Raw genomic sequence first — 54,714 nt, 5'->3', positions numbered from 1 at the left:
CACTTGCCACCGCGCGCGGCACCGCGGCCGAATGGGCATCAGTCACACCAGATACCGCAATCTTGAGTATCACCGGGTCCGCCACGGCGATCACCGTCACCTTGATCGGGCAAGCTGAACCGGATGTCGGCACACTGCAAGCTGACCTGCAGACCGCGCTGCCGCAGACCACCATCACCATTCAGTGGGTATCCGGCGGTTTATTGGTCATCGCCACGCCTACCTCGACACCGACCCCGACGCCGCCGCGGTAATCACAGTTAGCGGATGCCGCCTGTAGTCGCCGAAACAGCTGAACCGACTCCCCTGCTTGACAATGCCCGCGGCGGCAATCACCACATCAGCGCCTCAGCAGCGCGGCGCACTCCACGTGGTGGGTCAGCGGGAACGAGTCGAACACTCGGATCTTCTCGACGACGTAGCCGTGTCCGCGGTACAGGCCGATGTCGCGCGCGAAAGACGCTGCCTCACACCCGATATGCACCACTCGAGGCACATTGGCAGCAGCCAGCAGGTCGATGACGTCGCGGCCCGCGCCGGCGCGCGGCGGATCCAGCACCGCCACGTCGGCGCGCGTGCGTTGGGCGGTCACCGCCCGGCGCACCGAATCGTTGACCACACTCACGTGGGCCAGGTCGGACAACGCGGCTCGAGCTGCGCGCGACGCCGCCCGGGAGGTGTCGACGCTCACCACTCGCCCGGACTCGCCTACCGCGTCGGCCAGCGCTGCCGCGAAAACGCCTGCGCCGCCGTAGAGATCCCATCCGGTCTGGCCGGCGCCGGCCTGCGCCCAGTCGGTGACCAACGAGCTGTAGAACCGCGCCGCATCTCGGTGGGCCTGCCAGAACGCCGTCATCGGCACCTTCCAGCTGCGCTCACCGGCCCGCTGCACGGCTTGATAGCTGCCCTCGATCACATCGGTCGCGGTGCGTCGGCCCTGCCGCGCGGTGCACACCACATGACGCTGCGCATCATCGTCAACGGCCACATGCAGTTGAGCGGCCGGTGGCCAACTCGCGACGGCCAGGCCGTCGACCATCCCGGGAACCAGCTGCGCGCAACGAATATCGCTGACCAACTCGTCGCTGCGGTAACGATGAAAGCCGGCGCGGCCGTCCGCGTCCACCGCCAGCCGGACCCTGGTGCGCCACCCCGTTGGGCCCGTCTCGGAAAGCGGTTCGGCCACACCGCACCATCGCTGATCGCCCAGGCGCGCCAGCTGATTGGCCACCACCTCGCCCTTGAGCGCCCGCGCCATCTCCGGTTCGGCGAAGGCCAAGTCGCAACAACCGGCCCCGTCGACCCCGGCGATCGGACACAATGACGTGATCCGGTGACCCGACGACGCAATCACCTCGATGGTCTCGGCGTGCCAGTAGGAACCCCGATCCGCGGTGACCCGCGCCCGTACCCGTTCACCGGGCAGCGCATAACGGACGAACACCACCCGACCGTCATGCCGGGCTACACAGCTGCCTCCGTTCGCCGGCGCACCGACGGTCAGCGTGAGTTCGGTCAATCGAAGATTCCCCGCCGCGCGTCTCCGGGAGCGATGTGGGGCTGCAACGTCTTGAGGCGCTCCGACGAAGACAGTTGCCATGGAACAGAAGTCACCATCACGCCCGGCATGAATAGCAACCGCCCTTTGAGCCGCAACGCACTCTGGTTGTGCAGCACCTGTTCCCACCAATGGCCCACGACATACTCCGGAATGAACACGGTCACCACAGTGCGCGGCGACTCCTTGCTGACCCGCTTGACGTACTCGAGCACCGGGCGGGTGACCTCGCGGTAGGGCGACGCGATGACCTTGAGCGGCACGCTGATATCGCTGTCTTCCCATTTGCTCACCAGCTCGCGTGTTTCGCCGTCGTCGACGCTGACCGTGACGGCCTCCAAGACATCGGGCCGGGTGGCTCGGGCATAGGCCAGTGCCCGCAAAGTCGGCAGGTGCAATTTCGAGACCAGCACCAGGGCGTGGTTGCGACTGGGCAACACCACACCCTCGTTCTCGGCGGCCTGCTGCTGCAGTTCACGGCTGACCGCGTCGTAATGCTTGCGGATCAACTTCATGACAAGGAACAGCGACGTCATCGCGACGACGGCAATCCAGGCGCCGGCGGCGAACTTGGTGACCACCACGACACACAGCACCGTTCCGGTGGAAACCAGGCCGATCGTGTTGACCACCCGCGAGCGCATCATCTTGCGCCGCGCCAAGGGATCAGTTTCGTTGCGCAGCAGGCGCGTCCAGTGCCGCACCATGCCGATCTGACTGAGCGTGAAGGACCAGAACACCCCGACTATGTAGAGCTGGATCAGGGCAGTCACCTGGGCGCGGAACAAGATGATCGCGGCCAGAGCCGCCGCGGACAAGAACAGGATGCCGTTGGAGAAGGCCAATCGGTCACCGCGGGTGTGCAGTTGGCGCGGCAGATAGCTGTGTTGCGCCAGTACCGAACCCAATACCGGAAAGCCATTGAATGCGGTATTGGCCGCCAGCACCAGAATGAGTGCGGTCACTACGGTGATGAGCCAAAATCCGATCTCAAAGCTGCCGAACACCGCTTGAGCAATCTGCGCGACAAGCGTCTTCTGTTGGTAATTCGCAGGGGTACCGATCAGCTGACGCGCGGGATCGTCGACGATCTTGACTCCGGTCTTCTCGGCCAGCAGGACGATGCCCATCAGCAGGCTGACCGCGATCATGCCCAGCATCAGCAGGGTCGTTGCGGCGTTGCGCGACTTCGGCTTCCGGAATGCCGGTACGCCGTTGCTGATCGCTTCCACGCCAGTCAAAGCCGCACACCCTGAGGAAAATGACCGGGCCACCAGGAAAACCAGAGCGAATCCGACGATCTGACCGTGTTCGGCCCGCATGTCGAAACCGGCTGATTCGGCCCGGAGCGGGTCACCGAGAACGTAGATCCGGAACAGGCCCCAGACCAGCATGATGCCCAGACCGACGATGAACGCGTAGGTGGGAACGGCGAACGCCACCCCGGACTCGCGGACGCCCCGCAGGTTCATCGCCATCACCAACAGAATCGCGATGACGCAGAACAGCACTTTGTGATCGGCGATGAACGGAATGGCCGATCCGATGTTCGACATGGCCGACGCTGTCGAAACAGCAACGGTCAGAACGTAATCCACCATCAGCGCGGCGGCCACGGTCAGACCCGCATTCGCGCCCAGGTTGGTGGTGACCACTTCGTAGTCGCCGCCACCGGAGGGGTAGGCGTGCACGTTCTGCCGGTAGCTGGCCACCACGATCAACATGACCGCGGCCACCGCCAACCCGATCCACGGCGTCAGCGAGTACGCGGCCAGGCCGGCCACTGAAAGCATGAGAAATACTTCCTCAGGGGCGTAAGCCACCGAAGACAGCGCATCCGAGGCAAACACCGGTAGCGCGACCCGCTTCGGCAACAGGGTATGGCTCAGCCGATCGCTGCGAAACGGCCGACCCAACACCAACCGGCGCGCCGCCGTCGAAAGTTTGGACACGAGAGCCAAGAGTAAGCCCACCGGCGATTGGCGGTAGCGTTCCGTAGACGAGCAGGACGCAGCCGAAAGGACCTCAGGTGCGGGTAGTGGTGATGGGGTGCGGCCGGGTCGGGTCTTCGGTGGCCGACGGCCTGTCCCGGATCGGCCACGATGTCGCGGTCATCGACCGCGACGGGACTGCCTTCAACCGGCTCAGCCCGGATTTCGCCGGCGACCGGGTGTTGGGCCTGGGCTTCGACCGCGATGTGCTGTTGCGGGCGGGCATCGAGGAGACCGATGCCTTTGCCGCGGTGTCGTCCGGCGACAACTCCAACATCATCTCGGCGCGACTGGCCCGGGAAACCTTCGGCGTGCAGCGGGTGGTGGCACGGATCTACGACGCCAAACGCGCCGCGGTCTACGAGCGGCTGGGCATTCCCACCATCGCTACCGTGCCGTGGACTACCGATCGCCTCCTCAACGCGCTGACTCGGGACTCTGAGACCAGCAAGTGGCGCGATCCGACCGGCACCGTCGCCGTCGTCGAGGTAGTGCTGCATGAGGACTGGGTGGGACATCGCCTGACCGATCTGGAAACCGCGACCGGAGCCCGGGTGGCGTTTTTGATCCGGTTCGGCAGCGGGCTGCTACCCGAACCGAAGACGGTCATTCAGGCCGGCGATCAGGTCTACGTCGCCGCGATATCCGGCCGCGCCGCCGAGGCGGTGGCCATTGCCGCGCTGCCGCCGAGCGAAGAGTTATGAAGGTCGCGATTGCCGGCGCCGGCGCGGTGGGTCGCTCGATCGCGCGGGAACTCATCGAAAGTGGCCACGAAGTCAGCCTGATCGAGCGCAACCCCGAACACCTCGATGTCGATGCCATCCCGGCAGCGCACTGGCGGCTGGGCGATGCTTGCGAGTTGAGCTTGCTGGAATCGATCCACCTCGAGGACTTCGACGTCGTCATCGCCGCGACCGGTGATGACAAGGCCAACGTGGTCCTCAGCCTGTTGGCCAAAACCGAGTTCGCGGTGCCTCGGGTGGTGGCCAGGGTCAACGACCCACGCAACGAATGGCTTTTCACCGACGCCTGGGGCGTCGACGTCGCGGTATCCACCCCGCGCATGCTGGCCTCCCTGGTCGAAGAGGCCGTGGCCGTCGGAGACCTGGTGCGGCTGATGGAGTTCCGCAAGGGCCAGGCCAACCTCGTCGAGATCACGCTGCCCGACGACACGCCGTGGGGCGGCAAGCCGGTACGCAAGCTGGAGCTGCCGCGCGATGCGGCGCTAGTGACGATCCTGCGTGGGCCGCGAGTCATCGTGCCGCAGGGCGACGAACCGCTGGAGGGCGGCGACGAGTTGCTCTTCGTCGCCGTTACTGAGGCGGAGGCGGAGCTGCGCCAGCTGCTTCTGCCCGCGCACTGACCAGAACCGGACCTGATGCACGCTGCGCGGCTTTGATCGCCAGATAGGTCACCACGGCGGCCGCAGCAGTCAGCGGCAAGCCCATTGCGATCCGCGCGACACCCAACCAACCCGTCTCATCGGCGTCGTACAGCAACCGCTGCACCACAAAGCGGGCACCGAAGACCAGCACCCAGGTCAGGGTCGCGAGATCGAAGGCGTAGACGGCGCGACGCACGTCACGCCAGCTGCGGTCATCTCCGGCCCACCAGCTCCACACGTAGCCCACAACGGGCCGGCGGATCAGCACCGACACCGCAAAGACGGTCGCCCACACCAGCGACACCCAGATGCCCAGCAGGAAATACCCCTTGGACTCTCCGAGCGCGTAGGCGATCAACGCACAGAAGGCAACGCCGATGAATCCGGATACCGCCGGTCGGGTGGACTCCCCCCGGATCAGTCGCCACAGCAGGATGAGTGCCGCCACCCCAAGCGCCGCGCCGGTGGCCGGGATCACTCCCGACATGCCGGACACGACGACGAACACCACGACCGGCAGCGAAGAATAGACCATTCCGCTCACACCGCCCAGGTGTGCCATCACCCGTTCGGCAGCGCCGGTGCGGTCATCTGCCATGGTCATTCCCGCCCGTCAGGATTCATCTCACCGCTGAATTTCGTAATGCGGGTTGTAAATCGCTTTGGTGCCGTTGTCGAGCTTGCCCAGGCGACCCCGCACTCGCAGCGTGCGGCCCAAGTCGATGCCCGGAATACGACGCTGCCCCAGCCACACCAATGCCACGGTGTCGGTGCCGTCGAACAACTCGGCACGGACCCCACCGGCGCAGCCCTTGGCGTTGGCTTCCACGCTGCGCAGCGTGCCCACCATCGTGACCTCCTGACCACGGCGGCAGTCGATCGCGCGCTGCGCGCCGGTGTTGGTTGCCTCGTCGGACAACTCCTCAACGTCGCGCTGCTCGGGGTCCTCCGTCAAACGACGAGTGAGCCGGCGCAGATAACCTTCGCGGGTCGCCATCACCTCTCCTGATCACTTCGGCCGATCCCACTGGAACCAATCCACTGTGGTGGTCGAACCCATATATGCCAACGGACACCGTAGACCCGTTGGTTCCCCAACGCCATGTATCTCTTGGGGTGTCGGGGGGATACCCGCGATTGCCAGGCAGTATCAAGCTGTGACCGTCGACTTGAGTGGTGTGCCGGCCGTCATGCTGCCCGGCACCGGATCCGACGACGACTACATCCGGCGGGCGTTCGGCGGCCCGTTACGTGCAGCCGGCGCGCTGATTGTGGCACCGCCCCCGCGGGCGGGGGGATTGGTCCGCGGGTACCTCGCCGCCCTGGACGACGCGGCGCACGGCGGGCCGATCGCGGTCGGCGGTGTTTCGATCGGCGCCGCGGTGGCCGCCGCATGGGCGCTGGCGCATCCCGATCGCGCGGTGGCGGTGCTGGCCGCGCTGCCCGCCTGGGCGGGTGCGCCGGACGATGCGCCGGCCGCGCATGCGGCGCGGCATTCCGCGGCGCAACTCCGCCGCGAGGGACTGGCCGCGACGACGGCGCAGATGCGTGAGTCCAGCCCGCCGTGGCTGGGTGACGAGCTGGCCCGGTCATGGCTGGGGCAGTGGCCACAACTCCCCGACGCCATGGACGAGGCGGCGGCCTACGTCGCGCCAACCTGTGCAGAGCTCGCGGCTCTGGCGTCCCCATTGGCGGTGGCGACGGCCGTCGACGACCGGATCCATCCGGCGGAGGTCGGCGTGCAATGGGCGGCCGCCGCACCGCGCGCCGCCGTGCGCACCGTGACGCTGGATCAGATCGGCGCCCACCCGGCTGCGCTGGGCGCCGCGTGTCTGGCGGCGCTGGGCGCCGCTTAGCCTCCGGTGCTGGTGCCGCGCAATTGCTGCATGGCCGACCCCTGGGCGCTGCGCCGGGCGGCCGGTTCGGGATCATCCTGCTGCGTGGCCGCTTGTTGGGCGGCGGCCTCCCGCAGCTGCGCTGCCATCGGCTCGGGCAACTGCACAGCCAGCGGCGTCCGCACCGGCAGTGGTGTATCGCCGCGACGGACTACGGTATCCGCCAGCGCTTCCCGGGCTTCCTCGGTGAGCGCGTTGATGGTCTCCTGTGTTCCGTTGACCACGCAGCGGATCATCCAGCGGTAGCCGTCGATTCCGATGAAACGCACCTCTCCGGCCGCACTGCCGACAACTTCCCGGCCCCAGGGACCGTCCTGGATGGTCACTTTCGCGCCGTCTTTGCGCAGTGAATCAGCGAGTTCGGTGGCCACTTCCCGCCATAACCCGGCCGTCTTCGGCGCCGCATACGCGGCGATGGTGAACCGGCCATTGACCGTGACCACCCACACCGCACTCGGGACGCCGGTATCGGTGAGTTCGACTTGCAGCTGACCGTCCCCGGGCATCGGGATCAGCACCGAGCCGAGGTCCAAGCGGGCCACTTCGGCGGCCGCGGGATCATCGAAATCTTCGATGTCGAACGGGCCGTCGAGTTCGACGTCGGATTCGACTTCGGCCGTCGGCTCCGGTTTTTGCACTGGGACCGCCACCTCTGCCTCGGCCGAGTCGTCTTGGGGTTTGCTTTTACCGAATGCCATGATCACAAACTCGCGTGTCCGCCGGAGGAGCCGTGACCGCCGTCGCCACGGGATGTGCCCGCCAGGCCGGCCTCGTCAAACGACGCCACCTCCATGAGCTCGACCAACTCCACGCGTTGCACCAGCAGCTGGGCGATGCGATCACCGCGGTGCACATGGATCGGGGCCGCAGGATCGAGATTGATCAACGCGACCTTGATCTCCCCGCGGTAGCCGGCGTCGATGGTCCCGGGACTGTTGACGATCGAAAGCCCCGCTCGCGCAGCCAATCCGGAGCGAGGATGCACCAGCCCGACCATTCCGAACGGGATGGCCACCGCAATGCCGGTGCGCACCAGGGCACGGTGACCCGGTGCCAGTTCGATGTCTTCGGCGCTGCAGAGGTCGACGCCGGCGTCCCCCTCGTGGGCGCGACTAGGCAGTGGAAGTCCCGGATCGAGGCGGACGATCGCCAGACTGGTCGACACGGGGGCACAGACTACCCTTGACCGCGTGTCGGGTACGCGCGTCGCGCCGCAAAGTGTGCGGTATCGCGAGCATTTATGGGTGCCATGGTGGTGGTGGCCCCTGGGTTTCGCGGCTGCGGCCCTCATCGCGTTGGAGGTCAACCACGGCGTGCCGACACTGCCCGTGTGGTTGCCATTTGCAGTCCTGTTCGCGGTGGCCGCCGGAGCGTTGCTGTGGCTGGGCCGGATGGAAATTCGGGTCACCGTCGGCGACGACGGCGTCGAGCTGTGGGCCGGTGAGGCGCATCTGCCTGTCACGGCGATTGCCCGTTCTGCGGAGATCCCGCGCTCGGCCAAGTCTGCGGCGTTAGGGCGCCAGCTCGATCCGGCAGCCTACGTACTACACCGAGGCTGGGTCGGCCCGATGGTGTTGGTCGTGCTCGACGACCCCGACGACCCGACGCCGTACTGGCTGGTGAGCTGCCGTCACCCGCAGCGGGTGCTGTCAGCATTGCGGAGCTGACCCAACCCGCTCAGGCCGCGCAGTCGGTACAGATCATCACGCCGTTCTTCTCGCTGGCCAGCCGGCTGCGGTGCTGCACTAGAAAGCAGCTCGAGCAGGTGAACTCGTCAGCTTGCTTGGGAACAACACGAACCGACAGTTCTTCGCCGGACAAGTCGGCGCCAGGCAGTTCGAACGACTCAGCGGACTCGGATTCGTCGACGTCGACTACGGCCGACGCCGCTTCATTGCGCCGCGCTTTGAGCTCCTCTAACGAATCCTCAGAAACGTCATCGGTCTCGGTGCGCCTTGGGGCGTCATAGTCGGTAGCCATCGGCCTTTCCCCTCGCTCCCCTCATAAACCCTGCAAGCAACGCTTTGTACCAGCGTCGAACGCATCCGCCAAACGATTCGTGCCCATAACCCGGTTTGTTCAAGTGTGATTTACGTCACACACCTATCTTGACCGCCCTATCTGGTTCTAAACATCGCGTTCGGATCGCCGCCAGCCCCGTCGGCGGCGACCCACTGCGCCCGGCTACGCCGCCCTTGTGATCACCGCTAGCCTCGTCGGCGGCGACCCACTGCGCCCGGCTACGCCGCCCTTGTGATCACCGCTAGAGTTCTCCCGTGGTCGCGCAAATCACCGAAGGCACCGCGTTCGACAAACATGGTCGCCCGTTTCGCCGCCGCAACATCCGGCCCGCCATGTTCCTGCTGATTTTTCTGGTGGTGGCAACCGGCTTTATCTGGACGATTGCACTGACCCGTCCGTCCGACGTCCACGAGGTCGCGATCTGCAATCCCCCGCCGCCGCAGACCGATCCGGCGCAACCGCGGCTGGGCGACCCGGTTCCGTACAGCACGATGATCAACGTGACCCCGGCCAAACTGGCCGATACCAAGATCCGGGTGCTCAATGCCAGCGGGCGCGGCGGCCAGGCCGGTGACGTCGCCGGCACGCTGCGCGACCTGGGTTTCGCCCAGCCGACCGCCGCCAACGACCCGATCTATGCCAATACCCGCCTGGCCTGCCAGGGCCAGATCCGCTTCGGCGAGGTCGGGCAGGCTGCGGCGGCTGCCCTGTGGGTGGTGGCGCCATGCACCGAATTGTTCCGCGACGACCGCGCCGACGACTCCGTCGACCTGGCACTGGGCACCGAGTTCACCGCGCTGGCCCACAGCGATGACATCGAAGCGGTGCTCGCCGGTTTACGCCCAGGGCCCGGTGAGCCGCCAGATCCTGCGCTGCTGTCGAAGATCCACGCCAACAGCTGCTGATTTCGTCCAGCGGACGATGCGCGCCGCGAGGACAAGCCTGACAACCAGACCTACTCCGGGATCGGCGCCAGCCCGCCGAATCGGTCGAGGGCAGCAAGCAATTCGTCCGCGATCCCCGGTGCTGCCGCCACCACCAGCCCGGCGCCGCCGGTTGACGCCCCAGCCTCCGGGAGCACTATCCGCCCTCCCGCCTCGGCGGCGATCACCGCGCCGGCCGCGCAATCCCACACGTGTAGCCCGTGCTCGTAGTAGGCGTCCAGTCGGCCCGCCGCGACCATGCATAAATCCAGTGCGGCAGAACCGATGCGGCGCACATCGCGGACCACCGGCAGCATCCGGGCCGCCAGCGCCGCCTGGGCTGTGCGGCGCCCCCTGGAATATCCAAACCCGGTGCCCAGCAGCGCCATCGACAAATCGTCGACACCGGTGCATCGCAGCCGACGGGTTTCCTGCCCCTCGGCGAGGTGCGCACCGAGTCCGGTCCCAGCCGAATACACCTGGCCGCCGACGACGTCGGCGACCGCGCCGGCAACCGACACGCCGTCGATCTGCGCGGCCACCGAGACGGCGTAGGCCGGGATGCCGTAGACGAAGTTCACCGTGCCGTCGATCGGATCAAGTACCCAGGTGACAGTGTCGGCACGGCTCGCCGAAGGATCGGCCGGCCCACCGCCTTCTTCACCGAGAATGGGGTCGCCGGATCGCAGCTGCGCCAGTCGATCACGCAACAATCGCTCGGTTTCGGTATCGACGACGGTCACCGGGTCCGTCGGGGTGGACTTGGCCTGCACCGCCTCGCTTGCCGGGACGCTCGCATCGGCGCCGAACACCTCGGCGCGACGACGGCGCACGAACTCAGCCGCTTCGCGAGCCAGCGCTTCGGCCACCGAACGCAGCTGAGCAGGGCTGTTGTCAAGTGTCGTCACCGCTCTATCGCATCACAATCGTCGCTGGGGCATCCCCGCGGTGGGGGCATCCCATTAGGGTGTGGGCCACAGCCACGTCCCGCCGAGGAGATCCGATGACCAGTAGCGACTCGACCACGGCTTCGTCTGCGACCGATGGGCCCGGCGCTACGTCGCAGCGCGGCTTCGGCGTCGACGTGGGCGGCAGCGGGATCAAGGGCGGGATCGTCGATCTGGACACCGGTGAACTCGTCGGCGACCGCTTCAAGCTGCCGACGCCACAGCCGGCCACGCCGTCGGCAGTCGCGAAGACCATCGCCGCCGTGGTCAACGAATTCGGCTGGTCGGGCCCGCTAGGGGTGACCTACCCCGGCGTGGTCACCGAAGGCGTCGTCCAGACGGCAGCGAATGTGGACAAGGCGTGGATCGGGACCAACGCACGCGACGTCATCGCCGGGGAGCTGGACGGCCAAGAAATCGTCGTCCTCAACGACGCAGATGCGGCCGGGCTGGCCGAGGAGCGCTACGGCGCTGGCAAAGACAAAACCGGCGTGGTGGTGCTGCTCACATTCGGCACCGGGATCGGGTCGGCGGTCATCCACAACGGGATATTGCTGCCCAACACCGAATTCGGTCACCTCGAGGTTGGCGGCAAAGAAGCCGAACACCGTGCCGCGTCGTCGGTACGGGACAAGCACGGCTGGAGTTATAAGAAATGGGCGAAACAGGTGACGAAAGTACTTGTCGCTTTCGAGAACGCCTTTTGGCCGGATTTGTTCATCGCCGGTGGCGGAATCAGCCGTAAGGCCGACAAATGGGTGCCACTACTCGAGAACCGGACGCCGGTTGTCGCCGCCGCCCTGCAGAACACAGCGGGAATCGTCGGCGCGGCGATGGCGGCGACCAGCGATGTCACCCACTGAATTGCGCGCTCCGGGCGAAGTGGCCGCGCTCGGTCGTTACACTGGTCACCGGCAGCCGCCCAACCCATAGCGGCGAGCATCCAAGCTGATATCAAGACCGACATCCGACATAGCCGACACTTTCGGTAAAGCACGCCCAGGAGCACCGAAGGCTCGGCTCGAAGACTGAGTCCTACCGAAGGGGTTTACGTGGCAGCGACCAAGGCAAGCCCGGCGACCGACGAGCCGGTGAAGCGCTCCGCTACCAAGTCCCCCGCCAAAGCCGGGACGAAGCGACCCGCGGCTAAATCCGCAAACGGCGCCGCCCCCGCCAAACGGGCCACCAAGACAACGACACGCGCCAGCAAGGCGCCGGCCAAAGCCGGCACGGCCAACGGTGCCGACACCGCCAAGAAGAGCCGCACACCGGCGAAAAGCGCCGCTGCCAAGTCGTCGCCGGCAAGTGGGCGTGCGAAGAAGGCAGCTTCGCCCAAGGACACCCCGAAGGGCCGCGAGGTGGTCACCGACGATGCCGTCGATGAGGATCTTGACACCGAGCCGGAGCTCGACGGTGAGCCCGGCGACGATATCGAGATCGACGCCGCCGACCTGAGCCTCGACGACCTCGAAGAGGATGCGTCGTCGGACGGCGACGACGACACCGACAACGAACAAGCCGAAACCAACGACTCGGAGACCGCCTCGACCAAGAAAGCGCCCGCTGAGGGCTCCACCGACGACGACGAGGAAATCGCTGAGCCCAGCGAAAAAGACAAGGCCTCAGGCGATTTCGTATGGGATGAGGACGAGTCCGAGGCGTTGCGCCAGGCGCGGAAGGATGCTGAGCTCACTGCGTCGGCGGACTCGGTACGCGCTTACCTCAAGCAGATCGGCAAAGTGGCGCTGCTCAACGCCGAAGAAGAGGTGGAGCTGGCCAAGCGAATAGAGGCCGGGCTCTACGCCACCCAGCTGATGACCGAGTTGGTCGACCGCGGCGAGAAGCTGCCCGCGGCCCAGCGGCGTGACATGTCGTGGATTTGCCGGGACGGCGACCGGGCGAAAAACCATCTGCTGGAAGCCAATCTGCGTCTGGTGGTGTCGCTGGCGAAGCGTTACACCGGTCGGGGCATGGCATTTCTCGACTTGATCCAGGAAGGCAACCTGGGTCTGATCCGTGCGGTCGAAAAGTTCGACTACACCAAGGGTTACAAGTTCTCCACCTACGCGACGTGGTGGATCCGCCAGGCGATCACCCGCGCGATGGCCGACCAGGCGCGCACCATCCGCATCCCGGTCCACATGGTCGAGGTGATCAACAAGCTGGGCCGCATCCAACGTGAGCTGCTGCAGGATCTGGGCCGTGAGCCCAGCCCGGAGGAGCTCGCCAAGGAAATGGACATCACGCCGGAGAAGGTACTGGAGATCCAGCAGTACGCGCGCGAGCCGATCTCCCTGGACCAGACGATCGGCGACGAGGGCGACAGCCAACTCGGCGACTTCATCGAGGACAGCGAAGCGGTCGTCGCCGTCGACGCGGTGTCGTTCACTTTGCTGCAGGACCAGCTGCAGTCGGTATTGGAGACGTTGTCGGAGCGCGAGGCCGGCGTGGTGCGGCTGCGCTTCGGGCTCACCGACGGCCAGCCCCGGACCCTCGACGAAATCGGGCAGGTTTACGGCGTCACCCGGGAGCGCATCCGCCAGATCGAGTCCAAGACGATGTCGAAGTTGCGCCACCCCAGCCGTTCCCAAGTCCTGCGCGACTACCTCGACTGAGCTATGGCCGGCAATGCCGGCCGGTGCGACGACGGCGCGGGCGAAGCGCCTGTGCCGTCTCCGAGGCCGCCGAGAAGGTGCCGTCGGGGCCGGGCCGGTAGTCGGTGACGTTGAACACAGCACTGACCGGAAGTGATCCGTACAGATGCGGGAACAGCATTGACTCCGGGTCCGTTGCTACTCCCGGTTCCCAAAACACCGGTGCATCCAGCCCGGCCGGATCGATGTGCAGCAGCACCAGGTCGACGCGTCCGCTGAAGAGGCGGTTGGCCGGCAGATGTACTTGGCCCGGTGTCGAAAGATGGATGAATTCGGCGCCGCCCGACGGTTCGGGGTGGAGGGCACCGCGAGTCTGGGCAGCAGACCACTGGTCGGCCGAACAGAGGTGGACCAACATCGCGGGATCAGGGTTCACAGAACCACCCTGCCCGAGGTGTAACCGGTAGGGCGTGAGAAACGACACAGCGGGTAACCACACGGGGAAGAAGGCCAAACGCCCCAACATCTGAGACAGTGGAGATAGGCCAGAAACGGAGTAGCCATGAACGCGACCTTGACCAGTCCGGAGTTGACGAGGGCTGATCGCTGCGACCGGTGCGGCGCGGCCGCCCGGGTGCGCGCCACGCTGCCCTCTGGCGCCGAACTTCTGTTCTGCCAGCATCACGCCAATCAGCACGAGGCGAAGTTGGCTGAGTTGGCGGCGGTGCTACACGTTAGCGCTCCTCTGGAGTCTTGAGACACAACTCACCTACCGGCAATCCGGACGGCAGGACGCCTCGTCAGGAATGCTGGGTTGGTCATGAGCGATCAGCGGGTTAAGCCGTCGCGGCATCACGTCTGGCGTGTCACACGCCGGGCGCTGTCGAAAAGCTGGGACGACTCCATCTTTTCCGAGTCAGCGCAGGCGGCTTTCTGGTCAGCGCTGTCGTTGCCGCCGTTGCTGCTGGGCATGCTGGGGAGCCTCGCCTACGTGGCGCCGCTGTTCGGTCCCGACACCTTGCCCGTCATCGAGCACCGCCTGGTGACGCTGGCGCACAGCTTTTTCTCCGAGAACGTCGTCAACGAGATCATCAAGCCAACGATCAGCGACATCGACAAGGGCGCGCGGGGTGAGGTGGTGTCGCTGGGCTTCGTGATCTCGCTGTGGGCGGGATCGTCGGCGATCTCGGCGTTCGTCGATGCGGTGGTGGAGGCTCACGACCAGACCCCGCTGCGCCACCCGGTGCGCCAGCGACTGTTCGCCCTGTTGCTCTATGTCGTGATGCTGCTGTTCGTGATAGCGGCTGCCCCGCTTTTGGTGCGGGGCGAGTGGAAGGTGGCGCAGTTCATCCCGGACAGCTGGCTGGACATCGGCTACTACCCGGCGCTGATCACCGGGTTGATGGTCGCGGTGATGATCCTGTATAGGGTGGCGCTGCCCAAAGCGCTGCCGACCCATCGGCTGATCCTGGGCGCAGTGCTGGCGACCGTGGTCTTTCTGATCGCCACCCTGGGATTGCGCATCTATTTGACCTGGATCACCGCCACCGGCTACACCTACGGCGCGCTGGCCACGCCGATCGCGTTTCTGTTATTCGCTTTCTTCGGGGGGTTCGCGATCATGCTGGGCGCCGAACTCAATGCCGCGATCCAGGAGGAGTGGCCGGCGCCGGCAACCCATGCTCATCGGATGCGACGCTGGCTGAAATCCCGGGCGCAGAACGGCACCACCGACGCTCAGGATTCGGACGGTGTCAGCGGCGAGCCGGTCAGCTCTTCTTGAGCTGTTCATAGATCCGCTTGCAGTCCGGACAGACCGGCGACCCCGGCTTGGCCGATCGGGTGACCGGAAACACCTCACCGCACAGCGCAACGACATGCGTGCCCATCACCGCGCTCTCGGCGATCTTGTCTTTCTTGACGAAGTGAAAGTATTTCGGGGTGTCGCTATCGGTCCCGTCGTCGACGCGTTCGTCGGTATCGGTGCGTTCGATCGTCTGGGTCTGCATGCGTTTCATTGTGCCGCAAACCGGTCGGTGAGCCGACCTTGAGGGCGGCTAGGTGCCTGTGCCGGAATGGGCCGAATGTGGGACAGTGGAGGAATGAAGCACGGCTCCGAGCTGGGTTTCGACGACGACGGTCGGCCGGTGCTCATCACAGCTGCCGCACCCTCCTACGAGGTGCAGCATCGGCAGCGGGTACGCAAATACCTGACGCTGATGGCATTCCGGATTCCTGCGCTGGTGTTGGCCGCACTCGCGTACGGCGCGTGGCACAACGGTTTGATCTCGCTGTTGATTCTCGTCGCGTCGATCCCGTTGCCGTGGATGGCGGTGCTGATCGCCAATGACCGGCCGCCGCGCCGCCCCGACGAACCCCGCCGGTTCGATCCTTCCCACCGGCATACCCCGCTGTTCCCGACCGCCGAGCGTCCCGCGCTCGAGCGAGACATTCGTCCAGCGCCGCAACCCGAATCGCGGGGTCCGGGCGCCGACAGTTCCGAATAACCGCCACCCGGCGGCACTTCTCAGCACATTCTCAGGGCGTCGGCACATTAGCGCACGTCAACGGGTGTGAGATCGCCGCCCGGTGGGAACTCTTGTCACGGGTTAGTCGTTGGACCACATGACAGTTCAAGCCGATCAGGAGGCCGCTATGGCGAATGCCACTACCAGCCGGGTTGAGAGCGATCTGGATTCTCAGAGTCCTGCCGCGGATTTGGTGCGCGTGTATCTGAACGGCATCGGCAAGACGGCGTTGCTTACTGCCGCCGACGAGGTTGAGCTCGCCAAGCGCATCGAGGCCGGACTCTACGCTCAGCATCTGCTGGACACCCGCAAGCGCCTGGGCGAGAAGCGCAAGCGTGACCTGGCGACTGTGGTGCGCGACGGCGAAGCAGCGCGCCGGCATCTGCTGGAAGCCAACCTGCGGCTGGTGGTTTCGTTGGCCAAGCGCTACACCGGCCGCGGCATGCCGCTGCTGGACCTCATCCAGGAGGGCAACCTGGGGCTGATCCGTGCGATGGAGAAGTTCGACTACGCAAAGGGATTCAAGTTCTCCACGTATGCCACGTGGTGGATTCGCCAGGCGATCACCCGCGGGATGGCCGACCAGAGCCGCACCATCCGGCTGCCGGTTCACCTGGTGGAGCAGGTGAACAAGTTGGCGCGGATCAAGCGGGAATTGCACCAGAACCTCGGTCGCGAAGCCACCGACGAGGAACTCGCCAACGAGTCGGGAATTCCGGTCGACAAAATCAATGACTTGCTCGAGCACAGCCGCGATCCGGTCAGCCTCGACATGCCGGTCGGTTCCGAGGAAGAGGCCCCGCTGGGTGACTTCATCGAAGACGCCGAAGCGATGTCCGCGGAGAACGCGGTCATCGCCGAGTTGCTGCACACTGACATCCGCAGCGTGCTGGCCACGCTGGACGAGCGTGAGCATCAGGTGATCCGGTTGCGCTTCGGCCTCGACGACGGCCAGCCCCGCACGCTCGACCAGATCGGGAAGCTGTTCGGTTTGTCGCGCGAGCGGGTGCGCCAGATCGAGCGCGAGGTGATGGCCAAGCTCCGCAACGGCGAGCGCGCCGACCGGTTACGGTCGTACGCCAGCTGAGACTTGTCACGGGGTATGCCCGCCGCGTTGCGGCGGGCATACTGCTGCCGTAGGGACGGCAAGCGCGGCGAATTAAGAGGACGGGTCGCCGCTTACGTCCCCAGGACCGTGCGTGTGTGTTAGCAGACCATTCACGCAGCTGGGCACGTAGACTCAGGTGCAACGAAGGGTGCGGGATGAACGACCTGGTTGATACCACTGAGATGTACCTGCGGACAATTTACGACCTCGAAGAAGAGGGCGTAACCCCGCTGCGTGCCCGGATTGCCGAGCGGCTCGACCAGAGTGGGCCTACCGTCAGCCAGACGGTGTCGCGGATGGAACGCGACGGGCTGTTGCACGTGGCAGGTGATCGCCACCTGGAGCTGACCGACAAGGGGCGAACACTGGCGATCGCCGTAATGCGCAAGCACCGGCTGGCCGAACGGCTGCTGGTCGACGTGATCGGGTTGCCGTGGGAAGACGTCCACGCCGAGGCATGCCGGTGGGAACACGTGATGAGTGAAGACGTCGAGCGCCGGCTTGTGCAGGTGCTCAACAACCCGACGACCTCGCCGTTCGGCAACCCGATTCCCGGGCTTTTGGACCTGGGCGTGGGGCCCGGATTCGGTGCCGAAGACGGCAACCTGGTGCGGCTGACCGAACTGCCAGGCGGATCGCCGGTCGCCGTGGTGGTCCGGCAGCTCACCGAGCACGTCCAAGGCGACATCGACCTGATCACCCGTCTCAAAGACGCCGGCGTCGTCCCCAACGCACGGGTGACCGTGGAGACCAACCCGGCCGGCGGCGTGACCATCGTTATCCCGGGCCACGAAAACGTCAGCCTGCCGCACGAGATGGCTCACGCCGTCAAGGTCGAAAAGGTCTGACCTGGCCTGTTGCGCCCTAGACCGCACGCCGGCCGAACGACCGCCGGGGCGGCAGGCGCACACCGAACTGCTTGGCCAGCCGGTACCCGGTCAGCGCGAGTTCCCGGATACGTTCGGGTCGCAATCCCGACTGCAACGCGGTGTCCAGCATGCCCGCCATCCGGTGAGTCGGTTGGCAACGCAGCGCGGCCTCCAACGACACCCCGGCCAGCGGTCCGTCGCCCCGCGCATAGGCGCTGAACGCGAGTAGGACCAGCGCTTCGACCCGCCAGGGCTCAGGTAGCGCACGTGAGAGCAGCGCCCACAGCGACTCGGCCTCACCCGCGTTATCCCCCACCGCAAGGGCATAGAGTGTGTCGCGAACCTGCACATCACCTAGTGCGCAACCGAGCTTGACCAGCTCTACCTCCGAAAGCGGTTGCCCGTCGGCCACGTGCGCGGCGGCCGCCATCGCATCTTCAACGTCCCGACGGCTGCAGCCGTCGGGATCCGCGCGATATGCCTCGTCGCGCGATCCGGCGCATCGGTCGAGTGCAGCGGCGAGTTCGGCGCTATCGGCCCGGTCGTCAGCCGCGATGACGGCCTGCAGGTCGGCGCGCCGCGCGTACAACCGCCGGCCGTCCAGGACGGCAGCCACGGCCAGCGGCGACGACGACGGGTCGTCAACCGTGCCGCCGGAACCACACCCGTCGACACAGTGCCAGCGACCGCCGGGCGCCACCTGATCGACGACGTGTGCGGCCCACAACAGGATGTCGCGGCTGGACAACTCCTCGGTGAGCGTCGTGCACAACTCGCGGTACTCCTCGTTGCACACCGGACACGATGCTCCCTCGGCATCGACGATCACCGCGATCGCTGCCTCCGGGTCGGCTGTCGCAGCAACCTCTGCGAGGTGCCCGAGACGCTGCGCCAGCTGAGCGGACAGGTCGACGCGCATCACCGAACCCAGCTCGCCACCGTCGACCGATACCAGCACCAGCGATCTCTCCGGCACAAACCCCAAAACCGCGGGCAGTGCGGCGATCAACGCGCCTGGCCGATTCAACTCAAAGTCTTTTCGATGCTTTGTCATAAGGCGACGCTGTCAACGGCGACCGTCAGTGGATGACCGGCAACGCCGGCTGGGCCGATCTGCTGTGGATGAACTCACGACTGTTGGTCAGTTCGCCGTACGCGGGCCGGGAAACCGGCGTAGACCTCTAGGGCATGGTGGGTTCGCAGCGGGAGTACGACCTCGTCGTCATCGGTTCGGGGCCGGGTGGGCAGAAGGCTGCGATCGCGGCAGCCAAACTGGGCAAGTCGGTGGCCATCGTCGAGCGCGGCCGGATGCTGGGTGGTGTCTGCGTCAACACCGGAACGATTCCGTCGAAAACGTTGCGGGAGGCGGTGGTCTATCTCACCGGCATGAACCAGCGCGAGTTGTACGGCGCCAGCTATCGGGTCAAAGACAAAATCACGCCCGCCGACTTGCTGGCGCGGACCCGACATGTGATCGGTAAGCAGATCGATGTGGTGCGCTCGCAATTGATTCGCAACCGGATCGACCTGATTGTCGGTCACGGTCGCTTCGTCGACCCGCACAGCGTCCTGGTAGAGGACATCTCCCGAGGCGAACGAATCACACTTTCCGGGGACTTCGTCGTCATCGCCACCGGCACCACGCCGGTGCGGCCGAGCGGGGTCGAGTTCGACGAGGAACGGGTGCTCGACTCCGACGGCATCCTGGACCTGAAGTCACTGCCGGCGTCGATGGTCGTCGTCGGAGCCGGAGTGATCGGCATCGAGTACGCATCGATGTTCGCCGCGCTCGGGACCAAGGTGACGGTCGTGGAAAAGCGCGATTCCATGCTCGACTTCTGTGACCCCGAAATCGTCGAGGCGCTGAAATTCCATCTGCGCGACCTTGCAGTGACGTTCCGATTCGGCGAAGAGGTCACCGCCGTCGACGTCGGGGCTGCCGGCACCATCACCACCTTGGCCAGCGGCAAGCAAATCCCCGCCGAGACGGTGATGTATTCGGCCGGGCGCCAGGGTCAGACCGAGGACCTCGACTTGGCGAACGCCGGCCTGGAAACCGACCATCGCGGAAGGATTTTCGTCGACGACCAGTTCCAGACCAAGGTCGATCACATCTACGCCGTCGGTGACGTGATCGGCTTCCCCGCGCTGGCGGCAACCTCGATGGATCAGGGCCGGCTGGCCGCCTACCACGCCTTCGGCGAGCCGACCGATCCCATGACCGAGCTGCAGCCGATCGGCATCTACTCGATCCCGGAGGTCTCCTATGTCGGCGCCACCGAGGTGGAGCTGACCAAAGGCGCGATTCCTTACGAAGTAGGGGTGGCGCGCTACCGGGAGTTGGCTCGCGGCCAGATCGCCGGCGATTCCTACGGCATGCTCAAGCTGCTGGTCTCTACCGCAGACCTGACGCTGCTGGGAGTGCACATTTTCGGCAGCAACGCCACCGAGATGGTCCACATCGGGCAGGCGGTGATGGGTTGCGGGGGCACCGTCGACTATCTGGTCGACGCGGTGTTCAACTATCCGACGTTCTCCGAGGCATACAAGGTTGCGGCGTTGGATGTGCGCAACAAGGTGCGCGCGCTCAACCAATTCCGCAGTTGAGCGTCATCGCCCGGCCTGCTAACACTCGTTGGTCAGGGCCGGCGGAGCGGTGTCGCCCGGACCGCCGGCTTCGGCCCGCACCAACAACGCGGCGGTGTGCTCATCGAACGGTGCGGAGTACGACACGTTTTCTTCGCAGCCGCCGCCGTCAAGGCCGCCGATCACTCCGGTCACCGTCGATCCGGTGATCCAGGCGGCACCGCTGGTGCCGTCGACCAGCCCCGCGCACGGCACAGCCGGATAGCCGCCGCGCGCGGTCTGGCTCTTGACCCGGCAGCCGATCGGCTTGCCGCCGACCCCGGCCGGATAGGCCACGACAGTGATCGCGCTGCCCGGCTCCGGCGCGGTGCCCAGCATCAGGGCCGAACCCACCTCCGCCTCGAGCGATGCGCCGTCCGCCCGACTGACTCGCGCGATCGCATAATCCGCATGCGGGTCCTTGTCGGTTGTCCACCGCGCATCGAGATAGACCGTGTCCAGCGTCCAGGTGTCGGGGGGTGCGGCGGCTCCGGAGAGGCCGGGGACGAACGTCACCGCTGTGTCGGCGGCCAGGCAGTGTGCCGCTGTCAGCACGAGGTCGCCGCCGGCTGAATGCAGCACGGAGCCGGTACAGGTGTGCAGATCACCGGCGCCGAAGAACAGTGCGCCCACCCGAGGATCCGGGTCTACCGGCGCGGCCACCACCCACGATGCGGGATCAGCGAAGTGCTGTTGGGCTTTACTGGTAGCGGCCGGAGGATCCGCAGGGCCTCCGCAGCCCGACAGGGCCAGGACCGTGACACTTGCCGCCGCCACAACAGTGCGCATCATCGTTGTCGATGATGCCCCTGTCCGCGGGAGCGCGAAACAGCTATCCCGAATGGGTACCCCAGGAATGCGGACTTGTGCCGCCGCGTTTCGAACATACGGGCGGGTCAGCGAAGGAGTTGGGGTCTGTGAGACCCGGCCCGCCCGCCTGAGAGAGACTATTTGACACGGTGCGCTATCCGGCGCCGTGGCGAGGAGGCAACATCGATGAGCCACAACCAGCCTGCGGACCACGGGCAGCACTATCAGCCCGAGCAGAACGGGATGTACGAGCTCGAGTTCCCGGCGCCGCAGTTGTCGTCTGCAGACGGCCGGGGCCCGGTACTGGTCCATGCCCTGGAAGGGTTTTCCGACGCCGGTCATGCCATCCGGCTGGCCGCGACGCATTTAAAAGACGCCCTGGACACCGAATTGGTGGCGTCGTTTGCCATCGATGAACTGCTGGATTATCGGTCACGCCGGCCGCTGATGACGTTCAAGACCGATCACTTCACCCACTACGACGATCCCGAGTTGAGTCTCTATGCGCTGCACGACAGCGTTGGCACACCGTTTCTGCTGCTGGCCGGGATGGAACCGGATCTGAAGTGGGAGCGATTCATCAGTGCCGTGCGACTGTTGGCCGAGCGTCTCGGAGTCCGGCAGACCATCGGGCTGGGCACCATTCCGATGGCGGTTCCGCACACGCGGCCGGTGACGATGACCGCGCACTCGAACAATCGCGAGTTGATCGCCGATTTCACGCCATGGATCTCCGAGGTCCAGGTGCCGGGCAGTGCCTCGAACCTGCTGGAGTACCGGATGGCCCAGCACGGCCACGAGGTCGTCGGCTTCACCGTGCACGTCCCGCACTATCTGGCGCAGACCGACTATCCGGCCGCCGCGCAGGCGCTGTTGGAGCAGTTGGCCAAGACCGGGTCATTGCAATTGCCGCTGACTGCGCTGACCGATGCGGCAGCCGACATCGCGGCCAAGATCGACGAACAGGTCGAGGCCAGTACAGACGTGGCCCAGGTAGTAGCGGCGCTTGAGCGTCAGTACGATACGTTCGTCGCCGCACAGGAGAACCGATCGCTGCTGTCGCGTGACGAAGACCTGCCCAGCGGTGACGAACTCGGCGCGGAGTTCGAACGATTCCTGGCCCAGCAGGCCGAGAAGAAGTTCGACGACGACGACAGGACCTGAGCCCTAACGCTCCGGCGAGGATGCAGGGCACGCGAGGTGCGGACACCCGCCCACTCGCGGGGGGAGAGGAGCGGCGCTTGTGACCGCCGACAACGACGTTGGCGATGTCATCGTGCGACAGCGAAAGCTGCGCCCGGTGCGCGAGGCGGCGCCTTCGTTGCAATTTCGCACCATCCACGGCTATCGACGCGCCTACCGGATCGCGGGTTCGGGCCCGGCGATTCTGCTGATTCACGGCATCGGTGACAACTCCACCACCTGGGAGACCGTGCAGGCCGAACTGGCGCAGCGGTTCACCGTCGTCGCCGTGGACCTACTGGGTCATGGTCAGTCGGACAAGCCACGCGCCGACTACTCGGCCGCGGCCTACGCCAACGGGCTGCGTGATCTGCTTTCGGTACTCGACATCGATCGGGTCACCGTGGTCGGACATTCGCTTGGCGGCGGGGTGGCGATGCAGTTCGCCTACCAGTTCCCGCAACTCGTGGAGCGACTGATCCTGGTCGGCGCCGGCGGTGTCACCAAGGACGTCAACCTCGTGTTTCGTTTGGCCTCGCTGCCGTTGGGCGGCGAGGCGCTGGCCTTGCTGCGGTTGCCGTTGGTGCTTCCGGCTGTGCAGTTCGCCGGACGTGCGGCGGGCATGGTGTTCGGGTCGACGAGACTGGGCCACGACCTGCCGAACGTGTTGCGGATACTAGCCGATCTGCCGGAGCCGACAGCCTCCTCGGCATTCACCCGGACTTTGCGGGCCGTGGTGGACTGGCGGGGTCAGATGGTCACCATGCTGGACCGATGTTACTTGATGGAATCTATTCCGGTGCAGATCATTTGGGGCACAGAAGATGTGGTGGTGCCAGTCAGCCACGCCCGGATGGCGCATGCGGCGATGCCCGGTTCAAGACTCGAGATCTTCGAGCGCTCCGGACACTTCCCGTTCCACGACGACCCCGACCGCTTCATCAAAGTCGTCGAGCATTTCATCGACACCACCGAGCCCGCAGAATACGACCCCGACGCACTGCGTGAGCTGCTGCGCGCCGGCAGCGGTGAACCGACGGTCTCGGGTCCGCACGACACCCGCGTTGCCGTCTTGAGCGCCATGGGTTCCGACGAACGCAGCGCCACCTGACCAGTCCGACGGACGCCGCTAGTAAGCACCGTCGTACAGTCACCCCATGAGCATCGACGTGACGGTGTTGCGGGTTTTCACAGACTCGGCAGGCAATTTCGGAAACCCACTCAGCATTGTCGATTCGGGTACCGTCCCGATCGCCGAACGGCAGCAGCTGACAAGCCAATTGGGCTACAGCGAAACGATATTCGTCGACATGCCGCAAGCAGGCTCGACCACTGCGCACGCCCGCATCTACACGCCGATGACCGAACTCGCCTTCGCCGGCCACCCGGCCGTCGGGCTGTCATGGTGGCTGCGCGATCAGGGCATACCGCTGCGCACCCTGCAGTTGCCGGCCGGGATTGTGCAGGTGAATTACGAAGACGACGTCACCGCCATCAGCGCCCGCTCGGAGTGGGCGCCGGAGTTGGCGATCCACGATCTCGACACAGTCGATGACCTCGCCGCGGCCAACCCCGCCGACTTTCCCGACGACATCCAGCATTATCTGTGGGCCTGGACCGACCAATCGGCGGGATCGCTGCGTTCCAGAATGTTCGCGCCGGGTTTGGGTGTGCCCGAAGACGAGGCGACAGGATCTGCTGCGGTCCGGATCACCGACTACCTCAGCCGCGACCTGACTATCACCCAAGGCAAGGGCTCGCTGATCCAGACCACCTGGAACCCGGAAGGCTGGGTTCGGGTGGCCGGTCGCGTGGTCAACGAGGGCGTCACCCGCTTTGTCTAACGACCGCTCAACCGGATAAGCAGCTGGCCCTCGAGGCCGGCCGCCCGGTGGACGCCGATCTCTGTGACTTCCGGCGAGAGGGCAATCGCGGCGAACTCGGCAGCAGACGGGTATTCGACGAGCGCGCAGGCATCCCACATGCCGTCGACCTCACCGATGACCAGCGACGTCACCTCGCCGGCGAACAGTAACCGTCCGCCTCGCCGCTCGATGACTTCTTGCATGGCCGTCGCATACAGCTCGTAGGCTTGCCGGCCCGGAGCGTCGGAAGAATCGGCCAGCAGCGCCTCGATGCGCGGGCGGGTGGGGTAGATCGCATTGTCGACGTTCACGCCACGAGCTCCCGGGTCTGGTAGTCAGGCTTGCCGCTGCAGCACGGCAGCAAGGTGATGTTGCAGCGGCAATCCGACCGCGCCCATCTGCAGCGAATACGACAGTTCGTTGCCGTCGATCCGGAAGCGACGACCAAGTGCGGTCACCTCTTTGGCGGTGGGTGTCAGGCCGATCTTCGATGCGGTCAAGTCGATCTCGATGACGTCGCCGGTCACCGTATAGGTACCGACTTCGATTTCGGTGATCCCACTCGGATGAGCGAGAACAAGTTCGAGCTGGCCCGGTTGCGGCACCCGCAAATATCCCGTCTCGGCGTGCAGCGGCTTGCCGTCGGTTGCCGCTTTCGTCTTTTGCCCGTAGGCCAAGAACGGCTTGCCGACATGGGTGAACACGACTTCTTCGAGGTAGTCGAACGGCTCGATACTCGGGTACTTGCCCGATCCGCGGCCGGCCCAGGTGCCCAGCAGCGGGGCGAGTGCTGCGACATCAGGATGCAGGTCGGCCGGCATGCGGTCAGCCTACGTCCGCCGATGACCGCCGCCCCCGGCGGCTCAACTGGGAGTTGATATCTCGCGGTGCGCGCGCAGCGCCTCGATCTCCCGCTCGAAATCGTCGGCCGAGGAAAAGGACCGGTACACCGAGGCGAATCTCAGGTAGGCCACCTCGTCGAGGTCGCGCAACGGGCCAAGGATGGCCAACCCGACCTCGTGGCTGGCGACTTCCGGCGATCCGTTGGCCCGAACGGTGTCTTCGACTTGCTGGGCGAGCAGATTCAACGCGTCGTCGTCGACCTGGCGGCCCTGGCACGCCCGCCGCACGCCGCTGATGACTTTCTCGCGACTGAATGGTTCGGTGACGCCGCTGCGCTTGACCACAGCCAGCACCGCGGTCTCGACGGTGGTAAACCGACGTCCGCACTCGGGGCACGATCTGCGACGCCGGATCGCCTGGCCTTCATCGGTTTCCCGGGAGTCGACCACCCTTGAATCGGGGTGACGACAGAACGGACAGTGCATGGCCGCTCCTTCGCCGCGCTGATAGCCGGGTATCTCAGAACCTTCTGAGCGTACCCGCGCGGCTCCCCGCAGGCCCAGCGCCGTCGCGATCGGCACCCACCGCGCGCCGTCGGCGGCGGCTACCGTTGACGCACCGTGGTTTTGGCTGTCCACGGCCGACGGTCAGCCGACCGGTGCGATCAGGGTCTGACCGGCGGCCAGCGTCGCGGTGTCCAGACCGTTGAGTTCGCGGATGCGGTTGGCGACCTGACCGCTCGGGACGCCGGGCGCGACTCGGCCGGCCAAGTGCTGCAGTGTCTCCCCTGGTTCGACGCGCACCACGGCAAGTCGGTCGGGCATGTCCGCGGAGGTGTTCTGCACTGCCTCGCCGAACTGTGCGACCAAGCCCAGCCACACGGTGATCACCCCGGCGAGCAGAGCCAGCGCCACCGTCGTCGCCGGCGTTATGGGACGTGGCCGGTGCGGCGCCGGCGACATCAGCACACCGGTGCCCCGGTAGCGCGGCGGCGCGACGGGCGGCCTCGATGGCCGCGGCCGATCCTGCTGCCCGGCCGGACGGACCCGGACCGGCCGACTGCGACGCGGCGCACTGGGCCGGGTTGTCTCGATGACTGTCATGGGAACCCCTTCCGTCACAGATGATCGATCGCTTGTTCGAACTGTAATCGATAACACGTTCGAATACCGAACATGTGATCGATTTGTTGCATACTCAGCAGCACGATAAGACGGGGGTCCGACAGCGCAGGGGCGCCGTCGCGACACGCCTCGAACACATGTTTGAGTTTCCGCTGGATCGCGGCTACATTCGGACCTATGAGCGACAGCAGCCATACCCCGGGTGCCGGCAGCGGCCACCGCGAGCGATCCGCCGATTCGACGCTGACCGAACGGCAGCGCACGATCTTGGACGTCATCCGCGCATCGGTCAGCAGCCGCGGATATCCCCCCAGCATCCGGGAAATCGGTGATGCCGTGGGCCTGACGTCAACCTCGTCGGTGGCTCACCAACTGCGCACCCTGGAGCGCAAAGGCTATTTGCGCCGAGACCCCAACCGGCCCCGCGCCGTGGACGTCCGTGGCGCCGACGACGCGAGCACACCCACCGTGCTCACCGACGTGTCGGGCTCGGACGCGCTGCCGGAACCGACCTTCGTGCCCGTCCTCGGGCGCATCGCCGCCGGTGGCCCCATCCTCGCCGAGGAAGCCGTCGAAGACGTCTTCCCACTGCCGCGTGAGCTGGTGGGCGAGGGCGCGCTCTTCCTGCTCAAGGTGGTCGGCGAGTCCATGGTCGACGCCGCGATCTGCGACGGTGACTGGGTGGTGGTGCGTCAGCAGAACGTGGCCGACAACGGCGACATCATCGCGGCGATGATCGACGGAGAGGCCACCGTCAAGACGTTCAAGCGCACCGGCGGCCAGGTCTGGCTGATGCCGCACAACCCGGCGTTCGACCCTATCCCGGGCAACGATGCCGCCGTATTGGGCAAAGTCGTCACGGTCATTCGCAAAATCTGAAACGGGGTCAAGTCGCCTTGGTGAAGCCGTTGGCTTGGGCGACTTCCTCGGTGGTGAACCAGATTTCGGCGAACGCGTCGTCGTACAGCTCGCTGTCGGGCGTGTAGTACAGGCCGAAGCTGACATTGCCCTTGATGGGATACCCGTCGGGCGCTTCGTGTGCATCCTGCAACGGAAGGTGGATCGCGGGCTGGTCGCCCGCAGCCGGCGCCACCGACTCAGCTTCACTCTCGGCCTCCGCGGCGCTGTCTGTAGCCGCGTGCCTACCGCCGCTTATTTCGCTTGCCGTGGGGATTCGCGTCGGCGCGGTGTCCACCGCGTCGGGGTCTTCGGCCTCGGCCTCGCTCTCGAACTCGGAAGCTGCTACGCCACTGGGGGTTTCGGCGCTCGACGGCGGCTCGTCGAAACCGGCGCCGGCCGGTGACATCCAGCCGGTGTCCGGCGGACTGGCAGCGGCGGCCGCCGGAGCCGCTTCGGAATATCCGCCGGAGAACGGCGACGAGCCGGGTTCGCCGTCGGCGTCGGCTGCCCAGCGCACACGGGATTTCGGCTCGGCGTCATAGCCGGCGTCCATGTCGTGATCGGGCTCGTAAACCGGGCCTTCGCGGCGAGGCGTGCGGCGCCGACGCCGCCACGGCGCGGCCAGCGTGACCAGCGCGATCAGCAGCAGGACGGGGATGATGACCAACAGCCACCACGCGTGCCAGGCCCGCTTCCCGCCGGTGTCGGCAGGCTGCGCCGATCCGGCGGGCAGGTCCTGGCCCGGTACCTGCAGCCCGGACAACGCCGACGCCAGCTGGGTCGGTTCGGTGCTGAAGGTGTTTTTCGTCCGGTCCCAGGCGATCTTGCCCCCGGTGAACTTCTGCGCGACGATGTCGCGGTCCACCGTCTCGTCACCCACCGGGGCGCCGAGTTGGCCGGTTGCCCCGCCCAATTTGTCCCAGGCGGCCTTCATGGCGCCGCGCACGACGAACGCCCCGTGGTCGGGCGTCCAGAAAATCACCGGGTTGTCCGCGCCGGCGAACGTGCTGATCCGGCTGGCCGGCTTGATTCCGCCGTCGGCCTCATTGGCGGTGGGAAAGCCCAGGTCGCTGCCGACCGGCCCGCCCAGCGACTCGTATTTGGCCAGCACCTCGCTCTCGACGGCATTGGCGCCGGTGGCCGGGCTGAAGAAGACCTTGCCGCCGGCGAAGTTCTGGCCCTGTCCGTCGTCGCCGACCGAGTACTGTCCGCCCTGCTTGGCGCCCAACGGGCCGGACGCCCCGCCAGCGGCCCGCCAGGCCATGTTGATGGCGGCGGTCGGGTCGATCGGCACCTGCAGGCCGGTCAGTTGCTGGGCGAGTTCGGGCGGAGTGGTGGTGAACGCCTTGGTCTGCCGGTTCCACGACACTTGGCCGCCGCTGAAGAGTTGGGTGGCGACTTGGCCGTCGTAGGTTTCGTCGCCGACCGGCACGCCCAGCACTCCGCCGGAGCTTCCGAGCTTGTCCCAGGCGGCGTTGATGGCGCCGCGCACAACGTATGCGCCGTGGTCGGGCGTCCAGAAGATCACCGGTTTGTCGCCGGCCGAGAATGTGCTGTTTCGGCTATCGGGTCCGGCCAGTCCCGGTACCTCGTCGATCGTGGGAAAACCCAGGTCGCTGCTCGCAGGTCCGCCGAGGGACTCGTACTTGTCCAGAACCGCGCCGTACATGGATCTGGCACCGGTATCCGGGGTGAAGAACATTTTGCCGTTGGCGAAGTCCTGGGCGAATCCCGCGCCGACGGCATACACGTCGCCCTGCTTGGCGCCGAGATCCGAATTCTCGCCGCCGGCGTCCTCCCACGCCGCGGTAATCGCGTCGTCGGCGTCGCTTTCCGGTGACGCCGCGGCCGTCGGGGACAACAGCGTGGCGGCGGCTGCCACAGCCACCAAAGCAAGGGCCGCGCGGGAAACCACCGCACCGATAATCCGATGTTGTCCTTTCACCACACCTCCCCGGCGGCGCCTCCAATGGGCGTCGGCGAGCGAGAATTGCGAAGTCATCTTGCAGACATTACGGAACCGAATATCCAGCCGATGTCTAAATGCCCCCTGAACGCGTGCGTGTCGTGAATGGTCGAGTGCACATCAACCGTCGGTGCGTTACCGTGCCGGAACGGGCAGCCGAGCAACGCGCGGGGAGGAAATGCATCGGACATGGGAGTTTCCGGGCCGATTTGGGCGCTGACGGTCGTCGTGCTCGCCGGTTTGACGTTGTTCGATTACTACTTCCATGTCCGCAGCGCACATGTGCCGACGCTGCGTGAGGCGGCCCTCTGGTCGGCGATCTATACGGGTATCGCGATTCTGTTCGGCGCCGGTGTGTTGATCGTCGGCGGCATCGCACCGGCGGTGGAATATTTCGCCTGCTACGTGAGCAACGAAGCGCTCTCGGTCGACAACCTATTCGTGTTTCTGGTAATCATCGCGAGCTTCGCCGTGCCGCGGGTGGCCCAGCAAAAGGCGGTGTTGTTCGGGATCGTGATCGCATTGGTCGCCCGTACCGGATTCATCTTTGTCGGCGCGGCATTCATCACGATCTTCGATTGGGCGTTCTACCTGTTCGGCATTGTCCTGCTGATCACGGCGGCCGGTTTGGTCAAGCCTTCGGAGTCGGAGGGCCGCACCGCCGACACGGTGATCATCCGTGTCACCAAACGGTTCCTGCGCACCTCCGACAGCTACGACGGCGACCGTTTGTTCATCGTCGAAAACGGCAAACGGGTCATGACACCCCTGCTGGTGGGGATGGTCGCCTTGGGCGGCGCGGACTTGTTGTTCGCGTTCGACTCCATCCCGGCGCTGTTCGGCCTCACCAAGAACGTGTATTTGATATTCACCGCCACTGCGTTTTCCCTGCTGGGGCTACGCCAGCTCTACTTCCTCATCGATGGGTTACTGGACCGGCTGATCTATCTGTCCTATGGCCTGGCCGCCATTCTGGGCTTCATCGGCGTGAAGCTGATGCTGCAGGCATTGCACCAGAACAGCGTTCCGTTTATCCACGGCGGCAGGCCCATTCCCGTCGCCGAGGTGAGCACGACCGTGTCGTTGACGGTGATCATCGTCATCCTGGTCATCACGACCGCGGCGTCGCTACTCTCGGCGCGAGGGCGGGCCCAGAACGCCGTCGCCGGCGCCCGCCGGCATGCGACCGAGTACCTCGACCGGAACTACGCCATCGACTCCGCCGAGCGGAGGAAGATTTTCGACCGGCTAGTCAGCGAAGAAAATCAGATCAGGGCGCTCCCGATGAAATATCGGACCAAGATCCGCAACGAGGACGAATTGATGGATCTGCTGCAGCGTGCCCATCACGCGCACGACGCGCACACCAACGGCTAGACGCCGAGGCTGCGGCCGATGATCTCCTTCATGATCTCGGTGGTGCCGCCGTAGATGGTCTGCACCCTGGAATCGAGATAGGCACGCGCGACGGGATATTCACGCATGTACCCGTAGCCGCCGTGTAGCTGCAGGCAGCGATCGATCAAATTCACCTGCTTTTCGGTGGAGTACCACTTGGCCATCGCGGCCTGCTCGGACGTCAGCTTCTCGTCGAGGTGCAAACGGATGAACTCGTCGACCATGATGCGAACGGCGGTGGCTTCCGTCGCTAGTTCTGCGAGCAGAAACCGGCTGTTTTGAAAGCTTCCGACCGATCGGCCAAAAGCCTTGCGCTCCTTGGTGTATTGCACGGTTTGCTCCAACACCGCCTCCATGGCGGCGGCCGCCGTGATCGCGATCGAAATCCGTTCCTGTGGCAAATTCTGCATCAGGTAGATGAAGCCCATGCCCTCCTTGCCGAGCAGGTTCTCCGCGGGAACCTTGACGTCCGTGAACGACAGCTCCGCGGTGTCCTGGGCGTCCAGGCCGATCTTGTCGAGGTGCCGGCCGCGCTCGAAGCCCTCCATACCGCGTTCGACGACGAGCAGCGAAAAACCTTGCGAACCCTTGTCGGGATCGGTCTGCGCCACCACGATCACCAGGTCGGAGTTGATGCCGTTGGTGATGAACGTCTTCGACCCGTTCAGCACGTAGTGGTCGTCCTGCTTGACCGCGCGGGTCTTGATGCCCTGAAGATCACTGCCCGTGCCGGGCTCGGTCATGGCGATAGCGGTGATCAGTTCGCCGGTGCAGAACTTGGGCAGCCAGCGCTGCTTCTGCTCCTCGGTGGCCAACCGCAGCAGATACGGTGCCACCACATCGTTGTGCAGACCGAATCCGATCCCGCTGTAGCGGCCCGCGGTTATTTCCTCGTCGATGATCGTGTTGTAGCGGAAGTCGGAGTTGCCACCGCCGCCGTACTCCTCCGGCATCGCCATGCCCAGAAAGCCCTGCTTGCCGGCTTCCAGCCAGACCCCGCGGTCGACGATCTTGGCCTTCTCCCACTCTTCGTGATACGGCGCGACGTGGCGATCGAGGAAGGCCCGGAAGGACTCGCGAAACAATTCGTGCTCGGGCTCGAACAACGTGCGCTGGTACTTGACGGCGCTACCCATGGATCAACCTCCGGCGGATGGGGACTCTGCCGCCCAAGATATACCAACCGGGTGGTTGGTTGGACTGCGCAGGCCTAACCTCGGCAAATGGCCGAGATGATCCGGGTGCAAGAACGCGGACAGACGCTGGAGTTCTCGTTCGCCGCCATGCTGCGCTACGCCGGGCCGTACTCGCCGGCCGGCGTCGCCACCGCGTTCAAGGTCATGCGGCGCGCATTTGCCGTCCTGTGCCCTGATACGCCGCCCCCACGACGATCAATCGTCATCCGCACGGCGTTTCGGGGCCCCGGTGCGCGCGATGGTTTTGAGGCAGTGACACGCGCAGTGTCAGACGGGCGCTACACCGTCGACCGCACGCTGATCAGATCCGATCGGGGCCGATTGCTGGAGGACTTCGTCTTCCAGGTGAGCATAAATGACAGCGCCGTGACACTGCTCTTGCGCGAGGGGTTTGTCACCGACGAGTTCGTCGACCTGGCCCGAAGTCCGGGTCGCACACCGGAGCAGGAGCACCGACTCGATACGCTGAAAGCGCAGCTGGCGCAACGGATCATGCAAACAGCAGATACTGACGTCTACGACGTCGAGTAAGCAAGAATCACCGAGTGCTTTGTTGGGGGCGGACGGCTCTGCGCCGGGCCGCGGCACGCGGAGTGCCGGCGTCGCGGCGACTGTGCTGCCGGGGATGACCGTGCTCTGCGCCGCCCCCACGTCGTTGTTCTCGAGTACGCCGGGTTCGCCGCCCCCCGCGGCCGTCGGTGGGTGAACCCGCGGGCGGCGCATCTTTGGGGACGGGCCGCCGCAACGGCGCCACCTCCCCGGCAAGTGCCTGCACCGACGCGGAGTCGGCCGCCACCTCTTGGGGCGTCACGGCGATTCCGGCCTTGCGCAGCAGCAGCCGGGTGTCTTTGCGTTGCTCGGGCAATACGACGGTGACCACGTGGCCCGCGCTGCCGGCCCGCGCCGTACGCCCGGAGCGGTGCAGGTAGGCCTTGTGCTCCGCCGGTGGATCCACGTGTACCACCAGCTCGACGCCGTCGACGTGCACCCCACGGGCGGCGATGTCGGTGGCGACCAGCACACGCGCCTCACCTGCGGTGAACGCGGCGAGGTTACGGTCACGTGCCGGCTGCGAGAGGTTGCCGTGCAGGTCGACGGCCGGCACCCCCGATTCGGTGAGCTGCCTGGCGAGCTTGCGGGCCTGGTGTTTGGTGCGCATGAAAAGAATGCGGCGGCCGGTGCCGGACGCCAGTCGGTGCACCAGTTCCTTTTTGGCTTCGGTTCCCTCGACGTGGAACACGTGATGTGTCATGGCCGCGGGTGGCGCGCTGACCTCGTCGACGGAATGCGACACCGGGTTGCGCAGAAAGCGCCGGACCAGCTTGTCGACCCCGTTGTCGAGGGTCGCGGAGAACAGCAGCCGCTGACCGCCGGCCGGTGTCGCCGCGAGGATGCGGGTGACGCCGGGCAGGAAGCCCAGATCGGCCATGTGATCGGCCTCGTCGAGCACGGTGATCTCGACTGCGTCGAGGCTGATCAGACGTTGTTTCATCAAGTCTTCGAGCCGGCCGGGGCAGGCCACCACGATGTCGATACCGCTGTTGAGCGCGGCGACCTGCCGGCTCTGCGCGACGCCGCCGAAGATCGGGGTGACGGTCAACCCGTAGACCGCGGCGAGCGGTTCGAGCGTCGCGCAGATCTGGCTGACCAGTTCGCGCGTCGGCGCCAGTACCAGCCCGGTCGGCCGCGACGGGCGTCGTGTGCGGTCGGCGAGCCGGGCCACCAGTGGAATCGAGAAGGCCAGCGTCTTCCCGCTGCCCGTCTTTGCTCGTCCCAGCACGTCGTGACCCTTGAGGGTGTCGGGCAGGGTGTTGACCTGAATCGGGAATGGTGTGGTGATACCGAGGGCGGTGAGCGCCCCGGCAAGTGGTTCGCGCACGCCGAGGTCGGCAAAAGATGTGGTCATTGGACGTGCCTTTCAGGCATGGTGGTGCGGCGCAGCCGCGACGATTGACGTCAAGCGGCGCTGGCGCACAGGTTGGCGAGATTGCCGGTCGGCAAAATCGATCGCCGCGAGAAGAGCTTGTGCGGGGCGCACTAATCGGCATGCAGCCGACGGCGAAAGCGTTCCACGACGTATTGGCATCATTCCTCGTGACGCCAACGTTCCGGGTAAGCATACCGTACGAACGAAACGCCTACCCGTTCGGCCGCATTCGAAGCGGAGTGACTCAGGTCGCCGAAAATTGCGTCAAGCTCGCGGCCAAGGCCACCGGCACCCGCGCCTTGATCCGGGTGCCGTCGGCGTTGTGTTCGGCCTGCTGCACCCTGCCCTCGTCGTGTAGTCGGGCCACCAAATCCCCACGGTCATAAGGGATTACCACGTCGACGGCCGTATCGGTCGGGGCGGCCAGTTCGGCCATCCGGCGGCGCAGCGCCTCGATGCCGTCTCCGGTACGGGCCGAGACGAACATCGCCCCGGGCAGCGCGCGACGCAGCTTGGCCAGCGCCAAATCGCCTGCGGCGTCGACCTTGTTGACCACCAGCAGTTCGGGTGCCGGACGACCGTCGTGATCGGCGATCACTTCGGAGATCACCTGGCGCACCGCGCTGATTTGGGCCAGCGGATTCACGTCGGAACCGTCGACTACATGGACCAGCAGATCGGCGTCGACAACCTCTTCCAGCGTCGAGCGGAACGCCTCGACCAACTGGGTGGGCAGATGCCGGACGAAGCCGACCGTGTCGCTGACCACGAATGCCCGCCCGTCCTCGAATTCTCCGCGGCGGGCAGTGGGTTCGAGGGTGGCGAACAGTGCATCCTGCACCAGCACACCCGCGCCGGTCAGCGCGTTGAGCAGACTCGATTTGCCGGCGTTGGTGTAGCCGACGATCGCGATGGATGGAACGTCGCTGTCCAGCCGGCGACTGCGCTGGGTGTCGCGGACCTGCTTCATCGCTTTGATGTCGCGGCGCAGCTTGGACATTCGTTCGCGGATGCGGCGCCGGTCGGTCTCGATCTTGGTCTCACCGGGGCCGCGTAGCCCCACCCCGCCGCCGCTGCCGCCGGCGCGGCCACCGGCCTGCCGCGACATCGACTCACCCCAGCCGCGCAGTCGCGGCAGCATGTATTCCATCTGCGCCAGGGCTACCTGCGCCTTGCCCTCCCGACTGGTGGCGTGCTGAGCGAAGATGTCCAGGATCAGCGCGGTGCGGTCGACGACCTTGACCTTGACGGCCTTCTCCAGCGCGGTCAGCTGAGCCGGGGACAGCTCGCCGTCGCAGATGACGGTGTCGGCACCGGTGGCCAGCACCACTTCGCGCAGTTCTTGCGCCTTGCCCGAGCCGATATAGGTCGAGGCGTCGGGTTTGTCGCGCCGCTGGATCATCCCGTCGAGCACCTGCGAGCCGGCCGTTTCGGCGAGCGCAGCCAGTTCGGCGAGGCTGGCCTCGGCGTCGGCGGCGCTGCCGTCGGTCCACACGCCGACCAGCACGACGCGCTCGAGGCGCAACTGCCGGTACTCGACCTCGGTGATGTCGGCGAGTTCGGTAGACAGCCCGGCGACGCGGCGCAGCGCCGACCGGTCGTCGAGCGCAAGCTCACCCGTGCTGGGGGTGTTCTCTTCGGGGAAGTCTGGATATGTCATAGGCAATAACACATGGTGCACGCCGAAGCGGCGGCATGCATTCGAATTAACGCTGCGCGCCCTGCCACCATTCCTCGCTGATTTCGCCTTGCGCCACCAGAACCGACGGCCCGCGCAGGTAGCTGGTGGCTTCGGTGATGGTGACGACGACGTCGCCGCCGGGCACCCGCACGATCAGTGCGCCGCTGGCCGTCCCGGCGTGGGCCAGCGCGGCGACGGCGGCCGCAACTGTCCCGGTGCCGCAGGAGCGGGTTTCGCCGACGCCCCGCTCGTGCACCCGCATGCTGACCGCGCCGTCAGCGGGCGCGGTGAGAACTTCGACGTTGACCCCGTCCGGAAACTGCGCTTCGTCGAAGCTCACCGGCGCCGCGACATCCAGGGCCGCCAGTGTCTCGGTGGTCAGTTGCGGCTCGACGCAGGCCAGATGCGGGTTGCCCACGTCGACGGCAATGCCCGCGAACCGGCGACCCCCCACGACCGCCTCCCCCGCCCCGAGCCGGTTGGCCTTGCCCATGTCGACGGTGACGTCGGCATAGGTGGCGTCGAACCCGTGCAGCACGATGGGCCGCGGGCCGGCCAGTGACCCGACGACGAACTCGTCCCGCGACTCCAGGCCGCTGGCCCGCAGATAGTGCGCGAACACCCGAACGCCGTTGCCGCACATCTCGGCAACGGAGCCGTCGGCGTTGCGGTAGTCCATGTACCAGTCGTCGGCGCTGACTCCGTCGGGCAGCCGCTCCAGCACTCCGGCGCCCAGCACCGCGCCCGCGGTGCTCACCCGCAACACCCCGTCAGCGCCCAGCCCGCGCCGGCGGTCGCATAGTGCGGCCACCGCTGGCGGGCGCAGCGCCAGGTCGGCGTCGAGGTCGGGCAGCAGCACGAAATCGTTCTGCGTGCCGTGACCCTTCGAGAAGATCACCTGCTCAGGATACGTGCCGCCAGGCCTGCACGACGTCACGCACGAGGTCACCGGCGGTTGCGTCCAGCCAGTGGATGCGATGGTCGCGGCGAAACCAGGACCGCTGCCGTCGTACGTAACGGCGCGTGCCAAGCAACGTCGGCTCGCGGGCGCCGTCGCCGGTGCCGCCGGCATCGAGGTCGGCGATCACCTGCGCATAGCCCAGTGCCCGCGACGCGGTGACACCCTCCCGCAGCCCTTGTCCCAGCAACGCACTGACCTCTCCGACCAGGCCGGAAGCGAACATCGCATCGGTGCGCCGGGCCAGCCGCTCGTCGAGAATGCCGGTGGGGCAATCCAATCCGATGATCACGGTGTCCCAGCGGGGGGCGCCGATGCTCGGGGCGGAGGCGGCGAACGGTTGTCCGGTGAGCTCGACGACCTCCAGCGCCCGCACGATACGCCTGCCGTCGGTGGGCAGAATCGACGCTGCCGCCGCCGGGTCGCGGGCCGCCAGCTCGTCATGCAGCGCGGCCACCCCCACCTCGGTGAGCCGCCGCTCCCAGCCGGCCCGGACCGCCGGGTCGGTCGCCGGGAACGACCAATCGTCGAGCAGCGACTGGATGTACAGCATCGACCCGCCCACGATGATCGGCACCGCGCCGCGGGCAGCGATCGCTTCGACGTCGGCGGCCGCCTCGCGCTGGTAGCGGGCAACAGTGGCGGTATCGGTGACGTCGAGAACGTCGAGCTGATGGTGCGGAATGCCGCGGCGCTCGGCGGCGGGCAGTTTGGCGGTGCCGATGTCCATCCCGCGGTAGAGCTGCATCGCGTCGGCGTTCACGATTTCGCCGCCGAGCCGCTCGGCGGCCTCGAGCGCCAGCTGCGACTTGCCGGTGCCGGTCGGGCCGACGACGGCCAGCGGCCTCACGGCTGCCAGATACCGGCGAAGTAGCCCACCCCGTAGGGCGCTCCGCGGTAGAGCTCTTTGGTCGATCGTGGTGCCGGCTCGGCCAGGCCGGCCAGCACCTGGAGCGCCACCCGTCCCACGATCTGGTCGGGCAGTTGGGCCAGGGCGGGCACATCGCCGCCCGCCAGTGCGTCATCCAGCGCCCGCTGCACCTCGACGTCGCCGGGGTGGTAACCGCCGGGCGCGGCGGCAGTCAAGGTGTTGGCGCCGTCGGCGACGACCAGGACGCCGATCGGATCTGTCGCCTGCTCGACCTCCTCCCGCAATCGGCGCCCGACGGCCAGCGCGGCGTCGACGTCGAGATCGGCGCGACACACCCGCACCTCGGCGCAGGCGTCAGGCTGCGCTTGCTCCCGTACCCAGGCGGTGAACAACGCGCACAGCGGCAACGCCTCCGGGTCGCGATCATCTGGTGGCACTGGGGGCGACCCGCTGCGCCCGGCTTCGCCGCGCTGGCGATCGCCACCCGGTGAGAGTCGGACGATCAACTCGGCGCCGAACCCCGCGAACGTACCGACGGCGGATGGATCGACGACACCCTCGACGCCGCCCATGCCCACAGCGATCCAGCGCGGCGGCAGTGCGGAGGCCGCAGCGATCACCGCGGCCCGCAGATCGACCAGTTCGGCGCCTGCGGCTCCGGCCAGCTCGGGAACCAGCACCGGCGCCGAGGGAATGATCGCGATGGCCCCCAACACGCCATCAAACTAACCTCCGCACCGCGCCTGAGGTCCCGGAGGGCCTTGCGCTATGCGGACGCCGTCGACTCGTATGTGCCTTTCACGTCGCGACCGGCGCCGGACGCGATGGTGGCAGCCTCGCCACGGGCCAACGCCACCGTCGCGGTGATCACCACCGCGACCGCCGCGATCAGCACGAAGATTTCCGGCCCGTCGACCTGCAGTCTCTCCTCGAGCACCAAAACCCCCAGCGCCGACGCCACCACGGGCTTGGCCACGGTGATCGTCGGCAACGACGCAGTCAATGCACCGGCGCGAAACGCCGACTGCTGGAAGATCATCCCGGCCAGCGAGGCCGATATCCACGCGTAGAACTCGGGCGCCCGCAGCACCGGTCCGAAGCCGCCTTCAAGCAGTTCCACGACACCCTTGGTCAGCACCGCGAATACCGCCAACGACGACCCCGCCACCACCGCCAGCAGCACCGCCGCCGCCGGACCGCCCGACCAGATCCGCGCCGCCAGCACACACAACACCAGCGCCGGGCCCATCACGATGGCCACCACAATCCAGGTGCCCAACGAGGCCCGTGAATGACCGGCGGTCGGGTCACCGACGCTGACGACCAGGGCCAGCGCACAAGCCAGCACCAGCGCCCACATCCACTCCCAGCGGGTCACCCGGTAACGGGCCAGACGCGCGTAGATCAGCAGGGCGAACAACAGCGACGCCACCTGCAGCGACGTCACCAACATCACCGAGGCCAGGGCCAACGCTCCCGCTTGCAGCGCATAGTTGGCGACGGCGCCCATACCGCCCAGCCACCAACGAGTGTCGCGCAACGACATGCGGAACAATTCGAGGTGGCCGACCTGCTTGTCGGTGATCTCCTGAGCGGAACGCTGCCGGATCACATCGCCGAACGCGGATGCCAGCGCGGCGCACAGTGCGAGGAAGATCGCAAGATCAGCCCTCCACATCACAGACCTCCTTGGCCGTCTTTCGGCCCGGAAGCCGTTACCTATCCATGCTGTTCGTTCACACTCCGTGGCCACTCTAGTGCGGTGGACAACGCGCGAACATTAGCCGAACCCGTTCGCCACGTACGGCATTACGCACTCTCCATAGCCTATGTATCTGCTATGCAAACGCGGGTCCGCCGGGGCCGCGGTCAGCACGACCGGTTGCCTGCCAACATCCCACGGAGTGGTCGCTCAGGCGGCAACGCGAAAGGAGGGGGCGCGCCGCCTGGCAAGCTGCTTCAATACTGATTGGGGAACCCGTCGAGGGGCACGGGCACTCCCGAGGTGCAGCAGTCGGCGCCGCAATATGCGCGGCAGGTGCGCGGGACCCGCGCGAAGGGTAGGTGACGGTGATGGTGGAAGAGCCCCGCAACACTGAGTCCAGACCGGTTCCGCGACCGGGACCACGGCCCGGGCCCAGGCCGACACCGCGACCTTCCCCGATCGCCGCGCCGCCGGCCAGCGACCCACACCGGTTCGGGCGGGTAGACGCTGACGGCACGGTGTGGCTGGTCAGTGCCGCCGGTGAGCGAGTCGTCGGCTCCTGGCAGGCCGGCGACACCGAGGCCGCCTTCGCCCATTTCGGCCGGCGCTTCGATGACCTGAGCACCGAAGTCACCCTGATGGAGGAGCGCCTGGCATCCGGCACCGGGGATGCCCGCAAGATCAAAGCCAACGCCGCCGCGCTGGCTGAGGCATTGCCGACGTCATGCGTGCTCGGTGACGTCGATGCGTTGGTGGTCCGGCTCGCAGGCATTTGCGAACATGCCGACGCCGTCGCCTCCGCGGATCGCGCCCGCCGCGAGGAGCATCGCGCTGCCCAGATCGCGCGCAAGGAGGCGCTGGCCGACGAAGCCGAGGAGTTGGCCGCCAATTCGACGCACTGGAAAGCCGCCGGTGACCGGTTGCGCGCGATCCTCGAGGAATGGAAGACGATCGGCGGTCTGGACCGCAAAACCGACGACGCGTTGTGGAAGCGCTACTCGACGGCCCGGGAAACGTTCAACCGGCGGCGCGGATCGCATTTTGCCGAGCTGGACCGGGAGCGGTCGGTGGCTCGCGACGCCAAAGAACGGCTGTGTGAGCGCGCCGAAGAGCTGGCCGGGTCGACGGAGTGGAGCGCCACCAGCGCGGCGTTCCGCAAGCTGCTCACCGAATGGAAGGGCGTCGGTCGAGCCGCCCGCGACGTCGACGATGCACTGTGGCGGCGGTTCAAGGCCGCTCAGGACACCTTCTTCAAGGCCCGCAACGCGGCGACGGCCGAACGCGACGCGGAGTTGGGAGCGAACGCCACCGCCAAGGAAGCGCTGCTGGTCGAGGCCGAAAAGCTTGATACCACCAACCTCGACGCGGCGCGGGCGGCGCTGCGGTCGATCGCCGAGAAGTGGGACGCGATCGGCCGGGTGCCGCGAGAGCGGTCGGCGGAGTTGGAGCGGCGGCTGCGCGCGGTCGAGAAGAAGGTGCGCGAGGCCGGTGAATCGGACTGGTCCGACCCGCAGGCCCAAGACCGTGCCGAGCAGTTCCGGGCTCGCGCCGAGCAGTTCGAACGCCAAGCGGAAAAGGCCGAGGCGGCGGGCCGCAGCAAGGACGCCGAAGAAGCCAAGGCGAACGCCGCGCAGTGGCGGCAATGGGCCCACGCGGCCGCTGACGCGCTGAAGTCTTGACAGCGCAGACTATTCGGGCGGTTTCTCGTCGTCGAGGGTATCCAGCAGTGTGCGGGATTGCTGGCTCGCGGCCGCGCGACGGCGCTGCTCCTCGGCCGCCAGCTGCACGATCGTGCGCGACCACACCACCCGGGCCCAGTGAAACGTCAGCGCCATCACGGTGATCCACGCGACGATCAGGCCCACCCCGGGACCGGGATACCCCACGGCCACGGTCTGGCGCGACCAGACCGCGAATAGGCCGACGGCACTGGCCACCGCCGAGCCCGCCAGCGCGATCCAGGCCAACGTCCAGCGCCGGGTCACCAAGGCCAGCATCGAGAACCCGACGCCGAACACCAGCGCCAGCCAGCCGAACAGCCGCGACGGCAGCGCCACCGCGGCGGCCGCCGCGTCGTCGCCGCCGAACAGCACGTCCCACCCGCGGACGTGGCCGGTGTGCGGCAGGAGGAACGTGGCCACCAGCACAACCACCAAGATCGCCACTACCAAAGCCCTTGCGCCCGGGTCGATCTCGTGGGCGATGCGCCGTTCGGCGGCCTCCAAATCTGCTCGGTAGGCTTCGAAATCCCCGCGATTCTGCTCGCTCATCGGCTGCATCCGCTCGCTACCGGCACGGACCGGCCGATGCCGGGCATGCCCAGACCGACGCCGCCCGGACGCTGGCCGGCGGCCTGCGCGTCACCGGCGCGGGTGCGGCGGTGGGCGACGATGTCGCCGTCGGCGATCAAGTGGTGGGGTGCGGCGTCGGTGACCAGCGTGGTGATGACGTCGCCGGGACGCACCTGCTGGTCTTTCGGCGCAAAATGCACCAACCGGCCATCCCGGGCGCGACCGCTCATCCGTGCAGTGCGGCTGTCTTTGCGGCCTTCGCCGGTGGCGACGAGCAATTCGACGCTGCGCCCGATCTGGGCGCGATTTTCCTCCAGCGAGATCTGCTCCTGCAGCTCGACCAGCCGCTCGTAGCGTTCCTGCACCACGGCTTTGGGCAGCTGGCCGTCGAGTTCGGCGGCCGGGGTGCCGGGGCGTTTGGAGTACTGGAAGGTGAACGCAGCCGAGAACCGGGCCTGCCGTACGACGTCGAGCGTGGCCGTGAAATCCTCTTCGGTTTCGCCTGGGAAACCGACGATCAGGTCGGTGGTGATGGCCGCGTGCGGCATCGCCGCCCGAACCCGCTCGATGATGCTCAGATAGCGCTGCGCGCGGTAGGAGCGCCGCATCGAGCGCAGGATCCGATCGGAGCCCGATTGCAGCGGCATGTGCAGGGCCGGGCAGACGTTCGGCGTTTGCGCCATCGCCTCGATGACGTCGTCGGTGAACTCGGCGGGGTGCGGTGAGGTGAACCGCACCCGTTCCAGCCCGTCGATGTCTCCGCATGCGCGCAACAACTGCGCAAATGCACCGCGATCGCGGGGCAACGCGGGATCAGCGAAAGACACCCCGTAGGCATTGACGTTCTGGCCCAACAGGGTGACCTCCAGCACGCCGTCGGCGACCAGCGATGCCACCTCCGCCAGGATGTCGTGCGGGCTGCGGTCCACTTCCTTGCCGCGCAGCGACGGCACGATGCAGAACGTGCAGCTGTTGTTGCAACCCACCGAAATGGAAACCCAAGCAGCATAAGCGGATTCACGGGCACTCGGCAGGTTGGACGGAAACTCCTGCAACGCCTCGGCGATTTCCACCTGCGCGACCCGGTTATGGCGGGCCCGGTCGAGCAACGTGGGCAGCGACCCGATGTTGTGGGTGCCGAAGACGACGTCGACCCACGGCGCCCTGCGGAGCACCGTGTCCCGGTCCTTCTGGGCCAGGCATCCGCCGACCGCGATCTGCATATCCGGATTGCTGCGCTTGTTCGGGGCCAGGTGGCTGAGATTGCCGTACAGCTTGTTGTCGGCGTTCTCCCGCACCGCGCAGGTGTTGAAGACCACCACGTCGGCGTCGCTGTCCTCCGGGGCCCGCCGGTAGCCGGCCGCCTCCAACAGCCCCGCCAACCGCTCCGAGTCGTGGACGTTCATCTGGCACCCGTAGGTGCGGACCTGATAGGTCCGCCCGGTGCGTGGTGCCAGCGTCGAAGTCACGGAGCCATGGTACGGCCCGGCTGGGCATGGCCTAAACCCGTCGACGCTCCCTTTCGGCGGCCAGCTCGGTACTGACCACGTCGTAAGCCATGGTTTGGCCGTAGCCGCGGCGCGCCAGCATCGCGACCAGCCTGCGGCTGACTCGTGCGTCGTCGTCGTTGTTCAAACGCTCTCGGCGCAATTTGGCCCGTACCAGCTGTTCGGCTCGATCCCGCTCGGCTCCGGCATCGATGTCGCTGAGCACCGCGGTGATCACCTCGTTGTCGATACCTTTGGTGCGCAGCTCAGCTGCCAACGCCCGCTTGCCTTTTCCGGCGTTCGCTCGACGGGAGTGCACCCACTGTTCGGCGAAATCGACGTCGTCGACCAAGCCGACCGCGGCCAGCCGGTCCAGCACCGTGGTGCTCACATCGTCCGGATATCCCCGCTTGGCCAGCTGGCCTTCGAGTTCGGCTCGGGTGCGTGACCTCGCCGTGAGCAGGCGCAGGCACAATGCCCGCGCCTGCTCTTCGCGAGCCGGCGCCCCGTCAGAAGTCGACGGGGGCGGGCAGGACTTCGTCATCGGTCACCACCGCGCCAATGCCGAGCTTTTCCTTGATCTTCTTCTCGATCTCGGCGGCCACGTCGGTGTTCTCCAGCAGGAAATTGCGGGCATTCTCCTTGCCCTGACCGAGTTGCTCGCCCTCATAGGTGAACCAGGAGCCGGACTTACGGATGAAGCCCTGGTCTACACCCATGTCAATCAGCGAGCCTTCTTTGCTGATGCCCTTGCCGTAAAGGATGTCGAACTCGGCCTGCTTGAACGGTGGGCTGACCTTGTTCTTCACCACCTTGACCCGGGTGCGGTTACCGACCGCGTCAGTGCCGTCCTTGAGCGTCTCGATTCGCCTGACATCCAGGCGAACCGAAGCGTAGAACTTCAAAGCCTTTCCGCCCGTTGTTGTTTCAGGTGAATTGTGCACCATCACACCATCGACGAAGTAGTTGTGGTTGCCCTCAACCTCGATGTCGAAGCGATTCATCGACCGCGTGTGGGGTTTGACATGGACATCGAGAATCCGCGCTGGGACCAGCCGCTGAGTCGGTTCGACGATCTGCGGCACGACGCTACTCTGTCCGCGGAATCGCGGTAGCAGCTTGTATTCCATGGACGGCGCCATGTAGGGCGCTACCACTTCTTGAAATTTGGCGCTGGACGCGGTGGAGAATACGAGCACTGCCTTACCGGCGGCGCCCGATTGCCGCAGGCGTACATCCAGCCCGTGCATGTCGTGTAGGTAGTCACGCAGTCGTTCCCGAGTGCCCTCGGTCATAGCTTCGACACAGATCTCGACACGACCGCTACCTCCAGCAGTGCGCTGTTGCAGCCCCTTGGAACGGAGAGCGAAGGAACCGTCGTCCATGTACCAAATGGCTAGGGCTAATGGCGTCAATGCCTTGAGATACTCCTCGGAGAGGAACTTCTTGCCGTCACCTAGGTATACCGCGCGCTGCAGTTCAGCTAATTCGGGTAACGGTGTGAAGTCGACGAAGTGCGCACCCTTGTCGTTCTCCCGCTTTGAATGCTGAATATTACCGAGTAAATCGGTCTTCCACTGCAGATACTCGAACTGCTTGGCACCGTGCCCCATCCGGAAGCGAACACCGTTGCGGTCCCGCAGGTTCGGCGACAGATTTCCGTCGCCCATCAATGAGCCGAGCACGACCTGGAACTGTTGGTCGCTAAGCCGATGCGGTTCTGCGGCCAGCACCCGATCACCGGTGGTGAGGTCGCCGGCTTCGGTCCAGCCGCCCGGGGTCCGGATCAGATGGTTGGGCGTGGCGGCGAACTGTGACTTGCCGTTGCCGCCGGACTTTTCGACAGTGAATTGCAGGAACTGCTCGGCTGGGCCGTTGTTGAACCAGTTCACCACCTTGCGGGGCACGATCTGATCGGTCGCCGGGTCATAGGACAGCACCTCGACATCCATCTTGTTGTTGACAATCTTGCCGATTTTCTCGGTGCTGCCGTCGGCCAAGGTCACTCGGGTGGCATAGTTCATGCACCCGAACATCACACCAATTTTTTCGCGCAGCTGGTTGATGAAGATCGCAGTGGTGCCCGAATTGTTGAGCGCACCAGTCATTTTCCGCAGCGCCTGGCTCATCAGCCTGGCCTGCAGGCCGACGTGGCTGTCACCCATCTCGCCTTCGATCTCCGCCCGCGGCACCAGTGCGGCCACCGAGTCGATGACCAGAATGTCCAGCGCGCCGGAGCGGATCAGCATGTCGGCGATCTCCAATGCCTGCTCACCGGTGTCGGGCTGGGACACCAGTAGCGAATCGGTGTCCACACCCAACTTCTTGGCGTACTCGGGGTCCAGCGCGTGCTCGGCGTCGATGAATGCCGCGATACCGCCGGCGGCCTGGGCGTTGGCCACCGCGTGCAAAGCAACAGTGGTCTTACCCGAGGACTCCGGGCCGTAGATCTCGACGACGCGACCGCGCGGTAGGCCGCCGATGCCCAGGGCAACGTCCAGTGCGATCGATCCGGTCGGGATGACCGATATCGGCTGGCGCACCTCGTCGCCGAGGCGCATCACCGATCCTTTGCCGTAATTCTTCTCGATCTGGGCCATCGCCAGGTCGAGGGCTTTCTCGCGGTCAGGGATTTGCGCCATGGTTGCTACCTCTCGGGTGTAGTCGGTGTTCGGTTGACCGGTCTTGGTCAGTTGGCCGTGACGCTAGAACAGCCCACCGACAAGTCCTCGTCGTCGAACGCTCACCACAGTAACGAACGTGTGTTCGAGAGCAAGGAGGCGCGCCGAGTACGCGTCCAGTGGGCGGACGGGGGTCTCAGGCGACCGGCGTCCCGAATGCAGACCTCACCACTGTTCGCGGGGCACGTCGAAGTCCACGCACAGCGCCCGCCAGACGTCGCGTGGATCCACGCCATCCTCGATCGCCTGTGCGGCGGTGCGTCCCTCGAACCCGCTCAGCACGTGGTCAGCCAGCACCGAAGCACCGTAGGTAATACCGAACCGCATAGTGACCAGCTCGTTGAACTCCGTGAGACGCACGACGTCCAACTTACCCAGCGTGTGCCAGCGCTTCGTGGCATACCCGCACCGGATCGACCACGTCGGCGATGCCGGCTGCCGCCCGGCGGGCCGCGTCGCGGTAGCTCGGTGTCGACAACACCTCGTCGACCGCAGCGACCAGTGCGTCGGCGGTCAGCGGCCGAATCAACCGCCCGCTGCCCTGACGCGCCACCCGGTTGGCCATCTCCCACTGGTCACCACCGCCTGGGACCACCACCAACGGCACGCCGGCCAGCAGCGTCTTGGCCACCATTCCATGCCCACCGCCGCAGATCACCAGGTCGGCATGCGTCAACAACTCGTCCTGGCGGCCCAGCCCCACCACGGCGTACGGCGGAACCGTCAATTCGGGACCGTTCAACCTCGAGACAACGATGCGTGCCCCTGACGGCAGCTGCTGCCCCGGCACCAGGCAGTCCAGGGCGGTCTGGGCCATCCCCTGGGTTCCGGTCAGCGCCGTCGACGGCGCCACCACCACCACCGGACCGGAACCGGGCGGGACAGGCAACACCTGCTGGGTCGGTTCGAAGTGCAGTGGCCCCACCACGACGGCTTCGGTCGGCCAGTCCGGCCGGGGCACCTCCAATGCGGGCAGCGTGGCGATCAGCCGCCGCAACGGCCCGGGATCGCGGGCCGGCAAACCGATCTCGGCGCGCACCGCCGCTCGCTGACGCAGCCCTTCGCGCCAGGATCGGGCGGTCAGCGCCCGCATTACCGAGTCGCGCAGCCGACCGCGCATGCCGGTGCCCGGCGCGAGGCCGCTTCCCAGCGGCGGCAACCCCTTCGACGGCAGATACAGCGGATGCGGGTTGAGCTCGATCCACGGGAGTCCCATCAATTCAGCGGCCATGCCGCCGCACGCCGTGATGACATCGGACACCACCAGATCCGGCGCCAGGTCCCGCAGCTGCGGAATATTGAGCACAGCCATCCGCGCCGCCCGCTGGTGAATCTTGGCGCCGGCGTCGCGGTCGTCGTCGGCCGCGGTCGGATCGAGCCCTGCCAACTCCACGGCGTCGACGCCGGCGGCACGCGCGTCCTCGAGCCATTTGGTGCCGGTGAGCAGAGTCGGGGTATCACCCGCCGCAGCGAATCGCCGGCACAGCGCGATCGCGGGAAACGAGTGCCCGGGATCCGGCCCGGCGACCACAGCGACGCGCACGGGCCTACCCTGCCACAGCGGCCGCATCTAGGCTGGTGACCATGACGGAGCAGACCATGGAAAACACCCGGACGGTCGAGACATTCCTGAACGCGTTGCAGGACGAGGACTTCGACACCGCCGAGGCCGCATTGGCCGACGACCTGGTGTACCAGAACGTCGGGCTGCCGACGATCTATGGCCGTCACCGGGCGATGAAGCTGTTCCGGCGGATGGAGGGTGGCAGCACCGCATTCGAAGTGAAGATCCATCGCATCGCCGCCGACGGCGCCGCCGTGCTCACCGAACGCAGCGATGCGCTGATCTTCGGCCCGCTGCGACTGCAGTTCTGGGTCTGCGGGGTGTTCGAAGTCCACGACGGGCAAATCAGCTTGTGGCGTGACTACTTCGACTTCTACGACATGCTGAAAGCGACGGTTCGTGGTCTTGCGGCTCTGGCGCTGCCGTCACTGAAGGCGTCGTTCTAGGTACGAGTCCAATGCCTGAACGACCCAACGCTATTCAGTACATCCGTTACTGCTACGGCCACCCGCTGCCCAATTCGATGCGGGATTGGGTGCGCAACGACTTGGCCGGCAAGGGTGCCACCGCCCGGATGATGATCCGGGTCGCCGTTCCGGCGGTGCTGGTGCTAGCCCCGTTCTGGCTGATCCCGACGACGCTCTACGTGCATGCGGGCATGACGCTGCCGATTCTCATTCCGTTCGTGTACTTCTCGCATGCGCTGAACAAGGTGTGGCGTCGCCACATGCTGCGCATGCACAATCTCGATCCCGACCTGGTCGACGAACGGGCCCGCCAACGCGACGCCCACATCCACCGGGCGTACATCGAACGCTACGGCCCGCGGCCCGAGTCAGCGCCGCATCGCAGTCACGACATCTAGGCCCGCGGCAACCCGCCCAGTTCGTCGAACGCCTGCGCCCAGCCGACCAGACGGTCTGTCGCTCCGACCAGTTCCTCGCGATAGTGCTGCCGGGACGACGGCGAGGGTGTCGCGGAATCACCGTTCGCGGCCGACACCAACTGTGCTGCGGCGGTGACCATTTCGTTGTACTGACGCACGCCGGTGCCCAACTGAGTGGTGAACGCGTTGATGGTGGGCACCAGATATGACCGTGACTGCGGAGTGAAATGCGCCGCCCGCTCCATCGACACCACTTCCGTGGCTGTCGCCGCCATGGCCGCCGCGGTCTGGTTGGCCGCGGTAGTCAGCTCGCGTATCTCGTCGGGCGGCAACATGTTGCCCCGCTCCATGACGCCCAGCAGCGAAAAGAAGCCGCGTTCGGAGGCACCCAGGGCGAACATTGCCGATCGCGCGGCCGAGCCGGGCGGCGGCAGCCGGCGCGTGCTGCCGGGCCGCTGCACCGGCAGCGGCACTGCGTGCAGCCACCGGTAGCGAAGCAGCAGCAGCGTCGCCGGAATCGCCTGCGCGACCGCGATCGAGCCGGTGATCACCAGCAGCAACGTGAACCAGCCCCACGCCGCCAGCAGCGCCGTCACCACGCCCCAGAATAGGCACCCGGCGCTGAAGATCAGACCCCAGCGCAATGCCCGTCGGCGGCGCCGCAGCAGCCGCGCTCGCGGGTCGGTGGCCGCGCTGATCTTGCGCATCGCCAGATCGGAAAACTCGCCGACAGTGTCCAGACCCCGCTGCACCAGCGTGCGCCACTGACCGGCAGCCGTAACGCGTTGACCCGATTTCACCGCCATGTCGCCCGTCCCGTTACTGCTGACCGAGCGGCTTCTCAGCGGCGGCCGGGTCGGCGGCGGCCGGTGTGCCCGGACTGGCGGCATCGCCGCCGGCGGGTAACGCCTCGCCGCGCATCGACGCGCGGATCTGCTCCAGTCGCGAATGCCCGGCCATCTGCACGCCGGCCTGCTCGACCTCGAGCATGCGGCCCTGCACCGAGTTCTGCGCGAGTTCGGCGGCGCCCAGCGCGTTGGCGTAGCGGCGTTCGATCTTGTCGCGCACCTCGTCGAGGCTGGGCGTGTTGCCGGGCGCGGCGAGTTCGCTCATCGATCGCAGCGACGCGCTGACCTGCTCCTGCATCTTGGCCTGTTCGAGCTGGCTGAGCAGCTTGGTGCGCTCGGCGATCTTCTGCTGGAGCACCATCGCGTTTTGCTCGACGGCCTTTTTGGCTTGCGCGGCGGCCTGCAGCGCCTGGTCGTGCAGGCCTTTGAGGTCTTCGACGCTCTGCTCGGCGGTCACCAGCTGGGCCGCGAACGCCTCGGCGGCGTTGTTGTACTCGGTGGCCTTGGCGGTGTCTCCGGCCGCGGTGGCCTGGTCGGCCAGGGTCAGCGCTTGGCGCACATTGACCTGGAGTTTTTCGATGTCGGCCAGCTGCCGGTTGAGCCGCATCTCGAGTTGGCGCTGATTGCCGATCACTTGGGCGGCCTGCTGGGTCAGCGCCTGATGGGTGCGCTGCGCTTCCTCGATGGCCTGCTGGATCTGGACTTTCGGGTCGGCGTGCTCGTCGATCTTCGCGTTGAACAGCGCCATCAGGTACTTCCACGCTTTGACGAACGGATTGGCCATCTGTTTAGCTCCGCCTTCTTTCGTGTCTGCCGGATGGGGCTGCTGCGCTTGCCCTGCTGCTCAATTTATCGGTTTGGCGCCGATGGCCACACCCTTGGCGCGCAGACGCTCGACAATGTCGGCCGGATCGCTGCGCTCAGGCGATGGCCAGCGAGACCACCGGCGGGATGACGACCTTGGTGGCGGCGTCGATGTTGGCGGCGCTGGGTGTGGTGTGTTCTTGGCGGGCCAGCCTCTCACCGGCGCTGACCAGCAGGTCCGACAGCGACACGTCCAGCGCGTCGCAGATGGCGCTGAGTAACTCGCTGGACGCTTCTTTGCGGCCGCGCTCGACCTCGGACAGATATCCCAGGCTGACCCGGGCGACGTCGGAAACTTCGCGCAGGGTGCGGCCTTGTGAAGTCCGGGCCCGGCGCAGCACGTCGCCGATGACCTCACGCAACAATGACGGCATTGTGCACTCCTTGGTCACGCAGATTGACACTGGTCATCTAGGTCAACGCCACGCCGGTCGGCATTGGTTCCCCGTGCACAGGCCTATTACGTCAGGGCGCAGACCGTCCCCGAACATCTCGTACAGCGGAGGCGACGTAGTCCACCCCGGTGACCACGGTCAGCACGATGGCAATCGCCATCACCACCGTCGCCAGGACCAGCCATGATCCGGACAACGGCAGCACGAACAATCCGATGGCCACCGCCTGCACGAGTGTCTTGAGCTTGCCGCCGCGACTGGCGGGAATGACGCCGCGGCGCAGCACGGCGAACCGCAGCACGGTGATGCCGACCTCGCGCACCAGGATCAGCACGGTGACCCACCACGGCAGGTCGCCGAGCATCGCCAACCCGATCAGTGCCGCACCGATAAGGGTCTTGTCGGCAATCGGGTCGGCCATCGTGCCGAACTCGGTCACCATCCCGTAGTTGCGGGCCAGTGCGCCGTCGAACCGATCGGTGATGACCGCTACCGTGAAAATCACGAAAGCCACGATGCGACTGGGGGTTTCGTGTCCGTCCCCGGCGAACAGTGCCAACAGGAAGACCGGAACCAACACCAGACGCAGCAGCGTGAGCATGTTGGCGAGGTTGGTGACGCGGACACGCCGGACCATCGGACCGGTTTGAGGCTGCCCCGTCACGGCATCAGAATATCGGTTGACCTTGGCTGAGCCGAATGGCGGCGACCCCCTGCGCCCCGCTCCGCCGCGCTTGCGATCGCCGCTGGGCCGAAACCGATACTCTGCACCCGTGAACGCAGTCGGCGGTCCACGCGCCTACCGGCCGGCCGTCCGGCGCGCACGAGCCTCCGATGTCCCGGCGATCAAGCGACTGGTAGACACCTACGCCGGCAAGATTCTGCTGGAAAAGAACCTGGTGACGCTGTACGAGGCCGTCCAGGAGTTCTGGGTGGCCGAACACGAGGACGAGGTCGTCGGCTGCGGAGCGCTACACGTCTTGTGGTCGGACCTCGGGGAGGTGCGCACGGTCGCGGTCGACCCGAGCATGACCGGCCGGGGTATCGGCCATGCGATCGTCGATCGACTGCTCGAGGTGGCCCGCGACCTGCAGTTGCACCGGCTGTTCGTGTTGACCTTCGAGACCGAATTCTTCAGCCGGCACGGATTCGCCGAGATCGACGGCACCCCGGTGACCGCCGAGGTCTACGAGGAGATGTGCCGCTCGTATGACATCGGCGTCGCCGAGTTCCTCGACCTGAGCTACGTCAAGCCCAACATCCTGGGCAACACCCGCATGCTGCTGGTGCTCTAGCCGCCGAGCGTGAAACTGGGTTCACGCTCGGCGTCAGTCGGCGTCCCCGGCGTCGCTGTCGCCGCCCCGGATCGACGTCAACGTCGCAGCCAGCTCGTCGGGTTTGACCAGGACCTCTCGGGCCTTGGAGCCCTCAGACGGTCCGACGATGCCGCGGGTCTCCATCAGGTCCATCAACCGGCCGGCCTTGGCGAAGCCGACCCGCAGTTTGCGCTGCAGCATCGAGGTGGAACCGAATTGACTGGACACCACCAGCTCGACGGCCTGCAGGAACACGTCCATGTCATCGCCGATGTCCGGGTCGACATCCTTGCGTTCCCCGGTGGGCTTGGCGGTGGTGACGCCGTCGGTGTACTCGGGTTCGGCTTGGTCCTTGCAGGCGGTGACGACGGCGTGGATCTCCTCGTCGGTGATGAACGCCCCCTGCAGGCGGAGCGGTTTCCCCGCCCCCATCGGCAGGAACAGCCCGTCGCCCATCCCGATCAGTTTTTCGGCACCCGCCTGGTCCAGGATCACCCGGGAGTCAGTGAGCGACGACGTCGCGAACGCCAGCCGCGACGGCACGTTGGTCTTGATCAGGCCGGTGACCACGTCAACCGACGGGCGCTGGGTGGCCAGCACCAGATGGATACCGGCCGCGCGGGCCTTCTGGGTGATCCGCACGATCGCGTCCTCGACGTCGCGCGGAGCGGTCATCATCAAATCGGCCAACTCGTCGACGATGGCCACCACATACGGGTAGGGCCGGTACTCGCGTTGGCTGCCCAGCGGCGCGGTGATGGCTCCGGAGCGCACCTTCTCGTTGAAGTCGTCGATGTGGCGCACTCGGGAAGCCTGCATGTCCTGGTAGCGCTGCTCCATCTCCTCGACCAGCCAGGCCAGCGCGGCGGCCGCCTTCTTGGGCTGGGTGATGATCGGGGTGATCAGGTGCGGAATGCCTTCGTAGGGCGTGAGTTCCACCATCTTCGGGTCGATCAGGATCATCCTGACCTCCTCGGGCGTGGCCCGCGCCAGCAACGACACCAACATGGAGTTGACGAAGCTGGACTTACCCGACCCGGTGGAGCCGGCCACCAGCAGGTGCGGCATCTTGGCCAGGTTGGCGCTGATGAAGTCGCCTTCGATGTCCTTGCCCAGGCCGATCACCAGCGGATGGTGGTCGCCACGGGTCTCTCGTGCGGTGAGCACATCGGCCAGTCGCACCATCTCCCGGTCGGTGTTGGGCACCTCGATGCCGACCGCGGATTTACCGGGGATCGGGGCCAGCATCCGGACACTCTCGGTGGCCACCGCGTAAGCGATATTGCGGTGCAGCGCAGTGATTTTCTCGACCTTCACGCCCGGGCCGAGTTCGACCTCGTAGCGGGTGACGGTGGGTCCGCGGGTGCAGCCGGTCACCGCCGCATCGACCTTGAACTGCTGCAGCACCGACGTGATCGCGTCGACCATCTGCTCGTTGGCGGCGCTGCGCCGCTTCGGCGGGTCGCCGGCGATCAGCAGACTCAATGGGGGCAGCGTGTACGGCCCCTCGACGACCCGGTCGGTGACCTGCGGTTCGCGTTTGGTTTTGCGACGGCTGCGCGCGACGGCAGGCTCCGGAACGGTTGGGGTGTCGTCGGCGGCGACGGACTGGTCTCGGGATGGCCACGCCTGCGGTTCGTCGTCGCCGTAGCCCGCCGGGTCGTCGTAGTAGCCGTCGGAAAAGTCCTCTGGCGCAGCATCTTCGGCTTCCGGCTCGTCGTGCTCGGATTCATCCGGGTAGTCGTAGCCGAACATCCGGGTGCCGAACATGGCGCGCACCGTGTCGGGCACCTCGCGGATCGTGGTGCCGGTCAACAGCAATAGTCCGAACAGTGCCGCGATGAACAACAGCGGTGCGGCGATCCACTTGCTCAAGCCGTCCGAGAGCGGTCCCCCGATGGCGAACCCGATAAAACCCGCCGCGTGCTGGCGTGCCTCCGGCGCACTTGGCGAGCCCGCCCACAGATGCCACAGTCCCAGCACCGGCAGCGCAACCATTGCCGAGCCGAGCACCAGTCGCGGCCGGGCGTCCGGGTCTGCCTCAGTACGCATCAACAGCACCGCCACCGCGGCAGTGACCACCGGCAGCACCACGACGGCCGATCCGATGAACGTCCGCAACACCGAGTCGACCCAGGCTCCCACCGGGCGGGCTGCATCGAACCACGAGCTGGCGGCGATGACGACGGCAAGCGCCAGCAGCGCCAGCGCGATGCCGTCGCGGCGATGCCCTGGGTCGATTTCGCGGGCCCGGCCGACCGAGCGGGCAGTGGTGCCGGCGCCTTTGGCCAACATCAGCCACGTCGCGCGCACCGCCCGCCCCACGGTTGCTCCGGCGGACGCGACATGCGACGGATGACGCTGCGTCGCTGGCTTGCGACGTGGTGCCGCCGGGCGGGCAGGTCGGGCTCCTGCCCGTGATCCGGCCTTTGACCTGCTCGTTCGGGCACGCGATCGCGCGGCAGTCTTACTAGCCATAGGCCCAAGCCTAGTCGCAAGCGCCCCATATTCACCATCTGCCACACGGGTCACAGAACGGTGTCGATTTGGCCGGTCGAGAGCTTTACCATCGCGCAATGGCTGAAACCAGTGCTCATCAAGCGGACCTGCCGACGGCGAGCAAGATCCGCTGCGGCGTCTATGCCGTCATCGCGGCCGCCGCATTGGTGGCCACCTGGAGTCAAAATGTGGCCTACTTTGACCAACCATCGCGCTTTCTGACGGCTTTTCTCGACGACACCAAAACCACGGCGGCGTCGAGGTCGCTGACGGTCGACATCTTGCTGTTCTTTCTTGCCGCCGCCGTTCTCATGGTCGTAGAGGCACGTAAGCACGACGTCAAGTTCGTCTGGCTCTATGTCGTCGGCGGCGCCGCGGTCGCCATCAGCGTGACCTTCCCGCTGTTTCTGATCGCCCGCGAACTTCGTGTGGGAAAGACGGTGTCGCTGCGACTGAGCGCCCTCGACACGATCGGGCTTGCGGTCTTTGCGATCGCGGTCGCAGCCCTGACCATCTGGGTGGACGCCGCCTGAGTAGGGTTGACGCCTGTCCAATGTGCACTCAGTGAGGAGTCCCCGCATGCCCGTCGTCGTCGTCGCCACCCTCACCGTCAAGCCGGAGTCGGTCGACACCGTGCGCGACATCCTCACCCGCGCGGTCCAAGACGTGCACGGCGAACAGGGCTGTCAGCTGTACTCCCTGCACGAATCGGGCGAAACCTTCGTGTTTGTCGAGCAATGGGCTGACGGCGACGCGCTCAAAGCTCACAGCACCGCGCCGGCGGTGACGACGATGTTCAAAGATGCCGGCGAGCATCTGGCCGGTGCGCCCGACATCAAGATGCTGCAACCGGTCGTCGCCGGTGACCCATCCAAGGGTCAGCTACGTCCCTGATGGGCCGCCCGCTCGCCGGCAAAGTCGCGCTGATCACCGGCGCCGCACGCGGCCAGGGCCGCGCCCACGCCGTGCGGCTGGCCGCCGACGGCGCCGACATCATCGCGGTCGACCTGTGC

General features: G+C 66.3%; 62 protein-coding genes (2 of these 62 running past the window's edge). 27 read left to right on the top strand and 35 right to left on the bottom strand.

The window, feature by feature from the left end; genetic code table 11:
• Positions 1–254 carry the 3' end of a DUF389 domain-containing protein gene (locus AC5Y42_RS08290; protein WP_499897223.1) on the top strand. It extends 1,261 nt beyond the left edge of the window, so only the last 254 of its 1,515 coding nucleotides appear in the window; the start codon falls outside the window, past its left edge; it ends in the stop codon at positions 252–254.
• An 86-nt stretch (positions 255–340) separates the two neighbouring features.
• Here AC5Y42_RS08290 and AC5Y42_RS08285 read toward each other — a convergent pair whose 3' ends face one another.
• Positions 341–1,519, bottom strand: a complete 1,179-nt coding sequence (locus AC5Y42_RS08285; protein WP_499897222.1) for a class I SAM-dependent RNA methyltransferase — start codon at positions 1,517–1,519, stop codon at positions 341–343.
• On the bottom strand, positions 1,516–3,510 hold the full coding sequence (locus tag AC5Y42_RS08280) for an APC family permease (RefSeq protein ID WP_499897220.1): 1,995 nt from the start codon (positions 3,508–3,510) through the stop codon (positions 1,516–1,518). Before AC5Y42_RS08280 ends, AC5Y42_RS08285 begins: the two co-directional genes overlap by 4 nt.
• A 77-nt stretch (positions 3,511–3,587) precedes the next feature.
• Between AC5Y42_RS08280 and AC5Y42_RS08275 the strand changes: the two genes are divergently transcribed.
• Together AC5Y42_RS08275 and AC5Y42_RS08270 are read left to right on the top strand one after the other, a co-directional pair.
• Complete coding sequence (locus tag AC5Y42_RS08275; RefSeq protein ID WP_499897219.1) at positions 3,588–4,253, top strand: potassium channel family protein; 666 nt, start codon at positions 3,588–3,590, stop codon at positions 4,251–4,253.
• Positions 4,250–4,912: a potassium channel family protein gene (locus AC5Y42_RS08270; protein WP_499897217.1), complete on the top strand. Its 663-nt coding sequence runs from the start codon at positions 4,250–4,252 to the stop codon at positions 4,910–4,912. Before AC5Y42_RS08275 ends, AC5Y42_RS08270 begins: the two co-directional genes overlap by 4 nt.
• Here the strand turns inward: AC5Y42_RS08270 and AC5Y42_RS08265 are convergent.
• Together AC5Y42_RS08265 and AC5Y42_RS08260 are read right to left on the bottom strand one after the other, a co-directional pair.
• Positions 4,863–5,531 carry a DUF3159 domain-containing protein gene (locus AC5Y42_RS08265; RefSeq protein ID WP_499897215.1) on the bottom strand — a complete coding sequence of 223 codons (669 nt, stop codon included), beginning with the start codon at positions 5,529–5,531 and terminating at the stop codon, positions 4,863–4,865. The genes AC5Y42_RS08270 and AC5Y42_RS08265 overlap by 50 nt on opposite strands.
• A 27-nt stretch (positions 5,532–5,558) precedes the next feature.
• Positions 5,559–5,930, bottom strand: a complete 372-nt coding sequence (locus AC5Y42_RS08260) for an OB-fold nucleic acid binding domain-containing protein (RefSeq protein WP_499897213.1) — start codon at positions 5,928–5,930, stop codon at positions 5,559–5,561.
• Positions 5,931–6,090: 160 nt separating this feature from the next.
• On the opposite strand from AC5Y42_RS08260, the gene AC5Y42_RS08255 reads away from it, so the two are divergent.
• Positions 6,091–6,789, top strand: a complete 699-nt coding sequence (locus AC5Y42_RS08255) for an alpha/beta hydrolase (RefSeq protein WP_499897211.1) — start codon at positions 6,091–6,093, stop codon at positions 6,787–6,789.
• Here AC5Y42_RS08255 and AC5Y42_RS08250 read toward each other — a convergent pair.
• Positions 6,786–7,526: a DUF3710 domain-containing protein gene (locus AC5Y42_RS08250; protein WP_499897209.1), complete on the bottom strand. Its 741-nt coding sequence runs from the start codon at positions 7,524–7,526 to the stop codon at positions 6,786–6,788. The genes AC5Y42_RS08255 and AC5Y42_RS08250 overlap by 4 nt on opposite strands.
• Positions 7,527–7,528: 2 nt before the next feature.
• Positions 7,529–7,993: a dUTP diphosphatase gene (gene dut / locus AC5Y42_RS08245; protein WP_499897207.1), complete on the bottom strand. Its 465-nt coding sequence runs from the start codon at positions 7,991–7,993 to the stop codon at positions 7,529–7,531.
• Positions 7,994–8,018: 25 nt separating this feature from the next.
• Here dut and AC5Y42_RS08240 point away from each other — a divergent pair, with 25 nt between their 5' ends.
• The gene (locus AC5Y42_RS08240; RefSeq protein WP_499897205.1) at positions 8,019–8,495 is read left to right on the top strand and encodes a DUF3093 domain-containing protein; all 477 of its coding nucleotides are present in this window, start codon (positions 8,019–8,021) and stop codon (positions 8,493–8,495) included.
• 10 nt (positions 8,496–8,505) lie between these two features.
• Here AC5Y42_RS08240 and AC5Y42_RS08235 read toward each other — a convergent pair whose 3' ends face one another.
• Complete coding sequence (locus tag AC5Y42_RS08235; protein ID WP_045382353.1) at positions 8,506–8,808, bottom strand: DUF4193 domain-containing protein; 303 nt, start codon at positions 8,806–8,808, stop codon at positions 8,506–8,508.
• Positions 8,809–9,104: 296 nt separating this feature from the next.
• Between AC5Y42_RS08235 and cei the strand changes: the two genes are divergently transcribed.
• On the top strand, positions 9,105–9,755 hold the full coding sequence (cei, locus tag AC5Y42_RS08230) for an envelope integrity protein Cei (RefSeq protein ID WP_499897203.1): 651 nt from the start codon (positions 9,105–9,107) through the stop codon (positions 9,753–9,755).
• Positions 9,756–9,805: 50 nt separating this feature from the next.
• On the opposite strand, the gene AC5Y42_RS08225 is transcribed toward cei, so the two are convergent.
• Positions 9,806–10,681: an inositol monophosphatase family protein gene (locus tag AC5Y42_RS08225; protein WP_499897201.1), complete on the bottom strand. Its 876-nt coding sequence runs from the start codon at positions 10,679–10,681 to the stop codon at positions 9,806–9,808.
• A 95-nt stretch (positions 10,682–10,776) separates the two neighbouring features.
• Here AC5Y42_RS08225 and ppgK point away from each other — a divergent pair, with 95 nt between their 5' ends.
• A complete protein-coding gene (gene ppgK, locus AC5Y42_RS08220; RefSeq protein WP_499897199.1) occupies positions 10,777–11,583 on the top strand; it encodes a polyphosphate--glucose phosphotransferase in 807 nt (268 codons plus the stop codon).
• Positions 11,584–11,772: 189 nt separating this feature from the next.
• Positions 11,773–13,335, top strand: a complete 1,563-nt coding sequence (locus AC5Y42_RS08215; protein WP_499897197.1) for an RNA polymerase sigma factor — start codon at positions 11,773–11,775, stop codon at positions 13,333–13,335.
• Between the two features lies 1 nt (position 13,336).
• On the opposite strand, the gene AC5Y42_RS08210 is transcribed toward AC5Y42_RS08215, so the two are convergent.
• Positions 13,337–13,732, bottom strand: a complete 396-nt coding sequence (locus AC5Y42_RS08210) for a DUF952 domain-containing protein (RefSeq protein WP_499897570.1) — start codon at positions 13,730–13,732, stop codon at positions 13,337–13,339.
• 144 nt (positions 13,733–13,876) lie between these two features.
• Between AC5Y42_RS08210 and AC5Y42_RS08205 the strand changes: the two genes are divergently transcribed.
• Positions 13,877–14,071, top strand: a complete 195-nt coding sequence (locus AC5Y42_RS08205; RefSeq protein WP_499897195.1) for a DUF7455 domain-containing protein — start codon at positions 13,877–13,879, stop codon at positions 14,069–14,071.
• A 63-nt stretch (positions 14,072–14,134) separates the two neighbouring features.
• Positions 14,135–15,097: a YihY/virulence factor BrkB family protein gene (locus AC5Y42_RS08200; protein ID WP_499897194.1), complete on the top strand. Its 963-nt coding sequence runs from the start codon at positions 14,135–14,137 to the stop codon at positions 15,095–15,097.
• Here the strand turns inward: AC5Y42_RS08200 and AC5Y42_RS08195 are convergent.
• A complete protein-coding gene (locus AC5Y42_RS08195; protein WP_499897192.1) occupies positions 15,084–15,323 on the bottom strand; it encodes a DUF3039 domain-containing protein in 240 nt (79 codons plus the stop codon). The two genes, AC5Y42_RS08200 and AC5Y42_RS08195, sit on opposite strands and share 14 nt — an antisense overlap.
• Before the next feature lie 75 nt (positions 15,324–15,398).
• Between AC5Y42_RS08195 and AC5Y42_RS08190 the strand changes: the two genes are divergently transcribed.
• The 3 genes from AC5Y42_RS08190 to AC5Y42_RS08180 all read left to right on the top strand — a co-directional run bounded on the left by AC5Y42_RS08190 (position 15,399) and on the right by AC5Y42_RS08180 (position 17,798).
• Positions 15,399–15,821 carry a DUF3099 domain-containing protein gene (locus AC5Y42_RS08190; protein WP_499897568.1) on the top strand — a complete coding sequence of 141 codons (423 nt, stop codon included), beginning with the start codon at positions 15,399–15,401 and terminating at the stop codon, positions 15,819–15,821.
• Between the two features lie 118 nt (positions 15,822–15,939).
• Positions 15,940–16,929, top strand: coding sequence for a sigma-70 family RNA polymerase sigma factor SigB (sigB, locus tag AC5Y42_RS08185; protein ID WP_499897191.1), 990 nt, complete (start codon positions 15,940–15,942; stop codon positions 16,927–16,929).
• Between the two features lie 176 nt (positions 16,930–17,105).
• Complete coding sequence (locus AC5Y42_RS08180; protein WP_499897189.1) at positions 17,106–17,798, top strand: iron-dependent transcriptional repressor DtxR; 693 nt, start codon at positions 17,106–17,108, stop codon at positions 17,796–17,798.
• A 16-nt stretch (positions 17,799–17,814) separates the two neighbouring features.
• Here AC5Y42_RS08180 and AC5Y42_RS08175 read toward each other — a convergent pair whose 3' ends face one another.
• On the bottom strand, positions 17,815–18,873 hold the full coding sequence (locus AC5Y42_RS08175) for a DUF4192 domain-containing protein (protein WP_499897188.1): 1,059 nt from the start codon (positions 18,871–18,873) through the stop codon (positions 17,815–17,817).
• A gap of 134 nt (positions 18,874–19,007) precedes the next feature.
• On the opposite strand from AC5Y42_RS08175, the gene sthA reads away from it, so the two are divergent.
• Entirely contained in the window at positions 19,008–20,426 is a 1,419-nt protein-coding gene (gene sthA, locus AC5Y42_RS08170; RefSeq protein ID WP_499897186.1) for a Si-specific NAD(P)(+) transhydrogenase, read from the top strand.
• An 18-nt stretch (positions 20,427–20,444) separates the two neighbouring features.
• Here the strand turns inward: sthA and AC5Y42_RS08165 are convergent, their stop codons facing one another.
• Positions 20,445–21,233: a trypsin-like serine peptidase gene (locus AC5Y42_RS08165; RefSeq protein WP_499897566.1), complete on the bottom strand. Its 789-nt coding sequence runs from the start codon at positions 21,231–21,233 to the stop codon at positions 20,445–20,447.
• A 207-nt stretch (positions 21,234–21,440) separates the two neighbouring features.
• Here AC5Y42_RS08165 and AC5Y42_RS08160 point away from each other — a divergent pair, with 207 nt between their 5' ends.
• From AC5Y42_RS08160 to AC5Y42_RS08150, 3 genes are all read left to right on the top strand, one after another.
• Entirely contained in the window at positions 21,441–22,418 is a 978-nt protein-coding gene (locus AC5Y42_RS08160; RefSeq protein ID WP_499897185.1) for a proteasome assembly chaperone family protein, read from the top strand.
• A 109-nt stretch (positions 22,419–22,527) separates the two neighbouring features.
• Positions 22,528–23,547, top strand: a complete 1,020-nt coding sequence (locus AC5Y42_RS08155) for an alpha/beta fold hydrolase (RefSeq protein WP_499897564.1) — start codon at positions 22,528–22,530, stop codon at positions 23,545–23,547.
• A 46-nt stretch (positions 23,548–23,593) separates the two neighbouring features.
• Complete coding sequence (locus AC5Y42_RS08150) at positions 23,594–24,280, top strand: PhzF family phenazine biosynthesis protein (RefSeq protein ID WP_499897184.1); 687 nt, start codon at positions 23,594–23,596, stop codon at positions 24,278–24,280.
• Here AC5Y42_RS08150 and AC5Y42_RS08145 read toward each other — a convergent pair.
• From AC5Y42_RS08145 to AC5Y42_RS08130, 4 genes are all read right to left on the bottom strand, one after another.
• Positions 24,277–24,612 carry a DUF1330 domain-containing protein gene (locus AC5Y42_RS08145; protein WP_499897182.1) on the bottom strand — a complete coding sequence of 112 codons (336 nt, stop codon included), beginning with the start codon at positions 24,610–24,612 and terminating at the stop codon, positions 24,277–24,279. The two genes, AC5Y42_RS08150 and AC5Y42_RS08145, sit on opposite strands and share 4 nt — an antisense overlap.
• A 24-nt stretch (positions 24,613–24,636) precedes the next feature.
• Complete coding sequence (locus tag AC5Y42_RS08140; RefSeq protein ID WP_499897181.1) at positions 24,637–25,122, bottom strand: peroxynitrite isomerase; 486 nt, start codon at positions 25,120–25,122, stop codon at positions 24,637–24,639.
• A 42-nt stretch (positions 25,123–25,164) separates the two neighbouring features.
• Positions 25,165–25,629, bottom strand: coding sequence for a transcriptional regulator NrdR (gene nrdR / locus AC5Y42_RS08135; protein ID WP_499886343.1), 465 nt, complete (start codon positions 25,627–25,629; stop codon positions 25,165–25,167).
• Positions 25,630–25,791: 162 nt separating this feature from the next.
• Entirely contained in the window at positions 25,792–26,247 is a 456-nt protein-coding gene (locus AC5Y42_RS08130; RefSeq protein WP_499897180.1) for a LysM peptidoglycan-binding domain-containing protein, read from the bottom strand.
• 198 nt (positions 26,248–26,445) lie between these two features.
• Here AC5Y42_RS08130 and lexA point away from each other — a divergent pair, with 198 nt between their 5' ends.
• Positions 26,446–27,147 carry a transcriptional repressor LexA gene (gene lexA, locus AC5Y42_RS08125; protein WP_499897178.1) on the top strand — a complete coding sequence of 234 codons (702 nt, stop codon included), beginning with the start codon at positions 26,446–26,448 and terminating at the stop codon, positions 27,145–27,147.
• Positions 27,148–27,154: 7 nt separating this feature from the next.
• On the opposite strand, the gene AC5Y42_RS08120 is transcribed toward lexA, so the two are convergent.
• Positions 27,155–29,113 (bottom strand): LGFP repeat-containing protein, encoded by a 1,959-nt coding sequence (locus AC5Y42_RS08120; protein WP_499897176.1) that lies wholly within the window; start codon positions 29,111–29,113, stop codon positions 27,155–27,157.
• A gap of 210 nt (positions 29,114–29,323) precedes the next feature.
• Here AC5Y42_RS08120 and AC5Y42_RS08115 point away from each other — a divergent pair, with 210 nt between their 5' ends.
• On the top strand, positions 29,324–30,511 hold the full coding sequence (locus AC5Y42_RS08115) for a TerC/Alx family metal homeostasis membrane protein (RefSeq protein ID WP_499897174.1): 1,188 nt from the start codon (positions 29,324–29,326) through the stop codon (positions 30,509–30,511).
• Here AC5Y42_RS08115 and AC5Y42_RS08110 read toward each other — a convergent pair.
• Positions 30,508–31,668: an acyl-CoA dehydrogenase family protein gene (locus AC5Y42_RS08110; RefSeq protein WP_499897172.1), complete on the bottom strand. Its 1,161-nt coding sequence runs from the start codon at positions 31,666–31,668 to the stop codon at positions 30,508–30,510. The two genes, AC5Y42_RS08115 and AC5Y42_RS08110, sit on opposite strands and share 4 nt — an antisense overlap.
• Before the next feature lie 87 nt (positions 31,669–31,755).
• On the opposite strand from AC5Y42_RS08110, the gene AC5Y42_RS08105 reads away from it, so the two are divergent.
• The gene (locus tag AC5Y42_RS08105; RefSeq protein WP_499897170.1) at positions 31,756–32,259 is read left to right on the top strand and encodes a hypothetical protein; all 504 of its coding nucleotides are present in this window, start codon (positions 31,756–31,758) and stop codon (positions 32,257–32,259) included.
• 7 nt (positions 32,260–32,266) lie between these two features.
• On the opposite strand, the gene AC5Y42_RS08100 is transcribed toward AC5Y42_RS08105, so the two are convergent.
• The 6 genes from AC5Y42_RS08100 to AC5Y42_RS08075 form a co-directional block, all read right to left on the bottom strand.
• Complete coding sequence (locus AC5Y42_RS08100) at positions 32,267–33,634, bottom strand: DEAD/DEAH box helicase (RefSeq protein ID WP_499897168.1); 1,368 nt, start codon at positions 33,632–33,634, stop codon at positions 32,267–32,269.
• A gap of 265 nt (positions 33,635–33,899) precedes the next feature.
• Complete coding sequence (hflX, locus tag AC5Y42_RS08095) at positions 33,900–35,315, bottom strand: GTPase HflX (protein WP_499897167.1); 1,416 nt, start codon at positions 35,313–35,315, stop codon at positions 33,900–33,902.
• Between the two features lie 46 nt (positions 35,316–35,361).
• The gene (gene dapF, locus AC5Y42_RS08090; RefSeq protein WP_499897165.1) at positions 35,362–36,234 is read right to left on the bottom strand and encodes a diaminopimelate epimerase; all 873 of its coding nucleotides are present in this window, start codon (positions 36,232–36,234) and stop codon (positions 35,362–35,364) included.
• A 4-nt stretch (positions 36,235–36,238) separates the two neighbouring features.
• On the bottom strand, positions 36,239–37,144 hold the full coding sequence (miaA, locus tag AC5Y42_RS08085; protein WP_499897163.1) for a tRNA (adenosine(37)-N6)-dimethylallyltransferase MiaA: 906 nt from the start codon (positions 37,142–37,144) through the stop codon (positions 36,239–36,241).
• A complete protein-coding gene (locus AC5Y42_RS08080; protein ID WP_499897161.1) occupies positions 37,141–37,881 on the bottom strand; it encodes a class III extradiol ring-cleavage dioxygenase family protein in 741 nt (246 codons plus the stop codon). The genes miaA and AC5Y42_RS08080 overlap by 4 nt, the downstream gene beginning before the upstream one ends.
• 50 nt (positions 37,882–37,931) lie before the next feature.
• A complete protein-coding gene (locus AC5Y42_RS08075; protein ID WP_499897160.1) occupies positions 37,932–38,843 on the bottom strand; it encodes a DMT family transporter in 912 nt (303 codons plus the stop codon).
• 395 nt (positions 38,844–39,238) lie between these two features.
• On the opposite strand from AC5Y42_RS08075, the gene AC5Y42_RS08070 reads away from it, so the two are divergent.
• Positions 39,239–40,549: a DUF349 domain-containing protein gene (locus tag AC5Y42_RS08070; protein WP_499897158.1), complete on the top strand. Its 1,311-nt coding sequence runs from the start codon at positions 39,239–39,241 to the stop codon at positions 40,547–40,549.
• Positions 40,550–40,558: 9 nt separating this feature from the next.
• On the opposite strand, the gene AC5Y42_RS08065 is transcribed toward AC5Y42_RS08070, so the two are convergent.
• The 6 genes from AC5Y42_RS08065 to AC5Y42_RS08040 form a co-directional block, all read right to left on the bottom strand.
• Positions 40,559–41,149 (bottom strand): Rv2732c family membrane protein, encoded by a 591-nt coding sequence (locus AC5Y42_RS08065; protein ID WP_499897156.1) that lies wholly within the window; start codon positions 41,147–41,149, stop codon positions 40,559–40,561.
• On the bottom strand, positions 41,137–42,630 hold the full coding sequence (gene miaB / locus AC5Y42_RS08060) for a tRNA (N6-isopentenyl adenosine(37)-C2)-methylthiotransferase MiaB (RefSeq protein WP_499897153.1): 1,494 nt from the start codon (positions 42,628–42,630) through the stop codon (positions 41,137–41,139). The genes AC5Y42_RS08065 and miaB overlap by 13 nt, the downstream gene beginning before the upstream one ends.
• 31 nt (positions 42,631–42,661) lie before the next feature.
• Positions 42,662–43,192, bottom strand: a complete 531-nt coding sequence (gene recX / locus AC5Y42_RS08055) for a recombination regulator RecX (protein WP_499897152.1) — start codon at positions 43,190–43,192, stop codon at positions 42,662–42,664.
• A complete protein-coding gene (gene recA / locus AC5Y42_RS08050; RefSeq protein WP_499897149.1) occupies positions 43,158–45,290 on the bottom strand; it encodes an intein-containing recombinase RecA in 2,133 nt (710 codons plus the stop codon). The genes recX and recA overlap by 35 nt, the downstream gene beginning before the upstream one ends.
• 204 nt (positions 45,291–45,494) lie before the next feature.
• Positions 45,495–45,689 (bottom strand): DUF3046 domain-containing protein, encoded by a 195-nt coding sequence (locus AC5Y42_RS08045; RefSeq protein WP_499897147.1) that lies wholly within the window; start codon positions 45,687–45,689, stop codon positions 45,495–45,497.
• A gap of 10 nt (positions 45,690–45,699) precedes the next feature.
• Positions 45,700–46,872, bottom strand: a complete 1,173-nt coding sequence (locus AC5Y42_RS08040; RefSeq protein ID WP_499897146.1) for a glycosyltransferase — start codon at positions 46,870–46,872, stop codon at positions 45,700–45,702.
• Positions 46,873–46,913: 41 nt separating this feature from the next.
• Between AC5Y42_RS08040 and AC5Y42_RS08035 the strand changes: the two genes are divergently transcribed.
• Both AC5Y42_RS08035 and AC5Y42_RS08030 read left to right on the top strand, forming a co-directional pair.
• Complete coding sequence (locus tag AC5Y42_RS08035; RefSeq protein ID WP_499897142.1) at positions 46,914–47,339, top strand: limonene-1,2-epoxide hydrolase; 426 nt, start codon at positions 46,914–46,916, stop codon at positions 47,337–47,339.
• Positions 47,340–47,350: 11 nt separating this feature from the next.
• A complete protein-coding gene (locus AC5Y42_RS08030; protein ID WP_499897139.1) occupies positions 47,351–47,758 on the top strand; it encodes a DUF5313 domain-containing protein in 408 nt (135 codons plus the stop codon).
• Here AC5Y42_RS08030 and pspM read toward each other — a convergent pair.
• The 4 genes from pspM to pgsA all read right to left on the bottom strand — a co-directional run bounded on the left by pspM (position 47,755) and on the right by pgsA (position 50,550).
• Positions 47,755–48,585 (bottom strand): phage shock envelope stress response protein PspM, encoded by an 831-nt coding sequence (gene pspM / locus AC5Y42_RS08025; RefSeq protein ID WP_499897137.1) that lies wholly within the window; start codon positions 48,583–48,585, stop codon positions 47,755–47,757. The two genes, AC5Y42_RS08030 and pspM, sit on opposite strands and share 4 nt — an antisense overlap.
• A 13-nt stretch (positions 48,586–48,598) precedes the next feature.
• The gene (pspA, locus tag AC5Y42_RS08020) at positions 48,599–49,411 is read right to left on the bottom strand and encodes a phage shock protein PspA (protein ID WP_499897135.1); all 813 of its coding nucleotides are present in this window, start codon (positions 49,409–49,411) and stop codon (positions 48,599–48,601) included.
• A gap of 136 nt (positions 49,412–49,547) precedes the next feature.
• Entirely contained in the window at positions 49,548–49,865 is a 318-nt protein-coding gene (gene clgR, locus AC5Y42_RS08015) for a transcriptional regulator ClgR (RefSeq protein WP_499897134.1), read from the bottom strand.
• Between the two features lie 91 nt (positions 49,866–49,956).
• A complete protein-coding gene (pgsA, locus tag AC5Y42_RS08010) occupies positions 49,957–50,550 on the bottom strand; it encodes a CDP-diacylglycerol--glycerol-3-phosphate 3-phosphatidyltransferase (protein WP_499897132.1) in 594 nt (197 codons plus the stop codon).
• 109 nt (positions 50,551–50,659) lie between these two features.
• Here pgsA and AC5Y42_RS08005 point away from each other — a divergent pair, with 109 nt between their 5' ends.
• The gene (locus AC5Y42_RS08005; RefSeq protein WP_499897131.1) at positions 50,660–51,181 is read left to right on the top strand and encodes an amino-acid N-acetyltransferase; all 522 of its coding nucleotides are present in this window, start codon (positions 50,660–50,662) and stop codon (positions 51,179–51,181) included.
• Positions 51,182–51,214: 33 nt separating this feature from the next.
• Here the strand turns inward: AC5Y42_RS08005 and AC5Y42_RS08000 are convergent, their stop codons facing one another.
• Entirely contained in the window at positions 51,215–53,680 is a 2,466-nt protein-coding gene (locus tag AC5Y42_RS08000) for an FtsK/SpoIIIE family DNA translocase (RefSeq protein ID WP_499897130.1), read from the bottom strand.
• A gap of 68 nt (positions 53,681–53,748) precedes the next feature.
• Between AC5Y42_RS08000 and AC5Y42_RS07995 the strand changes: the two genes are divergently transcribed.
• The 3 genes in view from AC5Y42_RS07995 to AC5Y42_RS07985 are tightly spaced (at most 46 nt apart) and all read left to right on the top strand, a layout consistent with a single transcriptional unit that may run on beyond the window.
• A complete protein-coding gene (locus tag AC5Y42_RS07995; RefSeq protein ID WP_499897129.1) occupies positions 53,749–54,234 on the top strand; it encodes a DUF2834 domain-containing protein in 486 nt (161 codons plus the stop codon).
• 46 nt (positions 54,235–54,280) lie between these two features.
• Complete coding sequence (locus AC5Y42_RS07990; RefSeq protein ID WP_499897128.1) at positions 54,281–54,595, top strand: putative quinol monooxygenase; 315 nt, start codon at positions 54,281–54,283, stop codon at positions 54,593–54,595.
• Positions 54,592–54,714 carry the beginning of a mycofactocin-coupled SDR family oxidoreductase gene (locus AC5Y42_RS07985; RefSeq protein WP_499897563.1) on the top strand. 702 nt of this gene lie beyond the right edge of the window, so the window shows 123 of its 825 coding nt (coding positions 1–123); its start codon is at positions 54,592–54,594; the stop codon falls past the right edge of the window. Before AC5Y42_RS07990 ends, AC5Y42_RS07985 begins: the two co-directional genes overlap by 4 nt.

This window comes from Mycobacterium sp. NGS48 (assembly GCF_059812585.1).
This window is presented reverse-complemented; position numbering and strand designations above follow the sequence as displayed.

Bases quoted from the DNA above. Each gene is read 5' to 3' on its own strand.
- AC5Y42_RS08270 (WP_499897217.1), top strand. From the start codon at position 4,250: ATGAAGGTCGCGATTGCCGGCGCCGGCGCGGTGGGTCGCTCGATCGCG.
- AC5Y42_RS08265 (WP_499897215.1), bottom strand. From the start codon at position 5,531: ATGGCAGATGACCGCACCGGCGCTGCCGAACGGGTGATGGCACACCTG.
- AC5Y42_RS08260 (WP_499897213.1), bottom strand. From the start codon at position 5,930: ATGGCGACCCGCGAAGGTTATCTGCGCCGGCTCACTCGTCGTTTGACG.
- AC5Y42_RS08250 (WP_499897209.1), bottom strand. From the start codon at position 7,526: ATGGCATTCGGTAAAAGCAAACCCCAAGACGACTCGGCCGAGGCAGAG.
- AC5Y42_RS08235 (WP_045382353.1), bottom strand. From the start codon at position 8,808: ATGGCTACCGACTATGACGCCCCAAGGCGCACCGAGACCGATGACGTT.
- ppgK (WP_499897199.1), top strand. From the start codon at position 10,777: ATGACCAGTAGCGACTCGACCACGGCTTCGTCTGCGACCGATGGGCCC.
- AC5Y42_RS08210 (WP_499897570.1), bottom strand. From the start codon at position 13,732: ATGTTGGTCCACCTCTGTTCGGCCGACCAGTGGTCTGCTGCCCAGACT.
- AC5Y42_RS08205 (WP_499897195.1), top strand. From the start codon at position 13,877: ATGAACGCGACCTTGACCAGTCCGGAGTTGACGAGGGCTGATCGCTGC.
- AC5Y42_RS08200 (WP_499897194.1), top strand. From the start codon at position 14,135: ATGAGCGATCAGCGGGTTAAGCCGTCGCGGCATCACGTCTGGCGTGTC.
- AC5Y42_RS08195 (WP_499897192.1), bottom strand. From the start codon at position 15,323: ATGCAGACCCAGACGATCGAACGCACCGATACCGACGAACGCGTCGAC.
- AC5Y42_RS08190 (WP_499897568.1), top strand. From the start codon at position 15,399: ATGTGGGACAGTGGAGGAATGAAGCACGGCTCCGAGCTGGGTTTCGAC.
- sigB (WP_499897191.1), top strand. From the start codon at position 15,940: ATGACAGTTCAAGCCGATCAGGAGGCCGCTATGGCGAATGCCACTACC.
- AC5Y42_RS08180 (WP_499897189.1), top strand. From the start codon at position 17,106: ATGAACGACCTGGTTGATACCACTGAGATGTACCTGCGGACAATTTAC.
- AC5Y42_RS08175 (WP_499897188.1), bottom strand. From the start codon at position 18,873: ATGACAAAGCATCGAAAAGACTTTGAGTTGAATCGGCCAGGCGCGTTG.
- sthA (WP_499897186.1), top strand. From the start codon at position 19,008: ATGGTGGGTTCGCAGCGGGAGTACGACCTCGTCGTCATCGGTTCGGGG.
- AC5Y42_RS08165 (WP_499897566.1), bottom strand. From the start codon at position 21,233: ATGCGCACTGTTGTGGCGGCGGCAAGTGTCACGGTCCTGGCCCTGTCG.
- AC5Y42_RS08160 (WP_499897185.1), top strand. From the start codon at position 21,441: ATGAGCCACAACCAGCCTGCGGACCACGGGCAGCACTATCAGCCCGAG.
- AC5Y42_RS08150 (WP_499897184.1), top strand. From the start codon at position 23,594: ATGAGCATCGACGTGACGGTGTTGCGGGTTTTCACAGACTCGGCAGGC.
- AC5Y42_RS08140 (WP_499897181.1), bottom strand. From the start codon at position 25,122: ATGCCGGCCGACCTGCATCCTGATGTCGCAGCACTCGCCCCGCTGCTG.
- nrdR (WP_499886343.1), bottom strand. From the start codon at position 25,629: ATGCACTGTCCGTTCTGTCGTCACCCCGATTCAAGGGTGGTCGACTCC.
- AC5Y42_RS08130 (WP_499897180.1), bottom strand. From the start codon at position 26,247: ATGACAGTCATCGAGACAACCCGGCCCAGTGCGCCGCGTCGCAGTCGG.
- lexA (WP_499897178.1), top strand. From the start codon at position 26,446: ATGAGCGACAGCAGCCATACCCCGGGTGCCGGCAGCGGCCACCGCGAG.
- AC5Y42_RS08115 (WP_499897174.1), top strand. From the start codon at position 29,324: ATGGGAGTTTCCGGGCCGATTTGGGCGCTGACGGTCGTCGTGCTCGCC.
- AC5Y42_RS08110 (WP_499897172.1), bottom strand. From the start codon at position 31,668: ATGGGTAGCGCCGTCAAGTACCAGCGCACGTTGTTCGAGCCCGAGCAC.
- AC5Y42_RS08105 (WP_499897170.1), top strand. From the start codon at position 31,756: ATGGCCGAGATGATCCGGGTGCAAGAACGCGGACAGACGCTGGAGTTC.
- AC5Y42_RS08100 (WP_499897168.1), bottom strand. From the start codon at position 33,634: ATGACCACATCTTTTGCCGACCTCGGCGTGCGCGAACCACTTGCCGGG.
- hflX (WP_499897167.1), bottom strand. From the start codon at position 35,315: ATGACATATCCAGACTTCCCCGAAGAGAACACCCCCAGCACGGGTGAG.
- AC5Y42_RS08075 (WP_499897160.1), bottom strand. From the start codon at position 38,843: ATGTGGAGGGCTGATCTTGCGATCTTCCTCGCACTGTGCGCCGCGCTG.
- AC5Y42_RS08070 (WP_499897158.1), top strand. From the start codon at position 39,239: ATGGTGGAAGAGCCCCGCAACACTGAGTCCAGACCGGTTCCGCGACCG.
- AC5Y42_RS08065 (WP_499897156.1), bottom strand. From the start codon at position 41,149: ATGCAGCCGATGAGCGAGCAGAATCGCGGGGATTTCGAAGCCTACCGA.
- recX (WP_499897152.1), bottom strand. From the start codon at position 43,192: ATGACGAAGTCCTGCCCGCCCCCGTCGACTTCTGACGGGGCGCCGGCT.
- recA (WP_499897149.1), bottom strand. From the start codon at position 45,290: ATGGCGCAAATCCCTGACCGCGAGAAAGCCCTCGACCTGGCGATGGCC.
- AC5Y42_RS08035 (WP_499897142.1), top strand. From the start codon at position 46,914: ATGACGGAGCAGACCATGGAAAACACCCGGACGGTCGAGACATTCCTG.
- AC5Y42_RS08030 (WP_499897139.1), top strand. From the start codon at position 47,351: ATGCCTGAACGACCCAACGCTATTCAGTACATCCGTTACTGCTACGGC.
- pspM (WP_499897137.1), bottom strand. From the start codon at position 48,585: ATGGCGGTGAAATCGGGTCAACGCGTTACGGCTGCCGGTCAGTGGCGC.
- pspA (WP_499897135.1), bottom strand. From the start codon at position 49,411: ATGGCCAATCCGTTCGTCAAAGCGTGGAAGTACCTGATGGCGCTGTTC.
- clgR (WP_499897134.1), bottom strand. From the start codon at position 49,865: ATGCCGTCATTGTTGCGTGAGGTCATCGGCGACGTGCTGCGCCGGGCC.
- AC5Y42_RS08000 (WP_499897130.1), bottom strand. From the start codon at position 53,680: ATGGCTAGTAAGACTGCCGCGCGATCGCGTGCCCGAACGAGCAGGTCA.
- AC5Y42_RS07990 (WP_499897128.1), top strand. From the start codon at position 54,281: ATGCCCGTCGTCGTCGTCGCCACCCTCACCGTCAAGCCGGAGTCGGTC.